Source organism: Methanobrevibacter filiformis, from assembly GCF_001639265.1.
GTDB classification, from domain to species: Archaea; Methanobacteriota; Methanobacteria; order Methanobacteriales; family Methanobacteriaceae; genus Methanacia; species Methanacia filiformis.
Genome location: NZ_LWMT01000255.1, coordinates 1 through 40916, shown reverse-complemented (window position 1 = coordinate 40916; position 40916 = coordinate 1). Strand labels below are relative to the sequence as shown.

7 protein-coding genes are annotated in these 40916 nt (G+C 29.2%); all 7 read right to left on the bottom strand.

What is annotated here, in order from left to right; genetic code table 11:
• A partial coding sequence (locus tag MBFIL_RS07840) for a hypothetical protein (protein WP_157078729.1) occupies positions 1–535 on the bottom strand: 535 nt, incomplete at its 3' end.
• A gap of 168 nt (positions 536–703) precedes the next feature.
• Positions 704–4933 carry a beta strand repeat-containing protein gene (locus MBFIL_RS07835; protein WP_066973294.1) on the bottom strand — a complete coding sequence of 1410 codons (4230 nt, stop codon included), beginning with the start codon at positions 4931–4933 and terminating at the stop codon, positions 704–706.
• 655 nt (positions 4934–5588) lie between these two features.
• A complete protein-coding gene (locus MBFIL_RS07830; RefSeq protein WP_281192548.1) occupies positions 5589–6110 on the bottom strand; it encodes a DUF11 domain-containing protein in 522 nt (173 codons plus the stop codon).
• A 14-nt stretch (positions 6111–6124) separates the two neighbouring features.
• Positions 6125–18733, bottom strand: a complete 12609-nt coding sequence (locus tag MBFIL_RS07825) for a DUF7507 domain-containing protein (protein WP_066973290.1) — start codon at positions 18731–18733, stop codon at positions 6125–6127.
• Between the two features lie 1103 nt (positions 18734–19836).
• Positions 19837–20631 carry a hypothetical protein gene (locus tag MBFIL_RS07820; protein ID WP_157078728.1) on the bottom strand — a complete coding sequence of 265 codons (795 nt, stop codon included), beginning with the start codon at positions 20629–20631 and terminating at the stop codon, positions 19837–19839.
• Positions 20632–20666: 35 nt separating this feature from the next.
• Positions 20667–21500: a hypothetical protein gene (locus tag MBFIL_RS07815; RefSeq protein ID WP_066973285.1), complete on the bottom strand. Its 834-nt coding sequence runs from the start codon at positions 21498–21500 to the stop codon at positions 20667–20669.
• Between the two features lie 1188 nt (positions 21501–22688).
• A complete protein-coding gene (locus MBFIL_RS10655) occupies positions 22689–40793 on the bottom strand; it encodes a DUF11 domain-containing protein (protein ID WP_211261741.1) in 18105 nt (6034 codons plus the stop codon).
• Positions 40794–40916 lie beyond the last annotated feature (123 nt).

Here is a 40916-nt window from a genome sequence, read left to right as displayed (position 1 = left end):
TGAGTTCTTCAACATTAAACCTTAATTCTTCTTCCTCTTCCACATCTAAGATGTTTGCAACAGTTTGATGAGATAATGACATATTATCTACTTTCAAGTCTTTACTCATTTTACGTAATGATTTTCTACCTGTACGTGCTTTAGAATGTATATTATCTATTAAAGACTTAGATGTTTTCTTATATTTTTCAAATACATTATCAAGCTTAACTGTAGGGTATTTACCACAATTATTACAATAATATTGCCTAAAATAAAATGTTTTATCGCCTGTTTGATTTAAAACAATATTACGAGAGACAAATTTCTTTCTAATCAATGCAGATTTACCACATTTAGTACATCTACGAGTATTAAACTCAAAATGATGTGGACTGGTCATAACTACATCATTTTGAAGATTTAAATCATCATATTCATATATTTTACGATTAACTAATTCATTGAAACTTGTTTCATTGTCATAATAATCGAAAAGGTTAAGTTGTATGCTTACTATATTATTATTGTCAGTGATTAATTGGTTATTGAACATATTAATTAATCTACTGACCATTATTAATAAATATTACTATTTAATTCTCTCTAATAAACTCTTACTAATCATTGCAAGTGTAAAAATCATTGTATAGATTGTTATGCTCTTATTTTTTTTAATTTTAGATTTAAAAATTTTTTTTCACAGGAGGTTTTTAGACAATAATTAAACATGTAAATAGTATTTATTAACATGAATACTAAAACATTGAAAAATAAAATGACAAGAGGTAAAATTTTGACACAAACCACCACCATAATAATGAATACCTCTATTACCACTGAAACTAGAATTACTCACACTAAAATTATCAACACTATTATAAATAGCACCACCACTTTTATTAGCAATATTATTCGAGAAACTAGAATTAGTCACACTACAATTAACACCACTATTAAAAATAGCACCACCATCACTCCCAATAGCATTATTATCACTAAAACTAGAAATACTCACACTAAAATTACCACCCTCATTATAAATAGCACCACCATAACTAGCATTATTACCAACAAAACTAGAATTAAACACACTAAAATTAACACTATTACGAATAGCACCACCAGCATTAGCAATATTATTTGCGAAATTAGAATTAATCACACTAAAATTATTACCAGTATTATCAATAGCGCCACCACTAACATTAGCAGAATTATTTAAAAAAGTATTATTATTACCTACAGTGAAATTAACACCCGTATTATAAATAGCACCACCATTAAAAGCATTATTACCAATGAAACTAGAATTACACACACTAAAATTAACACCACTATTAAAAATAGCACCACCACTAGCATTACTACTAGTATTAGCAGAGTTATTTAAAAAAGTATTATTATTACCTACAGTGAAATTAACACCCGTATTATAAATAGCACCACCACCATTAGCTCCAGTAGTAGCAGTATTACCAATGAAAGTAGAATTATTTATACTAAAGTTAGCACTGGCATTGTTATAAATAGCACCACCATAACTAGCAATATTATTCGCAAAACTAGAATTACTTACACTAAAATTAACACCACCAGCATTATAAATAGCACCACCTCTAGTACTAGCATTATTACCAATGAAACTAGAATTACTTACACTAAAATTAACACCACCAGGATTATAAATAGCACCACCCTCATAGCTAGCATTATTACCAGTAAAGCTAGAATTAATCACACTAAACCCTGCACCATAATTAATAATAGCACCGCCCCTAGTACTAGCAATATTATCAGTAAAACTAGAATTAATCACACTAAAATTAACACCACCAGGATTATAAATAGCACCACCAACACCACCACTATTCACTTTATTACCAATAAAAGAAGAATTAATCACACTAAAACCAGCACCATAATTAGTAACTGCAGCACCTAAAACACCAGTGTTATCTGTAAAATTAGAACTAATCACATTAAAATTAAGAGCATTATTGTAAATACTGCCCCCATAAGCATTATTACCAGTGAAACTAGAATTAATCACACTAAAATTAACACCATTTTGATTATAAATAGCTCCGCCATTACCACCAGCAGTAACATTATTACCAATAAAAGAAGAATTAATCACACTAAAATTAACACCATTATTATAAATAACACCACCATAAGTAGGAGCATTATTACCAATGAAAGAAGAATTAATCACACTAAAATTAACACCATATTGATTATGAATAGCACCACCATCACTACCTGCATTATTATCAATAAAAGTAGAATTAATCACACTAAAATTATCCCCAGTATTATAAATAGCACCACCATCAGTAGCATTACTATTAGTAGTCTTAATAGCAGAATTATTTACAAAAGTATTATTATTACCTACAGTGAAATTAACACCAGTATTATAAATAGCACCACCACTATTACTAGAATCACTACTAGTATTAGCAGAGTTATTTAAAAAAGTATTATTACCTATAATAAAATTAGCACCAGTATTATAAATAGCACCACCACCCTTACCCCCAGTAGTAGCAGTATTGCCAATGAAAATAGAATTATTTATACTACAGTTAGCACTGTCATTATTATAAATAGCACCACCAGAACTAGCATTATTATTTGCGAAATTAGAATTCCTAACATTAAAAGTAGATGCAAAAGTATTATAAATAGCACCACCATAACTAGCATTATTATCAGTAAAACTAGAATTAATCACACTAAAATTAGTACCATTATTCCAAATAGCACCGCCATATAATGAAGCATAACCATTAATAAAAGTAATATTAGCAATAGTAACATTGCTAGCAGTAATATTGAATATCTGTGACAGTTTCTGAGCATCCATAATAGGGGAACCAAACTCGCCACTAAGGGTTAAATTGTTATATGTATTATTTATTGTTAAGTTTGTGTTCACTCCAACTCCAACATAGTTAATAGCTCCACCTACTGGAGAACCAGCAATATGAACCACGACTTGAGTTAAATTAAACTGTTTAATAATAGCTAAAGCAGCAGAAATGTTTTTGACTGCATTGTTCCAGCTACTACCATCAAAGCTACCAGTACTTATTGAAGAGTTAACATATGTTCCATAAGTGTAAGAAGGAGCTAAAGCACGAACCTCGAGAATGGAATTTACCTTATCTCCAGTAGCCTTAATATTAGCAGATTGGTTAGAAGAACTTAAATTAATATTGGTCCAATTGTAAGAGCTGGTACGAGCATCACCATTATAAACTACTGAATTACTAGTAGTAGCACTGCCAATAGAAACACTAACATTAAAAGAAGGCAAGTTTCCAGGAGTATTAGCAACAGCAGAGTCATTTAATGTGAATTTATAGCTAAGATTAAATACAGTGCTCAAAGTATAATTAATAGTGAGATTATTAAGAGTTTCATTTGTAACATTAACACCATTTACATAAAGTTTCATAACATAATAATTAGTAATAGTGATAGTACCACTAGTTAAGCCAGTAAGGTTATTCTGTCCCCACCAATTAAAATTAGCAGTTACTGAACCTGCTGATCTATACAAAGCATATCCACTGTTGTTGTATAATCTGCTATAATTTAAAATTAAAGCACCAGCAGCGTATATTCCTCCAGCAGTAGTTGCAGAATTATTAACAATATTAGAACCAGTTACATTAAGATTACCACTACTATAAACATAAATAGCACCACCACTAGTTGCAGAATTATTAACAATATTAGAACCAGTCACACTAATATTACTACCACTATAAACAAGAATAGCACCACCACTACCACCTTTATTACCTGTGAAATTAGACCTACTTATATTACCTGTAGTAGAAACAAGAGAAGTAGCACCACCATAATTAGTACCAGAACCAGTAGCATTATTACCAATGAAATTAGAATTATTCATGATAAGTTTAGTATTATAATTACTACTAATAGCACCACCTTCAGGTGCAACATTATTTGTGAAGTTAGTATTATTCACATTAAGAACACCATAGTATTCATTAAGAATAGCACCACCATAACTAGTAGCAGTATTACCATTAAAAATAGAATTATTTGTAGTAAGATTAGTATAATAATCAGTATAAATAGCACCACCATGAACAGCATTATTACTGGTGAAGTTAGAATTAGTTATATTAACATTACTGTATCTAGCATAAATAGTACCACTACGACCATTATTACTTATGAAAGAAGAGCCATTGACACTAATATTACTGTATGTACCATAAATAGCACTACCCCAACCATAACTTGCACTAGTGCTAGTAGCATTATTTCTGGTGAAAGAAGAGCCATTAATACTAATGTTACTATAATAACTATAAATGGCACCACCGAACCCAAGATTAGCTGTGACATTATTGCCTGTGAAGTTACAGTTTATTATGGTTATTTTAGAGTTATAGCTGCATATGGCACTACCATATGCACTGTTGTTACCATTATAAAATGTTATGTTCGTGAATGTTATGTTGCTTCGTGTAGCGCTAACATTAAACATTTTTCCTAGTTTTACTGCATCTATTATTACTGTGTTTTTTGCACCATTCCCTTGAATTGTGAGGTTTACACTTGATGTAATGTTATTCCTAATATCAGTAGTTTTATTATATGTTCCAGGATTAAGTGTGATCACATGATTAGTGCCTGCACCTCCAGTATTAACTAAATCAACTGCCCCATTAATTCCAGCAGCATTAGTAGTACTAATTGTAACATTTACAGCACTAACAGATGAAACACTAACAAATAAAATAGCTATTAGTAATAATATAATAGCTATTGTAGTCAAACTTTTAGAAAAAGTTTGATCAAAAAGCTGTTTGTAAAACAAACCTTTTGAAGATCCAGAATGTTTTTGTTTTTTTATAGAATAGTTATTGGATTTTATAATATTATTTTCCTTATTTTCTAATTTCATAGTATTTATTTCCCTATATATAGAGCATAACTAAATTATCCATTTAATTTATAAAATCATATCAATTTGATAACTATAATTAAATTATATCTACCATAATTAAATTATATTTACTATAATTAAATTATATCTAATTACAGGATAATGTTGGATACAATATAGAATTTATTTCTACAAATAAATATTAATTATAAATTAAATATTATGTTTTATTAATTATATGTTAGTTCGACTAATATATAAATGTTACTATTATACCGAACATATGCTATATCAATGAAGATTTCTAAAAAAGTTAATATTGCCAAAGACTTTAATAGAATTAGTATACTTCATATAGTTGTTAATTTCATCTAATTCTTGTTAAATCTTATTTATTTTGCATTATTATTTGTTAAATATAGTTTTTATCACTATAATTTCATTTAGAATTATTTCAAATTTAAAGATTTTATTTACTTTAAAATTAAAATCAAAATCTTAATAAATTTTATTTAGAATAACTAGGATGAATTCTTGAATCACCATATAAGATTTAAATAATAACTATTATAATTCATTAAAATACTAAATAGCTATGATAATACCCCCAATATTCATGAGAAAATAAAATATACAGAAATGTTAATTCAATATAAATTATACATTAACAGAATTAGTATCTTTTTCTTCTAATCCCTGTATATGCTAGTAGTGAAATTATTATTATTATTATTATTATTATCACTATAACAATTGGTATTCCTGTTTTTTTCATTGCTACTTTTCCATTAACATGCTGTGGCTGTGGTTTAGGAGGTTGTGGCTGTGGTTTAGGCTGGGGTTGTGGGTTATTAGTTGGATCTACTTTGATATTCACACTATGTTTGGTAGTACTATTGTCTATGTCAAATTCATTAGATTCAACACTAGCAGATATTTCGTGAATTCCTTCTTTAGTAGCTATAGCTTTAAACTCAGCAGTACTAGTTTCTCCAGCATTTAAATTTCCAATTGTCCAGATACTAGTGTTTGAATCATATGAACCATATTCACTATTAAATGAAGCATGCTTAAACTCATCAGGTATATTCAATTTAACTTTTACACCAGTTGCATTATCAGGACCATGATTTACCAGAACAATATGATAGCTAAGAGTTTCACCTTCTTTAACAATATTTTTATCAGGAACTATTTTAATTTCAATATTTACAACTGGAGTGAATTAACAGCTTCTCCAGCTTTTAATGTGTTGATATTCCAAACACCATTATTCGGATTATATGATCCATATCCACTTGAAGATATGTATTTAAGACGTAAGTCAAGGACTTCATTAACTTTAACACCTGTTGCTGTATTAGTACCTTGATTTATCACTGTAATAGTGTAGGTGATATATTCTCCACTTTTAGCTTTAGTTTGGTTAGCTATTTTGTTTATTGTGATATTAATATTATTACTACTACTATTATTATTAACATTGATTATTACTGTACTATTATTATTACCTATGTTATTTTCATTGATTTCTAGTGCTGCTGTGTTTGTTATAGTGCCAATATCTATAATTTGTACTTGTATTGTTAGAATAGCTATTGTATTGTTATCTAAATTAGCTATTTGCCATTTACCACTACTTGGACTATATGTTCCAATATTTGTTGTGTAGTTAATGAGTTTTAACTTTTTATCCAATGATTCAGTTATATTGAAGTTAGTAGCATTATTTTTACCATTATTGATTACTGTGATGTTGTATTTAATATAATCTCCTATATGTTGATTTTTTGTAGCATTTGAAACCTTAAGAATAGTTAAATTAACATCAACATCATTTACTGTGAATTCTACTGTTGAATTATTCTGTGAGTTAATATTGCTTTCAGTAGTAGTTACATTTGCAGTGTTAGTTATAGTACCTATTTCTATAATTTTAACTAGTATTGTTAGTGTAACTGTATTGTTTGCCTTTAAGTTTCCAATGATCCATGTACCGTTGTTTACAATGTATTCTGTTCCATTAGTTGAATTGTAATTAACATATTCCATTTTAGTAAAGTCAAGTTGGTCAATAACATAGATACCTGTAGCATTAGTAGATCCTAAATTAGTCACTGTTATGGTGTAATTTACAATATCTCCCAAGTGAGCATTACTTGTGATATTTGATACTTTGATAATGCTTATGTTTACATCATCCACAGTTATGTTGACTGTGCTGTTGGTTTGGTTGTTAATGTTGGTTTCACCTGTTGTTATATTTGCAGTGTTAGTTATTTTTCCTATTCCTATTATTGTAACATTAATTGTGAGTGTAGCTGTTGTGTTTGCTGCTAGATTTTCAATTGTCCAGTGTCCAGTGCTTTCATCGTAGTTTCCGATTGTAGATGAAGCATTGATGTAATGTAGTTTTGTGTGATCTAAATTGTCAGTTACGGTTACATTACTTGCATTTGTTGGTCCATTGTTTGTTACATTGATTATGTAAGTTATATTGTCTCCTACATGAATATTTTCTGTTAAATTAGCGACTTTAATAATTGTAACATCCACATCAATTACATTAATAGTAACAGAAGTGTTAGTTTGGTTGTTAGTGTTGTTTTGTTCTGTTGTTATGTTTGCAGTGTTGGTTATTGTTCCCATAGTTATTATTGTTGCATTTAGGATTAATGTTACTGTTGTATTATGATTTAATAGCCTAATTGTCCAAATACCCGTGCTATTATCATATATACTGCCGTCGGATGTGATATATCCTGTGAATTTTAATTTTGTGTTGTCTATTAATTCATTTACTGTTATGTTGATTGCATCTGTTTCACCATTATTGCTTACAGCTATTGTGTAGGTTACATTATCTCCTAAATGTGCTGTTTCGGTTGTAATATTGGATATTTTGATAATTGAGATATTAATATCCCCTACCATGATTTCAACAGTGCCATTAGTTTTATTATTAATATTAATTCCATCCGTAGTAACATTAGCAGTGTTAAAGATATTTCCTTCAGCTATTATTGTAACATTAATTGAGAGAGTAACTGTAGTATTTGCTTTCAAATTTCCTATAGTCCATATTCCTGTTGTTACATTATAAGACCCTATACTTGGGACCGCATTTATGAATTTTAATTTACGGGTGTCAAGTAAATCGTTGACTGTGACGTTTGTTGCGTTAGTTATTCCATTGTTACTTACTGTTATGATATATGTGGCATTATCCCCAATATGAGCCTCACCTGTTACATTAGATGATTTTATGATTGTTAGATTCACGTCTTCGACATTTATCAGGACTGTGCTGTTAGTTTGGTTGTTAAGATTGTTTTCAAGAGTTGTTAAATTTACAGTGTTATTAATAAGTCCTAAACCAATAATTTCAGTATATAATGTTAATGTGACTGTGGTATTGAAATAAACTGTTCCTATATCCCATAGACCAGTGCTATTATCATATACACTATTGTCAGAGCTTGTATAATTTATGAATTTTAGTTTTGTATTATCTAAAGTTTCATTAACAGTAACTACAGTTGCATCAAGTAAACCATTATTCGTTACTGTTATAGTATATGTTACCTTGTCACCATAGTGTCCAATTCCTGATGTGATATTAGAAACCTTAATAATTGAGACATTAACATCCCCTACAACAATTTCAGTACTAACATTAGTTTTATTATTAATATTAGGTTCATTTGTTGTTAGGTTTGCTTTGTTAAAGATATTTCCTTCAGCTATTAAAGTAACATTAATAAGGAGTGTAGCTGTAGTATTTGCTTCTAAGTTCCCTATAATCCATACTCCTGTTGTTGCATTATAGGATCCTATAGTTACATTTGAGTTTAAATAATGTAATTTTACACTGTCTAATAAGTCAAAAACAGTGACATTAGATGCATTAGTAGAACCTTTGTTCATAACCGTGATAGTATAGGTTATATTATCACCTACATGATTATGTCCTGAGGTATTAGATACTTTTATGATGGTAACATTAACATCTGAAACATTGAATTCTGCTGTGCTATTAGTTTGGTTGTTGATGTTGGTTTCAGCTGTTGTTAGGTTTGCTGTGTTTGTTATGTTTCCAAATCCTGTGACTTCTACTTCTATTGTTAATAACACTGCTAATCCTGCTTCTAAGTTACCTATGTTCCATAGCCCAGTAATAATATCATAAGTTGTGTAATCTGGTGCTGTGTGATCTATATAAATTAATTTATTTTTATCAAGATAGTCAGTAACTGTTACATTTGTTGTGTCAATTGGACCATGATTTTCTACTGTAATGGTGTATTTAACATGATCTCCATAGTGAGGGTTAGCTGATGCATTGGAAACCTTAATTATGCTTACATTCACTTCTCCTACATAAAATGTTGTGCTTGCATTGGTGTTGCTGCCATTAAGTATTATTTCCTTTGCTGTTACATTTACAATATTTTCTATTGTTCCTGAGCTAGCTATTATAACTTCAATTTTAAGTGTAGCTGTTTGATTAATATTTAATGTTCCAACATTCCATAATCCAGTGTTATTATCATAAGTACCTGTTGAAGAGGCATAATTAAAGTAGGTTATTTTAGAGTTTAATATATCATATACAGTTACATTAGTTGCAATATCTAAACCATTGTTTTTAACAGTTATTGTATAATTAACGTGATCCCCTATATGAGATGTATCAAAACCAGTTACGTTTGATATTTTGGTAATGTTTAGATTAACTGCTGGTGTGACATTGATTGTTACTGTGGAGTTTATGTTTGGATTTTCAAGTGTTTCAATAGCTGTTACATTACCTGCAGTGTTGTTTATTGTTCCTGATTTAATAGCTTGAACAATCATATGTAGAGTTACACTTGTTTTACCTGCAATATCCCCAACAATCCAGACCCCTGTTGTGTTGTTGTATGAACCTCCAGTCCAATTAAGAAGCTTAAAACCATTATTCAACAAATCAGTGAAAGTAACATTAGATGCGAAATCAGTCCCATTATTAGTTACAGTTATTGTGAAATTGATAGTATCATTATTCAAAACATTAGTTGCATTAGCCACTTTAACAATGCTAAGATTAACAAGAGGATCAGCATCAAGAATAAGAACAATGTTCTCATCATCTGCTAAAGCATTAATTGATGATTGAGGATTAGTATTATTTAACATGGTAGCTTGTGCAAATGTGAGTGTTCTTATATCACCAGTACTAGTATTAACAGTGTTTGTACTGTTTCTAAGTAATATTTCTACTGTGAAATAAGGTAATAAACTTGAATCATTAGTAGTTAGATTATTTAAGGTTAGTCTGTAAGATAAGGTTGCTGGAGTGTTTTTTGTGTAATTTCTTGTTGCATTTACAGTTGTGTTAAATGTTGAGTTAAGTGAAAGTTGTAATACATACCAATAGCTAAGGTTTAAATTTGCTCCTGAAGTAGTGTATTGATCGTTTATATTATTTTTTCCCCACCAATTGAAGTTTACATTAGTATTAGTTCCTGAATTGTTCATACCTACAGCATTTTGATAGATTCTGTTGTAATTTAATGTGTTGTTATGTCCTGTGACATTTATACCTGCAACTGTATTGTTTACAATTGTTGTGCTTATTATTGTGTCATTTAAACCATACATTACAGCCCCTACTTCATTTCCGTCTAATGTTCCATTAGTGAAAACATTATTATCATTAGATGAATTAAAAGTTAAACCAACTTTTAATTTAGCTATTGTAATGTTAGAAAATGTGTTGTTATGTCCATTTACAAATATTCCTCTTGTGTTGTTATTTCCAATAATTGAACCATTAGAAATATTATTTCTATGACCATCAACAAGTAAAACAATGCCATTATTAGTTATAATATTATTGCTTATTAGATAGGTATTTAAATTTATAGTTGAATTATTGAAGCCTATTCCTAAAACACCATCATTACCATTAAAGGAATTATTATTAATAGAAGTTTGATTATTTAATGTATAAATAGCCATATGAGTATTATTAGAAAATGTAGAATCATACACAGTGAAATTATCACCAAAATTACAGATAATATCATTTTTAGCATTATTACTAGTGAAAATAGAACCATTCACACTAAAATTAACACCACTACCCGCATTATACATAACTCCACCATTAGTAGTAGCATTATTATTTGTGAAAGTAGAATTGTTCACACTAAAATTACCGCCAGTATTATACATAACTCCACCATAACTACTAGCATTATTACCAGTGAAAATAGAACCACTCACACTAAAATTACCACCCTCATTATAAATAGCACCACCATAACTAGCATTATTACCAACAAAACTAGAATTAAACACACTAAAATTACTACTACTAAAAGTATTATAAATAGCACCACCACTACTACCATTATTACAGATGAAACTAGAATTAATCACACTAAGATTAGTAACATAACCAGTATTATAAATAGCACCGCCCCTACTAGCAATATTATCAGTGAAACTAGAATTAATCACACTACTATTATCACCCGTATTAAAAAAAATAGCACCACCATCACGACTAGCATTATTACCAGTGAAAGTACAACTAATCGCGCTAAAATTACCACCACAATTATAAATAGCACCACCATAACTAACATTATTACCAGTGAAAATAGAATCACTCACACTAAAATTAACACCAAGATTATAAATAGCACCACTACCATTATTACCAGTGAAAATAGAATCACTCACACTAAAATTAACACCAGTAGTATAAACAGCACCACCAAAAAGACTAGCAGTATTACCAGTGAAAGTACAACTAATCACGCTAAAATTATCAGCACCAGCATTATAAATAGCACCACCATAAAGACTAGCAGTATTACCAGTGAAAATAGAATCACTCACACTAAAATTACTACTACGATTATTATAAATAACACCACTATTACTAGCATCATTACCAGTGAAAATAGAATCACTCACACTAAAATTACCACCAGTATTATAAATAACACTACCATTACTAGCATTATTACCAGTGAAAATAGAACCATTCACACTAAAGTTACCACCACTACCAGCATTATAAATAACACCACCAGTAGTAGCATTATTATTTGTGAAAGTAGAATTCACACTAAAATTAACACCAGTATTATAAATAACACCACCACTACTAGCATTATTACCAGTGAAAATAGAATTAATCACATTAAAATTATCACCCCCATTATTAATAGCACCACCATAATTAGGAGCACTATTACCATTAAAACTAGAATTAATCACACTAGAATTAACACCAGTATTCTGAATAGCACCACCATGAACACTAGCATTATTACCAGTGAAAATAGAATTAATCACACTAAAATTAACATCATAATTAGAAATAGCACCACCACCATTACGAGCACTATTGCCATTAAAACTAGAATTAATCACACTAAAATTAGAATTAGTACCATTAAAATTACAAATAGCACCACCATGAGAGACATTAGCATTATTACCAGTGAAAATAGAATTAATCACACTAAAATTAGTACCACCAGAACTATAAATAGCACCACCATTAACATTAGCAACATTACCTGTGAAATTACAATTCACTATAGTTAATTGAATAGAGTTAAAATTATCGATAGCACCACCATTATCAGTGACATTACCATTTATAAAAGTTAAATTTATAAAAGTTACATTACTTCTTGCACTATTAATAATAAACATTCTTCCAAGTTTTCTTGCATCGATTATTACTGAGTTTGTTGGACCATTCCCTTGTATTGTAAGATTTACATTGGATGTGATGTTACTCCTAATATCATTAGTTTTGTTATATGTTCCTGGATTAAGTGTTATTGTATGATTAGTGCCAGTAGTAGTAGTTAGAGCTACAGCTCCATTAATACCCGTACTATTAGTAGTGCTAATGGTAACATTTACAGCACTAACAGATGAAACACTAACAAATAAAATAGCTATTAAGGATATTATAATAGCTATTTTAAAAATACTATTTTTAGAATTATTATTAATATTATTACTATTATTACTATTATTATTAGTATTACTATTACCATGATTATTTTTAGAACTACTCTTATTTCTTAATTTATTAGCTGAAATTAATCCAAATATACCTAATATTAATAATATGACATTTATTAAAGGAACACCAGTTTTCTTCATACTCACATTAGAACCTATAATTTCATGAGAGTTATTAGTATTATTGTTGTTAGTATTATTATCATTAGTATTATTGTTATTGTCATTATTAGAAGAATTAAATTTAAATTCAACTATTTTTGAATTAAATTGACCAAATCCATTGAATTTAATTTTAAGAACATTATAATCCTTAATTTGTATTACAGGATGAATTTGACCATTTTTATCAGTGATAAATATTCCAAGAACTTTACCATTTAATACTACTTCAAGTGGAATATTAGGAATTGGATTACCATTGCTATCAGTAGCAGTGATGGTAGCTACAACTTTATCTCCAGCTTTTGCAGGAGGAATGTGAACATTAATATTAATTGTTTCGTTAGTATTATTTGTGTTATTGTTAGAAGAATTACCTTTAAATCTAATTATTTCTTCAGCAGCATTAAATTCATTACTTTCACTGAATTTGACTTCAAGAACATTATCCTTACTAACAGGTATTACATGATGTATTTGACCATTTTTATCAGTGATAAAGTTTCCAAGAGCTTTACCATTTAAAATTATTTTAACAGAAGCATTAGAAAGTGGATTACCCTTAGCATCAGTAAGATTAATAGTTGCTGTAGTATTATGTCCAATTTTAGTATCAGGAACATGAATAGTAATATTAACATCTTTTTTACTGAAATTAACATTTACAGTCAAATTAGAAGAACTATATTTATCATCACCACTAAATTCAACAGTAATATTACTTTTAACAGCAGTGATATTATAAGGAACCTTAGCTATTCCATCTACAAACTTAACATTAGTATAATTAACGCCATCAATAGTAAGATTAGCAGTTGTATTCACAGGATTACCATTAACATCAGTCAAATTAAGAGTAACATTAACAGTATCACCAACACTACCCTTAGGAACACTAACACTCAAATTAACATCCGTCTTAGTGAAATTAACACTAGCAGTATCATTAGCAGAACCATACTTATTATTGCCCTCAAAGACAACAGTAATATTATTCTTAACACCAGTAACATTATAAGGAACCTTAGCTATTCCATCTACAAACTTAACATTAGTATAATTAACACCATCAACAGTCACATTAGATGTAGTATTCACAGGATTACCGTTAACATCAGTCAAATTCAAAGTAACGTTAACAATATCCCCGATCTTACCAGCAGGAACAGTGCCACTAAGATTAACAGCAACTTTAGTAAAATTAACACCAATTGTTACGTTAGAAGGACCATAAAAATCATTACCTTTAAACCCAATAGAGATATTATTCTTAACTTCAGTAATAATATAGGGAACCTTAGCTATTCCATTAATAAATTCAACATTTGGATAAACCACACCATCAACAGTGACATTAGCAACAGTACTTACAGGATTACTATCAGAATCAGTTAAATTCAAAGTAATATTAACAGTATCCCCTATTTTAGCATCAGGTATTGAAGCACTAAGATTGGTGCCATATTTAACATTAATTGTTGAATTAGTAGTACCATTATCTGTATTATTTTGATCAGTAATAACATTTGCAATATTAGTTAATCTTCCACTGCCAATAATAGTAGTAGTTATATTCAAGACAACCGTTTCACCAGCACCAAGACTACCAATAGTCCATATGCCAGTATTATTATCATAATTTCCACGATTAGCACTACTACTTACAAAACTCAACATAGTATTATTCAACTTATCAGTTACAAATACACCTGTAGCATTAGTAGAACCGTGATTAGTGACAGTAATAGTATAAGTAATATTATCTCCAATGTTCACAATGCCAGTAACATTAGATACTTTAACAACACTCACATTAACATAATTAGTCACATTAATAGTAGCATTACCTGTTCCATTGTCAGTGTTAGTATTATTCTGATCAGAAGTAACATTCGCAACATTCGTAATTGTCCCATCATTTATAATGGTGGCTATTATGTTTAATGTAGCGGTTTCACCAGAATTTAAGTTTCCAATAGTCCACAAACCAGTGGTATTATTATATTGTCCTTTACTTGCATTGCTGTTTATGAATCTTAGCATTGTGGTGTTTAATTTATCAGTCACAATTACATTTGTAGCATTAACATTACCATTATTAGCTACAGTGATAGTATAAGTAATTGTATCACCAACATTAGCTATTCCAGTAACATTAGAAACCTTAACAACACTCAAATTAACATTATTAGTAACATTAGTATTGTTAGTAACATTAATGGTGTTGTTATCTGTTCCATTATTATCATCAGTATTATTCTGATTAGAAGTAACATTCGCAACATTCGTAATTGTCCCACTACTAATAATAGTCGCTATTATAGTTAATGTAACAGTTTCACCAGGATTCAAGTTTCCAACAGCCCAAATACCAGTACCACTATTATAACTTCCTTTACTCACATTACTACTTGCAAATCCTAACATTGTAGTATTCAATTTATCAGTCACGTAAACGCCTGTTGCGTTAGTTAGTCCTTTGTTTGTGATTGTAATTGTGTATTTTATTGTATCGCCGATGTTTGCTGTTCCTGTTGTGTTAGATACTTTGATAAGAGTTATGTTTACATCTTTTGATATGTTGTTTGTTATTGTGCTTTGATTTTGGTTGTTGATATTTTTTTGGTCGGTAGTTATGTTTGCGGTGTTTGTTACTGAGTTGTTTCCTATTATTGTTATGTTGATTGTTAGTGTTGCAGATTGTCCTGGAAGTAGGTTGCCGATTGTCCATTTTCCTGTTGTGTTGTTGTATGTTCCAATAGATGCAGTTGCATTTATAAATTTTATTTTATTAGTATCTAAGATATCAGTTACATAAATTCCTGTTCCAGTGTTTTCTCCATTGTTTGTTACATTAATTATGTAAGTTATATTATCTCCAATGCTCACGGTTCCTGTTGTGTTAGCTATTTTAACTATTGATATGTCTACATCAGTTATGTTTAGTATTACTGTGCTTGTAGTGTTGTTATTCGTATTATTTTCATCTGTTGCAACTATTGCAGTGTTATTTAAAATTCCTGTTCCAGTTATGGTTACATTTACAGTTAATGTTACTGTTTCTCCTGCTTCTAGTGTTCCAATATCCCATATTCCAGTGCCATAGTTATATGTTCCTTTACTTGTATTTGAGTTAAGGTATTGTACTTTGTTGTAGTTAATTAGATCTTCTACAAAGACTCCTGTTGCATTGTTTAATATTTCATTGTTGGTTATGGTTATTGTGTAGGTTACATTGTCTCCAAAATGAATGTCTCCACTTACATTTGCAACTTTTAAAACATTTACATTAACTGTATAATTAGCAGCTTCACCAACAATGGTTAAAATAAGGTTTTCGTCATCAGATAATGCATTAATTGAATATTGAGTATTAGGATTGTTTATTGCCACAGATTGGCTTAGACTGGTATTTCTAATGTCTCCAGTTAAATTGTTAACAATGGTCGTGCTGTTTTTAATTAATATGGTTACTTCAAAGTATGGAAGTAAGTTTGGAGTATTGGTTACTGGAATATTAAGTGATAAATTATAGCTTAAGTTAGCACTCTGATTTTTACTGTAATTTCTTGTATCATTTGCAGTTGTGTAAAATGTATTATTTAATGAAAGTTCAAGGACATACCAAGTATGTAAGTTGAAATCAGCACCAGTATTTGTATATTGACCAGTAATATTGTTTAATCCCCACCAATTAAAGTTAACATCAGTATAAGTACCAGAATTATTAAGCCCCAAAGTATTATTATGAATACGATTATACTGGACAATATTATTATCTCCTGTGACATTAATACCAACAATAGTATTATTAACTATGTTTGAACTTATAACCGTGTCATTAGAACCTAACATAGACATACCAATCCCATTACCACTAATTGTAGCATTAGTTAATATATTATCACTGTTAGTTGTATTAAAACTCAAACCAACTTTTAAATTAGCTATTGTAATGTTAGATAATGTGTTGTTGTGTCCATTTACCAATATCCCTATTGAGTTGCTATTTCCAATAATTGAGCCATTAGAAATATTATTTCCATGACCATCAACAAGTAAAACAATATCATTATTTTTCATGGTATTATTGCTCATTAAATAGCTATTTAGATCAATATTTGAATTATTAAAACCAATTCCCAAAACACCATCATTACCATTAAAAGAATTATTATTAATAGAAGTCTGATTATTCAATGTATAAATAGCCATATGAGTATTATTCGAAAATATCGAACCCTTGAGATTGCAATTAATAGCATCAATAAATATAGTACCATTAGCATCATTACCAATAAAACTAGAATCACTCACATTAAGATAACCATAACCACCATAAATAGCACCACCATTATTAGCATTATTACCACTAAAACTAGAATTATTCAGACTAAACCTAGCACCATGCTGATAAATAGCACCACCATTATTAGCATTATTACCACTAAAACTAGAATTACTCACACTAAAATTACTATCATAACCAATATAAATAGCACCACCAACATGACTAGCATTATTACCACTAAAACTAGAATTACTCACACTAACATTACCAGGAGAGCTATGAATAGCGCCACCATAGGCATAGGTATCATTAACAGTATTATTAGTGAAAATAGAATTACTCACATTAAGATTACCCCCACCATTACCAATAGCACCACCAGTACTACTAGCAAAATTACCACCACGAGTACGACCAGTATTACCAATAAAACTAGAATTACTCACACTACAATTACCACTATTATGAATAGCACCACCATTATTAGCATTATTACCACTAAAACTAGAATTACTCACACTACAATTACCCCCATTACCAATAGCACCACCAGTAGTAGCATTATGACCACTAAAACTAGAATTAATCACATTAAGATTACCCTCATTACTAATAGCACCACCACCACTATTAGGATTAATACCACCTATACCAGAAATACTAGCATCATTACCACTAAAAATAGAATTACTCACACTACAATTACCCACATTACTAATAGCACCACCGCCGCTAGCAGTATTACCAATAAAACTAGAATTACTCACACTAACATTAGCACTATTAAGAATAGCACCACCCCTACCTATAACATTTGCATTTATAAAAGTTATGTTAATTATTGTAACCGAATATCCAGCAGATATTTGAAAATGTCTACTTTTTCTTTCTGCATCTATTATTACTTTACCATAAGCTTCTCCTGCAATAGTTAGATTTTTTGATATTGTTAAATTTGTGTTATTATTCAGTCCTTTATATGTACCATTTTTAAGTAAAATAGTATCTCCACTAGCAGCAGATCCAGTAGCATTTTTTAATGTTAATTTTGGAGCGGATGAATCCCCACTTGCACTATCTGTTCCATTGGTCGCTACATAAACAGTTGCCGCATCTACACCAGAAATTAATACTACAGATGAAATAGTAACAAGTAAAATAGCTATTATTGATAATATAATAGCTATTGTAGTCAAACTTTTAGAAAAAGTTTGATCAAAAAGCTGTTTGTGAAACAAACCTTTTGAAGATCCAGAATGTTTTTGTTTTTTTATAGAACAATTATCCAATTTTATAATATTATCTTCCTTATTTTCTAGTTTCATACTATTTCCCCATAATATGTAGTGTGTAAATGTGTGTAATTGAATTATTCATTTAATTTATAAAAATCAGATTAACTAAGAGCAATTAAATTATATCCAATTATATGAAAATATTGATACAATATAGAATTTATTTCTATAAATAAATATTAACTATAAATTAAATATTATGTTTTATTAACTATATATTAGTTCGACTAATATATAAATATTACTATTATACAAAACATGTTAATATATCAGTGAAAAATTCTAAAAAAGTAGGCAGTGTTAAAGACTTTAATAGAATTAGCATTAATTGTACTGATAATAATATTAATATAATAGCTATTAAATGAGTATCAATGAGTACCTATTTTTTCATTGAAATACATCCCGCAAGAAATGATTTAGTGTTGTTTTCAGGCAGTTGAGACTTTATTACTAAATAAAATGTTAAATTCACTTAAGCTAAGATCATTAATACATATGAATCATAGGATAATCATTTAATTATAAGAAAAATACATTTAGTAAAAGTACTAACAAAGTCATGTAAAGTGATAGTTCCATATGTATCAAACTATTCATATCTCACTGAAAATAATAAAATCATTAAATAGGTCTGAAAATACTTAAATATTTTATAAATAGCTACTCGGAATTAATAAATATGTTAAAATTATTAATAAATAATTTTAGAAAGATAAGATAAAAAATAGCTATTTATAAAACATGACAAATATTAATACATTCTATTCCCTAATTAAACATTAAATAAAGATATATGACGAGAAAAAATGAATATTTTTTTCTATTGTATAAAAAAAACTCTAAGAAAAATAGATTAAACCAGAATATAAATGTTAGAAACCATTATAATATTAAAATAAAGTTTTTAATCCTATATGTACATATACAATATACTTTTTTTCTATTGTATACTAAAATTTTTCTACTGTATACAGTGTATACAAAGAATATATCAAATATACAAAACTAGTGATTAATAAAGACTCCCAAAATAATAATTAAATAAGTTAAAAATAGGTTTTAGAGATTCTCATAAGAATTCTCTAAAAAATAAAAAGCAAAAGGTTGTAAAACCCTTTAATAAGAATCATTTATTCTTTTTTTCTATAAATTGTTAATCCTAAACTAGATAATAAAACTATTATTATCATTATTAAAGGCATTCCTGTTTTTTTCATAGCTGCCTTAACTTTCGGAACATCTTTAACAGGTTCCTCAACTTCATCTGGTTGCTCTGGAATAGATACTTCAGGAGTTTCATCTGGAGTTTCATCTGGAGTTTCATTAACTGTAGGTTCAGGGAACTCCTCCTTTTCAGGAGCAGTTAAATTTTCATCAGGTGTGAAAACTGATGTATTAAGTGATTCAGTTTTAAATATTAATAAATCCTGATAAGTTTTACTGTCCCTTGAAGGTAAGTAACCATCTCCAACCATACGAAAAGTAAATTCAGTGAAATAGCTAGTAGTCAATGTACCATTACGCAATACACCATCAACCATTATTTGAGTAGTTGTGTTCACAACACGAGTTACAGAAGAGTTAACCTTATAAAAGTCAGGATAATGTACAACTGGATTATTTCCTTCTGATAAATTCCAAATTCCGTTTTGAAATTGTGTTTTTCCTTGCTTAGTCCAATTTTCTACAAAATACTCAATTGTACCATTTTTAACCCGAATATCATCCATTGTTTTTACAGATTGACCAGCATATACTAAATTATTACGTTCTACACATACTTCATCATATGTTACCCTTTCGCCATTTTCATTCAGCACAACCTTACTACCTGTAAATGTACCATTATCAGCAAAAGTCGCTGTAGGCACTGTAAGTAAAGCTACTGCTGATATAATAAGTAATATCAACAATTTATTGTTCAATTTTTCCATCTCCTTAATATAAATTCCATATGAATTCATACGTTTTTTCTATAAATTGTTAATCCTAAACTAGATAATAAAACTATTATTATCATTATTAAAGGCATTCCTGTTTTTTTCATAGCTGCCTTAACTTTCGGAACATCTTTAACAGGTTCCTCAACTTCATCTGGTTGCTCTGGAGTAATAGATACTTCAGGAGTCTCATCTGGAGTCTCATCAATTGTAACCTCAGGGGCTTTTTCCTCTTTAGGAGGTTCAACTGGAGTTTCATTAACTGGAACCTCAGGGAGTTCCTCTTCTTCAGGAGCAGTTATTTCATCTGGTGTGAAAAATGATGTATTAAGTGATTCAGTTTTAAATATTAATAAATCCTGATAAGTACTACTGTTCCTTGAAGGTAAGTAACCATCTCCAACCATACGAAAAGTAAATTCAGTAAGATAACTAGTAGTCAATGTACCATTACGTAATACACCATCAACCATTATTTGAGTAGTTGTGTTCACAACACGAGCAGAAGAGTTGACCTTATAAAAATCAGGATAATGTACAACTGGATTATTTCCTTCTGATAAATTCCAAACTCCATTTTGAAGTGCTGAATTTCCTATTTTACCCCAATTCTCTACAATATACTCAATTGTACCATTTTTAACCTGAATATCATTCATTGTTTTTACAGATTGACCAGCATATATTAAATTATTATGTTCTACACATACTTCATCATATGTTACCCTTTCCCCATTTTCAGTCAGTACAACCTTACTACCCGTGTATGTACCATTATCAGCAAAAGTCGCTGTAGGCACTGTAAGTAAAGCTACTGCTGATATAATTAATAATATCAACAATTTATTGTTCAATTCTTCCATCTCCTTTTCAATATAAGTTCATATATTCTTAAAACATAACCTAAATACTTAAATTCAGATTTAGTAATACAAAAGCATATTTATCATTAAAGTACAAATATTAAAAACTTTAAAACTTAAAATTTCATAAAATCCGTTAGATATAATAATGTTATTTAATGTTAGTTTTATTAATTAAAATAATGATTTACTATTAATTTAATAATAATCAGACGGATAAATTTAAATTTAATCCTAAGATATGCTGAAACAGAGATTGAAAAGAAATAGGAATGTTAATATGGAGTTATTTTACTTATACTTAGTATAAAATATTATATTATAGATAAGTATGTATATTAAAGAATTATTATAATTTGAAAATTGGGAATTTAAAATTCCGATTTATTTTACAAATTATTTTTCTTAAAACCAAAATAAATAAGAATGCAGATATTTTTCCAGAATTATATTATTGCCATGATAAAATTTGTTCGTAACTATCTAAAACTTGAATATTTTAATTAGAACTAACCTAAAATCATTCAGTGTTTTAGTGCTGTTCTAATTACTCATATCGTTCTTAATATTTAATAATCATAGTAAAAACATGAGCTATAAATCAAATTCTTTGTAATTATCTTCAAATTAAAAAAATCATATATAACTTCTAAATACTCATCAAACAGAGCTTATTTAAATTAGATATATATCTTCCTCAGACCTTTCTAACTATTATTAATATAATGTATAAACAATAATATATATAAATGTTTCGATATGATAGAAACTATAATATGAAATAAATTTTTTCGATATGTTGGAAACTAGAGAATATGGTAATTTGAACTAATATAATACTTCAATAATCAAACTAAGTTCATATAGATCCATATGGGATTTTTTGTTTTTTTGGAGATTAAACACTAATCTATATAATAACTATATATAACTATATATGAACTATATATACCTAGTTTAGTGTAAGTATTGTTGATCCTTCTCCATTTATTATGGTTCCAGAGCATTAATATTTTCAATAATTTTTAAATCTCTACTAATGGACACTAATGGTGATTTTCTTGTTTCATGCTCCTTTATATTCACCATTAGATATTAATTATATCGCCATTACCTGTAACTGTATTTATTCCACTATTAATTTTTTTTTAGCAAATGTGAAATTGTTCCACTTTTAATTCAATTATCTTTTTCTACTTTTAAAGAATGTGAGCTTTTTCTTTTAATTGAAATTAAGCCAAATAAACTTAAAACCATTATAATAACTATCAATGGAACACCAGTTGTTTTCATTGCAACAGCTTTGGCTTTCATTGGATGTTTGACTATTGGCTCAGGTTCTATTGGTTCATTTTCTTTATGTTCAAAAGTGATGTCATCACCTTTATCTGTATCATTTTCAACAGGAGGTATTGGTATATTAGGCGTATAATTTATTTTATCTTCAGTTTCATTAATAATTGGTTCTTCTGTAGTATTAGCAATGAATGTAGCTGTGTCATTGATTTGATCATTAGTATTGTTTTCATTTGTATTTACAGTGGCAGTGTTGACTATTATTCCTTCAGATGTTACAGTAACATTAATTGTTAATGTTACATTTGCTCCAGCTTCAAGATTTCCTACTGTCCATATACCCTCCCCAACATCATAACTACCTTGTGTTGCACTAGCATTTATAAATTGTATTTTACTGTGATCTAAATTATCAGTTACATATACTCCTGTTGCATTAGTTGGACCTTGGTTAATAATAATGATAGTGTAAGTTATAGTGTCCCCAACATAATTGATTTCAGTAGCATTTGATACTTTAATAATAGTCACATTAACATCATCACTTACATTAAATATTACAGTGTCATTTGTTTGATTATTTGTATTGTCCTCATGAGTGATTAGACTCGCAGTGTTGATTACGGTTCCAATTCCTGTGATTGTAACATTTATGTTTAATGTTGCATTGGTTCCTACTGTTAAATTTCCAATTGTCCAAATTCCTGTTGTGTTATCATATATTCCTATACTTGCAGATGCATCATTGAATTGTAATTTTGTGTAATCTAGATTGTCTACTACATATACACCAGTTGCGTTGGTTAATCCATAGTTTACTATAGTTATTGTGTAAATTACACTGTCTCCAACATAATTGATTTCAGTAGCATTAGATATTTTAATGATTGTTACATTAACTTCATCAGTCACATTGAATATTTCTGTGTCATTTGTTTGATTATTAGTATTATTTTCACTTGTAGTTACATTTGCAGTGTTAATTATTGTTCCAATTCCCATAATTGTAACATTAATAGTTAATGTAGCAGTGGTTCCTGATGTTAGGTTTCCAATTGTCCAGATTCCTGTTGTGTTATCGTAGGTTCCTGTGTTTGCAGATGCATTGATGTATTGTATTTTTGTGTAATCTAGGTTGTCTACTACATATACACCAGTTGCATTAGTTAGTCCATAGTTTATTATAGTTATTGTGTATGTTACATTGTCACCTATATGATTGTTTACTGTTGCATTAGAAACCTTAATAATAGTCACATTAACATCATCAGTCACATTGAAAATAACTGTATCATTAGTTTCATTATTAGTATTATTTTCACTTGTAGTTACATTTGCAGTGTTAGCTATTATTCCAGTTCCAGTTGTTGTAACATTAATAAATAATGTTGCATTGGTTCCAGCTGTTAAATTTCCAATAGTCCATTTCCCAGTAACATTATCATACATGCCTATACTTGCAGATGCACTGATGAATTGCACTTTAGTATGATCTAAATTATCCATAACATAAACATCAGATGCATTGGTTAGACCATAGTTTATTATAGTTATTGTATAAGTTACATTATCTCCAACATGATTATTTACTGTTGCATTAGACACCTTAATAATAGTTACATCAACATCATCAGACACATTAAAGATTTCTGTATCATTAGTCTGATTATTAGTATTACTTTCACTTGTAGTCACATTTGCATTATTAAATACTATTCCAGTTCCAATTATTGTAACATTAATAGTTAATGTAGCAGTAGCTCCAGCTTCAAGGTCCCCAATAGTCCATCTTCCTGTTACATTATTATATACTCCCATACTTGCAGATGCACTAATGAATTGCACTTTAGTATAATCCAAATTATCCATAACATAAACATCAGATGCATTAGTCAAACCATAATTAATTACAGTTATTGTATAAGTTACATTATCTCCAACATGATTATTTACTGTTGCATTAGAGACCTTAATAATAGTTACATTGACCTCATCAGTCACATTAAAGATCTCTGTATCATTAGTCTGATTATTAGTATTATTTTCACTTGTAGTTACATTTGCGGTATTAGCTATTATTCTGGTTCCTGTGATTGTTACATTTATGTATAGTGTTGCGCTGGTTCCTGCTTCAAGGTTTCCAATAGTCCATCTTCCTGTTGTATTGTTGTATGTTCCTATACTTGCAGATGCATTGATAAATTGTACTTTAGTATAATCCAAATTATCCATTACAAAAACATCAGATGCATTAGTTAAACCATAATTAATTACAGTTATTGTATAAGTTACATTATCTCCAACATGATTGTTTTCTGTTGCATTGGATATTTTAATAATGGTTGCATTGACTTCATCAGTTACATTGAATATTTCTGTATCGTTAGTTTGATTATTAGTATTATTTTCACTTGTAGTCACATTTGCATTATTAAATATTATTCCAGTTCCAGTTATTGTAACATTAATAATTAATGTGGCAGTAGCTCCAGCTTCAAGGTCCCCAATAGTCCATCTTCCTGTTGCATTATCATATGCTCCCATACTTGCAGATGCATTGATAAATTGTACTTTAGTATAATCCAAATTATCCATTACAAAAACATCAGATGCATTAGTTAAACCATAATTAATTACAGTTATTGTATAAGTTACATTATCTCCAACATGATTATTTACTGTTGCATTAGACACCTTAATAATAGTTACATTAACCTCATCAGACACATTAAAGATCTCTGTATCATTAGTCTGATTATTAGTATTATTTTCACTTGTAGTCACATTTGCATTATTAAATATTATTCCAGTTCCAATGATTGTAACATTAATAGTTAATGTAGCAGTAGCTCCAGCTTCAAGGTCCCCAATAGTCCATCTTCCTGTTACATTATTATATGCTCCCATACTTGCAGATGCACTAATGAATTGTACTTTAGTATAATCTAAATTATCCATTACATAAACATCAGATGCATTAGTTAAACCATGATTGATTATGGTTATTGTATAAGTTACATTATCTCCAACATGATTATTTACTGTTGCATTAGAGACCTTAATAATAGTTACATTAACATCATCAGCCACATTAAAGATTTCTGTATCATTAGTCTGGTTATTAGTATTATTTTCACTTGTAGTCACATTTGCATTATTAAATATTATTCCAGTTCCAGTAATTGTAACATTAATAGTTAATGTAGCAGTAGTTCCTGCATCAAGGTCCCCAATAGTCCATCTTCCTGTTGTATTGTTGTATGTTCCCATACTTGCAGATGCACTAATGAATTGCACTTTATTATGATCTAAATTATCCATAACATAAACATCAGATGCATTAGTTAACCCATAGTTAATTATGGTTATTGTGTAAGTTACATTATCTCCAACATGATTATTTACTGTTGCATTAGACACCTTAATAATAGTTACATTAACCTCATCAGACACATTAAAGATCTCTGTATCATTAGTCTGATTATTAGTATTATTTTCACTTGTAGTCACATTTGCATTATTAAATATTATTCCAGTTCCAATGATTGTAACATTAATAGTTAATGTAGCAGTAGCTCCAGCTTCAAGGTCCCCAATAGTCCATCTTCCTGTTACATTATTATATGCTCCCATACTTGCAGATGCACTAATGAATTGCACTTTAGTATAATCTAAATTATCCATAACATAAACATCAGATGCATTAGTCAAACCATAATTAATTACAGTTATTGTATAAGTTACATTATCTCCAACATGATTATTTACTGTTGCATTAGACACTTTAATAATAGTTACATTGACCTCATCAGTCACATTAAAGATTTCTGTATCATTAGTCTGATTATTAGTATTATTTTCACTTGTAGTTACGTTTGCGGTATTAGCTATTATTCCAGTTCCAGTGATTGTTACATTTATATATAGTGTTGCACTGGTTCCTGCTTCAAGATTCCCAATAGTCCATCTTCCTGTTGTATTGTTGTATGTTCCCATACTTGCAGATGCACTAATGAATTGTAATTTAGTATGATCCAAATTATCCATAACATAAACATCAGATGCATTAGTTAAACCATAATTAATTACAGTTATTGTATAAGTTACATTATCTCCAACATGATTATTTACTGTTGCATTAGACACCTTAATAATAGTTACATTAACCTCATCAGACACATTAAAAATTTCTGTATCATTAGTCTGATTATTAGTATTATTTTCATTTGTAGTTACATTTGCATTATTAAATATTATTCCAGTTCCAGTTATTGTAACATTAATAGTTAATGTAGCAGTAGTTCCAGCTTCAAGATTCCCAATAGTCCATCTTCCTGTTGTATTGTTGTATGTTCCCATACTTGCAGATGCACTAATGAATTGCACTTTAGTATGATCTAAATTATCCATAACATAAACATCAGATGCATTAGTTAAACCATGATTAATTACAGTTATTGTGTAAGTTATATTGTCCCCAACATGATTATTTTCTGTTGCATTAGACACTTTAATAATAGTTACATTAACTTCGTCTCCAACATTAAAGATTTCTGTATCATTAGTTTGATTATTAATGTTGTTTTCGTTTGTAGTTACATTTGCATTATTAAATACTATTCCAGTTCCAATTATTGTAACTTCAATATCTAATGTAACACTGGTTCCAGCTTCTAAATTTCCAATAGTCCAAATTCCAGTCGTATTATTATATGTTCCCATACTTGCAGATGCACTAATGAATTGCACTTTAGTATAATCTAAATTATCCATAACATAAACATCAGATGCATTAGTTAAACCATGATTAATTACAGTTATTGTGTAAGTTATACTATCCCCAACATGATTGCTTACTGTCGCATTAGAGATCTTAATAATAGTTACATTAACCTCATCAGTGACATTAAAAATTTCTGTATCATTAGTTTTGTTGTTAATGTTGTTCTCATGTGTAGTTACATTTGCATTGTTAGCTATTATTCCAGTTCCTGTGATTGTAACATTAATATATAGTGTCACACTGGCTCCAGCTTCTAAATTTCCAATAGTCCAAATTCCAGTCGTATTATTATATGTTCCCATACTTGCAGATGCACTAATGAATTGCACTTTACTGTAATCTAAATTATCCATAACATAAACATCAGATGCATTAGTTAAACCATTATTAATTATGGTTATTGTGTAAGTTATATTGTCCCCAACATGATTATTTTCTGTTGCATTAGACACTTTAATAATAGTTACATTAACATCATCAGTGACATTAAAAATTTCTGTATCATTAGTTTGATTATTAGTATTATTTTCATTTGTAGTTACATTTGCAGTATTAGCTATTATTCCAGTTCCTGTGATTGTAACATTAATATATAGTGTCACACTGGCTCCAGCTTCTAAATTTCCAACAGTCCAAATCCCAGTTGTACTATTGTATGTTCCCATACTTGCAGATGCACTAATGAATTGCACTTTAGTATAATCTAAGTTATCCATTACATAAACATCAGTTGCATTAGTTAAACCATAGTTTATAATAGTTATTGTGTAAGTTATATTGTCCCCAACATGATTATTTACTGTTGCATTAGACACCTTAATAATAGTTACATTAACCTCATCAGTGACATTAAAAATTTCTGTATCATTAGTTTGATTATTAGTATTATTTTCGTTTGTAGTTACATTTGCAGTGTTAGCTATTATTCCTGTTCCTGTGATTGTCACATTTATATATAGTGTCACACTGGTTCCAGCTTCTAAATTTCCAATAGTCCAAATTCCAGTTGTATTATCATATGTTCCAATACTTGCAGATGCACTAATGAATTGCACTTTACTGTGATCTAAATTATCCATTGCATAAACATCAGTTGCATTAGTTAAACCATCGTTAATTATGGTTATTGTGTAAGTTATATTGTCTCCAACATGATTGTTTTCTGTTGCATTAGACACCTTAATAATAGTTACATTAACTTCGTCTCCAACATTAAAGATTTCTGTATCATTAGTTTGATTATTAATGTTGTTTTCGTTTGTAGTTACATTTGCATTGTTAAATATTATTCCAGTTCCAATTATTGTAACTTCAATATCTAATGTAACACTGGCTCCAGCTTCTAAGTTTCCAATAGTCCAAATTCCAGTCGTATTATTATATGTTCCAGTATTTGTAAATGCATCTATGAATTGCACTTTGCTGTAGTCTAAGTTATCCATTACATAAACATTAGTTGCATTAGTTAAACCAAAATTGATTATGGTTATTGTGTAATTTATATTGTCTCCAACATGATTGTTTGCTGTTGCATTAGAGATCTTAATAATAGTTACATTAACCTCATCAGTGACATTAAAAATTTCTGTATCATTAGTTTGATTATTAGTATTATTTTCGCTTGTGGTTAGATTTGCATTATTAAATACTATTCCAGTTCCTGTGATTGTCACATTTATGTATAGTGTCACACTAGCTCCAACTTCTAAATTTCCAATAGTCCAAATTCCAGTCGTATTATTATATGTTCCCATACTTGCAGATGCACTAATGAATTGCACTTTAGTATAATCTAAATTATCCATAACATAAACATCAGATGCATTAGTTAAACCATGATTAATTATAGTTATTGTGTAAGTTATATTATCCCCAACATGATTGCTTGCTGTTGCATTAGAGATCTTAATAATAGTTACATTAACATCATCAGTGACATTAAAGATTTCTGTATCATTAGTTTTGTTGTTAATGTTGTTCTCATGTGTAGTTACATTTGCAGTGTTAGCTATTATCCCAGTTCCTGTGATTGTCACATTTATGTATAGTGTCACACTGGCTCCAGCTTCTAAGTTTCCAATAGTCCAAATTCCAGTCGTATTATTATATGTTCCAGTATTTGTAAATGCATCTATGAATTGCACTTTGGTGTGATCTAAGTTATCCATTACATAAACATCAGTTGCATTAGTTAAACCATTATTAATTATGGTTATTGTGTAAGTTATATTGTCCCCAACATAATTATTTTCTGTTGCATTAGACACTTTAATAATAGTTACATTAACCTCATCAGTGACATTAAAAATTTCTGTATCATTAGTTTGATTATTAGTATTGTTTTCGTTTGTAGTTACATTTGCATTATTAAATACTATTCCAGTTCCTGTGATTGTAACATTAATATATAGTGTCACACTGGTTCCAGCTTCTAAGTTTCCAATAGTCCATCTTCCTGTTGTATTGTTGTATGTTCCCATACTTGCAGATGCACTAATGAATTGCACTTTACTGTAATCTAAATTATCCATAACATAAACATCAGATGCATTAGTTAAACCATCGTTAATTATGGTTATTGTGTAAGTTATATTGTCCCCAACATGATTATTTTCTGTTGCATTAGACACTTTAATAATAGTTACATTAACTTCGTCTCCAACATTAAAGATTTCTGTATCATTAGTTTGATTATTAATGTTGTTTTCGTTTGTAGTTACATTTGCATTGTTAAATATTATTCCAGTTCCAATTATTGTAACTTCAATATCTAATGTAACACTGGCTCCAGCTTCTAAGTTTCCAATAGTCCAAATTCCAGTCGTATTATTATATGTTCCCATACTTGCAGATGCACTAATGAATTGCACTTTACTGTAATCTAAATTATCCATTACATAAACATTAGTTGCATTAGTTAAACCATAATTAATTATAGTTATTGTATAAGTTATGTTGTCTCCAACATAATTGTTTACTGTTGCATTAGATAAAGATTTAGGTTTCGCTGAAACAACTCCAGTATAAACGCGATCGTTTGCTGTTGCATTAGACACTTTAATAATAGTTACATTAACATCATCAGTTACATTAAAAATTTCTGTATCATTAGTTTGATTATTAGTATTATTTTCGCTTGTGGTTACATTTGCATTGTTAGCTATTATTCCTGTTCCTGTGATTGTTACATTTATGTATAATGTTGCACTGGTTCCAGCTGTTAGGTTTCCAATTGTCCAAATTCCTTCTATATTATTATATGTTCCTGTACTTGCATATGCATTAATGAATTGTACTTTAGTATGATCTAAATTATCTATTGCATAAACATCAGTTGCATTGGTTAAACCATAGTTTATGATGGTTATTGTGTAGGTTATATTATCTCCTACATGATTGTTTGCTGTTGCATTAGATACTTTAATAATGGTTACATTAACATCATCAGTTACATTAAAGACTTCTGTATCATTAGTTTTGTTGTTGATGTTGGTTTCAGTTGTAGTTACATTTGCAGTGTTAACTATTATTCCAGTTCCTGTGATTATAACATTAATATATAATGTTGCATTGGTTCCAGCTTCAAGGTTTCCAATTGTCCAAATCCCAGATGTATTATTATATGTTCCTATACTTGCAGATGCACTAATGAACTGTACTTTAGTGAAATCTAAATTATCCATTACATAAACATCAGATGCATTAGTTAAACCATCGTTAAATATGGTTATTGTGTAAGTTACGTTGTCTCCTACATGATTATTTTCTGTTGCATTAGATACTTTAATAATGGTTACATTAACTTCATCAGTTACATTAAAGACTTCTGTATCATTAGTTTTGTTGTTGATGTTGGTTTCAGTTGTAGTTACATTTGCGGTGTTAACTATTATTCCAGTTCCTGTGATTGTAACATTAATATATAATGTTGCATTGGTTCCTGCATCAATGTTTCCAATTGTCCAAATTCCAGATGTATTATTATATGTTCCTATACTTGCAGATGCACTAATGAACTGTACTTTAGTGAAATCTAAATTATCCATTACATAAACATCAGTAGCATTGGTTAAGCCATCGTTAAATATGGTTATTGTGTAGGTTATGTTGTCTCCTACATGATTATTTTCTGTTGCATTAGATACTTTAATAATGGTTACATTAATTTCATTGTCGACATTAAAGATTTCTGTGTCATTGGTTTTGTTGTTAGTGTTAGTTTCATTAGTGGTTACATTTGCTGTGTTGATTATATTTCCTGTTCCAATGATCAATACTGTTATGTTTAATTCTACTGTTTCACCAGAATTCAAATCACTAATATTCCACATACCTGTAATTGGATTATAGCTACCTATTGAAGCGGAATGATCAATATATTGTACTTTACTTGTATTTAAATTATCATAAACATATACGCCAGTTGCATTGGTTAATCCATAGTTAATTATTGTGATGGTGTAGTTTATTATGTCTCCTACATTATTAGATCCTGTTGCATTGGATACTTTAATTATACTTACATTTACGTCCCCTACTTCAAATTCGACTGTAACTGTTGTGTTATTGTTTAAGTTAGGAATTTCAGTGTTTAGTTCTGCAGTGTTTACTATGGTTCCACTTTCAAGTATAATAGCTTCAATTTCAAGTGTAGCTGTTTCATTTACATCAAGTGTTCCTATATGCCAAATTCCACTAGGTGAATCAAAGGTTCCATGAGTTGATGTGTGATTTACATATTCTAGTTTTTCACTTAACATCTCATAGACAAAAACATTTGCAAGTGTAGCATCTGGACCATGATTTGTAATATTAATAGTATATTTAACTGTATCTCCAATATGAGTAGTATAATTTCCTGTTACATTAACTACCTTAATTATGGTTACATTTACTAGTGGTAATATGTCTATTTCAACTGAACTATTTATATCAGGATCATCTAGCTCTTGATCTGCAGTTACATTCCAAGCAAGATTAGTTACCTCTCCAAGTCCTGTTGCATTAACTGTCATGGTTAATGTTACACTACCATAACCTTCAATATCTCCTAATTCCCAAATACCAGTGGTATTATCATAAGATATTCCACCAGTATAGTTAATTAGTTCAAATCTGCTGTCTAATAAATCTGTAAATTTCACATTAGTAATAGTAGATGGACCTTCATTAGTAACTACTATGGTAAATGTTACTGTATCATAATGAGATACAACATAAACATCAGCTATTTTAATAATTGAAAGCCTATCATTTACAGCTGCTTTAATTTTAAGTATAACATCTTCATCATCTGAAAGTGCATTAATTGCATACTCATCAGTTAAATTATATAATATAATATCATCTTGAGCAAAACTTACAATTCTTATATCACCACTTGTACCATTAAATGGAATTGTTTGATTTAAAACATTAACATTTACTAGGAAATATGGTAATCTATCAGGACTATGAGCTAAAGTTGGATCATTTAATGTTAAATTATATGATAATGATGCAGGTTCAAGTATAAGATAATTAAATGTTGCATTAGATATTGTACTTAATGTATAATTTAGAGATAATCTTAAAACATACCAATTATTTAAAATACCTGTTGCAAGAGTTGCATTGTTTCCAATAGGATTATTATTAGTTCCCCACCAATTATAGTTAGCATTACCATTTGAACTTGAGAAATAAACTGCTCCTTCAGTATTTCCATTAAGGGTGTTCCTATAGAATCTATTGTAATTAACAACAACATAAGATCCACCTGAACTATACAAGGCTCCAGCACTTACAGTAGCTCGATTGTTTATGAAATTAGAACTGAAAACGTTTAAATATGAGCCTCCACTAACATATATAGCCCCTCCAGTTTTCGCACTGTTTCCATCAAATTCAGCAAATGTAATGTTAGTGCGCTGAGAAGTACATGAAATAGCCCCTCCACTATTAACTGCACTATTATTAACAAAAGTACAGTTGGTCACATTCATAGGAGTGTTTTGAATATCCATAGCTCCTCCTCTATCACCTGCAGTGTTATTAATAAAGACAGAATCGATTACAGTCACATTCAGGATGTTTGCATGGTTATTGATTGCACCACCATGTGTTGTAACATGATTTCCAATGAAAGTACAGTTTGTTATAAGAGTATTACCACCATTCCTATTATCAATTGCACCTGCATGTGCTGCATAATTACCAGTAAATGTTGTGTTTATAATAATTAAACCACTTCCATCATGCATAATAGCTCCAGCAGCACCATCTTGTTCACCTAGATATGTGGCAGTTAGTGTTGCATAATTATTTGTGAATGCGGAATTTATAACAGTCATGGCACCCCAGTTGTCAATAGCTCCACCAACATCAGTATTGTGGTTATTTTCAAAGAGAGTATCACTGATAAATAAGTTCATATTTCTATAATTATAAATAGCTCCACCACCATAGTTTTCGTTAGGTGAGGTAGAAGTAGCATAGTTATTTATAAAACTAACATTGTTTCTAATGGTCATATTAGTTCCATAATTATAAATAGCTCCACCTGCATATGTACCACGATTGTTATCAAAGAGAACATTATTTTCTATAATAACATTTAATCCAGAATTATAAATTGCTCCTCCTCTAGCTCCAGCACTACTGTTTATAAAGCTACTATTTCTAATATTAAGAGTACCTCCACTATTAGTACCTCCAATATTAGTAATAGCTCCACCTTCAGAACTAGCAGTATTATTTATAAATGAACTATTTTGAATGTTAAGAGTTCCATGGTTATAAATAGCTCCACCAGATACTGCAGTGTTATTGATTAAATTAGATCCTATTAAATTAAGAATAGCTCCGTTATTTACATACACTGACCCATAACTAGAAGTAAATTTAGTATTTGCTAAGGTTAGGTTAATAAATGTAACATTGCTACCACTTAAGATATTGAATAATCTATTATTACTATTTAAACCATCAATTATAACTTCTCCACTTAGAGCTGTTGCACCCATTAAAGTCACATTTTTATTAATATTAAGGTTTGTGTTCTTTAATGGTAAGCCATTTGTGTTGTTATAGTTATTTCCTGCAATATAAATTGTTCCTCCATCTTGAACATATTCTAATGCTTTTTCTATTGTTGCAAGTGCATCATCCCAACTAGTTCCCCAGTTATCATCACTTCCACCAGTAGCATTAACATAAGTCATGTTATTATCATTAAAGAATATTGCACGGAATCCATCAATAGCAAACTTCACTTTATTTGTGCTTTCAGGAGTTATGTTTAATATGTAGCTATTATTTTCTGGAATTAGTATAATATTTATTTCACCATTTTTATCTGTTATAGATCCATCGAAATTTGGAAGAAGATTACTATCAAAGGCACTACTATCATTAAGATGGAAACTATATTCAAAGGTAGTTTCTCCACTAGCTATGTTAATTAGTGTTGTGATGACTTCAGCTTGGAAATAATTAGTTAATGTTATGGTTCCAGTATTATATAGTTGTATAGATCCTAAAAGTGGGTTAGTGTTGTTTCCCCACCAATTATAGTTAGCAGTTCCAGTTCCACCAGCATTTACAAGGTATTGATTATCACCAACTGTAGTATCATTAGCATGATTGTTGTAGAATCTATTATAACTTATATTTGCTCCAGCTCCCAATGTGTATAATGCTCCACCATATCTTGCACTGTTATTTAATAAAATATTAGATAATAATGTGAAATTTACACCATATGAAAGTATTGCTCCACCATCAGCTCCTGCACTGTTGTTTATAAAGCTGTTATTACTTATGAGATTATAAATACCACCAGTTCTCATGGCACCACCATAAACTGCAGTGTTGTTTGTAAAATTACTATTATTTACAGTGAAATTTGCACCAGTGTTATTTACTGCTCCACCGCCATTAATTGCACTGTTATTTATGAAGTTGGAATTTAAAATAGTGAAATTAATTCCTGTGTTTAAAATTGCACCACCAGAATAACTTGCATTATTGTTTTTAAAAGTTGAGTTAATAATTGAAAGGTTAGTCGCTACATTATATATAGCTCCTCCACTATATGCACTGTTATTTATGAAGTTGGAGTTGATTATTGTAACTAAGCTATTGGTGTTTACATAAATTGCACTACCATTGTTATTAGTTCCTGTTAATTTACTATTTACAAATGTTATGTTTAAGAAAGTGACATTTAATCCACTGTTTATACTGAATATTCTAGCATTACTATTTAGTCCATCAAGTATTACTTCTCCACCTAATGCAGTTACACCTACAAAAGTAAGATTTTTACTAATAACAAGGTTCGTATTTCTTAATCCTAAGCTATTACTATTATTATAGCTATTTCCTGCGAGATATATTGTTCCTCCATCTTGAACATATTCTAATGCTTTTTCTATTGTTGCAAGTGCATCATCCCAACCAGTTCCAAAGTTATCATCACTTCCACCAGTAGCATTAACATAAGCAGAACTTATTTCAGTAAAAAACACTGCATAAAAACTATCTACAGTGAATTTTAATCTATTTGTGCTTTCTGGAGTAATACTTATAATATAGCTATTATTTACTTTTGCATCAAAAGTAATGTTTGTTTGACCATCTTTATCTCTTAAATTTCCATTAAAATCTGGAAGAAGATCTAATTCATAATCACTGCTATCATTAATAGAGAAAGTATATTCAAATGTAGTTTGTCCGCTGGTTTCATTAATTAATACTGAGTTAACCTCAACTATGAAATAATTATTTAATGTTAATGTTCCACTATTTCGCTTTACTGATTTCTCTTCTGGGTTATTACTATCTCCCCACCAATTATAATCAAGACTAGCAGTTCCACCATTTATATAAACTTGACCATTTCCAACATTATTATAAAAACGATTATAATTTACAGTTATACTTCCTGCTTGAATATAAATTGCACTACCATTAATAGCAGAGTTACTAACAAAAGTACTGCTATTACCTACAATAAAACTAGCTCCAGTATTATAAATAGCACCACCATTACTTGTAGCAGAATTATGAATAAAAATACTACTATTACCTACAACAAAACCACTGCCAGTATTATAAATAACACCCCCATATCCAGTTGCAGAATTATTAACAAAAGTACTATTATCACCTGTAATAAAATTAGGACCAGTATTATAAATAACAGCTCCATTACCACCAACAGTGTTATTAATAAAATTACTATTATTGCCTACAATAAAACCACTACCAGTATTATAAATAGCAGCACCATCATGATCCCTAACAAAATTATTAGCAAAAGTGCTATCATTACCTACAGTAAAATTAACACCAGTATTATAAATACCACCCCAGCCAATAGCTGAATTATTAACAAAAGTACTATTATTTCCTAGAACAAAACCAGTACCACCATAATTATAAATAATACTACCATTAATAGCAGAATTATTAACAAAAATACTGTTATCACCTATAGTAAAATTAACACCAGTATTATAAATAGCACCACCATTAGTTGTAGCAGAATTATTAATAAAGATATTATTATTATTATTATTATTATTAGCAAAAGTGCTATCATTACCTACAGTAAAATTAACACCAGTATTATAAATAGCACCACCATAAGCAGTTGCAGAATTATTAACAAAAGTAATATTACTACCTAAAACAAAATTAGGACCTGTGGAGTTAATAGCTCCACCATAAGCTCCACTATTATTTAAAAATAGGGAATTATTTATAGTGAAGTTAGCTCCTGAGGCAGAAATAGCTCCACCACTTCTTGCAGTGTTATTTATAAAAGTATTATTAATCACTGTATTATCAATTCCAACACTAACTATTGCTCCACCATAATTATAACTAGTTGAAGTAGTGGTTACTGCATTATTTGTAAAATTATTGTTTATAAAGACTGTATTATTTCCATAGTCTAAAATAGCTCCACCTATATAAAGTGCTTTGTTATTTGTAAAATTATTATTTATAAAGCTAGAATTATTCCCATAGTTTAAAATAGCTCCACCATAATTGTTAGTTGCAGTATTGTTTATGAAATTATTTTCATTTGCAAGGAAGTCTATTCCTACATTATAAACTGCTCCACCAAAATTTGCACTATTGTTAATGAAATTAGAACCACTTAAATTAAAACTACCGATGTTATAAATAGCTCCACCATTGTTAGATGCTTTATTATTTGTGAATGTTGAGTTATTTATTATTAATTCAGAATTAGTTCCATTATAACTAGTTCCACTATAATTAGTTCCATTATAATATATAGCACCACCATCATATGCAGTGTTATTTACAAAATTAGAGTTTGTAAATGTAACATTACTATTGTTTATATAAATTGCACCATTATTTCCTGAGCCTGTTAAATAGCTATTTGCAAATGTAATATTAGTAAAAGTAACATTTTGCCCACTAGTAATATTAAACAATCGACCATTATTTAATCCATTAATTATAACCTCACCACTTAAGGCACTTGCTCCTACAAAATTAATAGTTTTATTAATAATTAATTTAGTATTGTTTAAATCTAGACCATTTGTATTGTTATAGTTAGATCCTGCAAGATAAATTGTTCCTCCATTAGAAACTTGTTTTAAAGCTTGTTCAATTGTTGCAAGTGAACTAGTCCATGTAGTTCCGTTATTATTATCGTTTCCACCTGTAGCATTCACATAAACATATATTGATTCTATAAATCTATAATTATCCACTACAATATCAACATATTCTGGAGAGTATGCTAAAGTATTATCCTCTTTAGCATTGAAAATATCACTAGATCCATTATTATATGAAATTGAACCATTGAAATCAGGTAATAAACTTAAATCATAATCACTACCTATGTTTAAAACTAAACTGTAGTCTAATGTAATTAAGTTCATGTTGCTAATATTTACTATGAAGTAGTTTGCAGGAGTTCCTCCACTAATTTTAGGATTATTATTTCCCCACCAATTTAAAGTAGCATTAGCACTACCTAAATTTTCAAGATCATAACCAGTACCATTAGTATTATTAAAAATACGGTTATAGTTAACTTTAACTCCATTTACACGAGTAGTAGAAATAAAAATTCCTTGATTATTGTTAATAATATTATTCTGAGTTATGCTTGTACTGTTACTGTAAATATAGAGAGCCATACCATTATTTGTGAAATTAGAGTTAGAAATATTAGATCTAGTATCACCAGGACCTGAATAGATAGCTCTGGAATTTGAAATAAAATTTGAATAAATAACATTAAGACCTGCAATAGAATAGATAGCTCCACTAGTACTACCAGTGTTACCTGTGAAATTAGAATTACTTACATTTAATTTAGCACTATTGTAAATAGCTCCACTAGTACTACCAGTATTATTAATAAAATTAGAATTGTCCACTACAAAAGTACCTCCAGTATTATAGATACCTGCAGTATTTCCATTGTTGTAAGTAAAATTAGAGTTATTTAAGTTAAATGTTCCAGTGTTTGAAATACCTGTGTTACTATTATTAATAAAATTAGAGTTATCAGTGATAAATGTTCCAGTGTTTGAAATACCAGTATTATTATTGTTAATGAAACTAGAGTTGTCTAAGTTAAATTTACCTTCATTAGAAATACCTATTGCATTACTAGTAAAACTAGAGTTAATAACAGTAGTATTACTGTTTGCACCATTATTTGTAATACCAATAGGGTTGCTTGCGAAATTAGTATCTAATATTGTGAGATTTCCTTGATTATAAATAGCAACACTGTTATTTAAAAAACTAGAATCAGTAATAATAATGGTGTTACCTAGGGCATTATATATATTATTACCATAATTAGCATAATTATTACCATTGCTTGTGAAATTGGATCTACTTATATTAATATCTCCTCTTGTATTATAGATTGCTCCACCATTGTAAGAAGATGCATTATTGTTTGTAAATATAGAATCACTTATGGTAACAGGTCCATTTGCAAAGTTATAAATAGCTCCACCATATCCATTTGCATTATTATTACTGAAAGTAGAGTTAGATATATTGAGGTTAGTACCATTGTTAAAGATATTACCATTACCAGCAGTCGTTCCTGTGAAATTAGAACCTTGAATAGCCAAAACACCATTGTTATAAATAGAACTTCCATTGTATGTAGCAATATTACTAACAAATGTACAGTTATCTATATTGAGACTACTACCTAAAGCAATGTAAATTGCACCACCATTATTTGGACTTCTACCATTTGTTAATGTTAAATTAACTAAATTAACTCCAGCTACAGTTACATTAAATATATTAGAGGTCCCTTCACCAGTAATATTAACTTTACCATACTCACCACTTAATGTAACATTAGTAATGTTAATAAGTTGATTACGATTTAAAACACCAGAATACACTATTCCTACACTATCACCTGCAATATGTATTATTCCATTCTCTTTAACCATCCATAAAGCTTTATTAATTGATACGAGAGCTGTATCCCAACTACTACCATCATTATTGTCATTTCCACCTGTAGCATTTACATAAACATCAGTTGAAAGAACAAAGCCATAATTATCCACTTCAATGTGTACATATTCTGGTGAATATGTTAATATATTATTATCTTTAGCATCAAAAATATCAACACCAAGACTAGATGAAATAGAACCATTAAAATCAGGCATTAAACTTAAATCATATTCAACATTACCATTATTTAAAACTAAACTATAATTTAAGGTATTTGGATTAATATTACTGATGTTTACAATGAAGTAGTTTGCAGGACTTCCTACATTAATTTTAGGATTATTTGAGCCCCACCAATTTAAAGTAGCATTAACATTACCTAAATTTTCAAGATCATAACCAGTTGTATTAGTATTATTAAAAATACGATTATAATTAATTTTAACTCCTAGAATTCGAGAAGCAGTACCATAAATAACAATTCCCTGATTATTATTAATGATATTATTTTGAGTTACACTTGTATAATTACTAGAAATATACATAGCTACAGTATTATTTGTGAAGTTAGAATTAGAGATATTAGATCTAGTATCACCTGGAACTAAATGAATAGCTCTAGAGTTTGAAATGAAGTTAGAGTAATCAATATTAACTGCATTAGTAGAATAAATAGCTCCTCCAGTAGAACTACCATTATTACCTGTGAAGTTAGAATAACTCACATTAAATTTACCAGTATTGTATATGGCTCCACTATTACTACCAGTATTATTAATAAAATTAGAATTATTTACACTAAAAGTACCACCTGTATTAGTGATAGCACCACTTCCAATATTACCAAT

Coding starts and splice junctions, on each gene's coding strand:
- MBFIL_RS07835 (WP_066973294.1), bottom strand. CDS start 4,933: ATGAAATTAGAAAATAAGGAAAATAATATTATAAAATCCAATAACTAT.
- MBFIL_RS07825 (WP_066973290.1), bottom strand. CDS start 18,733: ATGAAACTAGAAAATAAGGAAGATAATATTATAAAATTGGATAATTGT.